Genomic DNA, 55,570 nt, shown 5'->3' with positions numbered 1-55,570 from the left:
ATTCTCAGGCCGGTCGAGCGCGCTGTCTCGAGGGCGGACGCCATCCGTTGCCGGACTCCGGTCGCCCGGTCGGCGGTTGAGGGGTCCACGTCCGTCACCCCGTCGCTGAAGAGCTGATCGAGTACGGAGAAGGTGGGGACCAAGGCCACGTCATGTTCGTGCATCAGAGATGCGGTCGATTCGTCGATGTCGGTGCCATGTTCGACGCACCGCACGCCGGCCCGTACCGCGTTGCGGATACCCGCACTGCCATGTGCGTGGACGGTCACGTAAGTGCCACGCGCTGCGGCTTCCTGCACGGCCACCGCGATCTCCTCGATGGTGAACTGTGTGTCGGCGAGGCGATCGTGGCCTCCGACCACACCACCGGTAACGCACAGTTTGAGAAAGGTGGCGCCTCTGCGGAACGTCTCGCGGACGTTCCTACGGAGCTCGTCGGCGTTGCCCGACATCAACGACAGTGCGCACAGTCCAGGAATGTGGTGTTCGGTCCACAGCTCCGTTGGCTCCCAATCGGCCCCGTAGTAACCGTGCCCGCCGATCTGGCACTGGACAGGGCCGCAAGAAAGCACGTGCGGACCTCTCATCTTGCCTTTTGCGAGGACGTCGACGACTCCGCGGTCGATGCCGCCGGTGTCGCGAACTGTCGTGAAGCCGGCGTCGACCGCGAATGCCGCCGCCGTGAAAATGTCTGCTGCAATCTCGGCAACCGACAGTTCGAATCCGAACTGCGCCCTGATGGGGCTGGACAGGCCCAGGTGAACGTGAGCATCGATCAGCCCGGGGGTGAGGAGCCTGCCGTCAAGATCCACCGTCGTCGCGCCCGCAGGCGCACTGCCGATGGCTGTGATGACGCCATCCGTCACACAGACGTCGGCAACCGAAGGCTCTGCGCCAGAACCGTCCGCGACCCTACCGCCCGCATACCATGTCTCCGTCACATGACCTCCTGGTCTGTTCCGCGGTGCATTCGTTCCCCTTGGGTCGATGACGATCGAGGATCGGGTCTGACGTCTGCCAGCCTCCTGAACCGGGAGGGTGGTCCCGCCCAGTGGGCCGTTTGATACAGCATGGTGCCTCTCCGTCGCGGCGGGCAGTGGTCGCATGTTGCGACTTCATCGAGCAGGCATCGACAAATGTCGCGTCACGACTTCCACCGACCGGCCAGTGCGTCGATACGTCTGCGCACTGCGGTGGCCCCGGTGTCGTCCGCGGCACGACGCGCGCGCTCGATCGCATCTGTAGGTTGTCGGCCGGATGACTTTGCGGCCAGAAGTGCTTCGAGATAAAGGGTTTCGGCGTACCAAGCGTCGAATCCACGGGCACGGTGCACACGCAGCGCATCGTCGAGGTGTCGCCTCGCGCGATCGTACTGCCCCAGTGCGATCGACAAGTCCGCCAGATGATGGTGGGTCACGCCGTACACGACAGCCACCGCGCTGATCGTTTCATCGGCATGATCGACCATCAGTTCGTAGACCGCCTCGCAGACGATGGTGTTGCCGATTTGCGCGGCCGCCCGACCCAGAACGGCTATCGAGCTGGCCCATACGTGATTCACCTCGATGGCCGCGACGCGTGGCTTGTCGTACCAGGACAACAGGCGGACCGCGGATTCGGTGTCGCCGACATCTGCCATCGCCAGGGCGAGAATCGGCCGGTATGAACTGACGAGGTCGAAGCGTTCGGTCATGTCGTCTGCAGCGTCGACTATTTCACGCATGTCGCCTCGCAGAGTCCGCAAGCCGCATACGAATGCGAGAAGGCGACCGAAGGAGTAGGTCTCGATCGGTGAGGCAGGAATGCTCCGAATTTCCTCGAGCTGCTGGTCGCACTGGGAAAGACGCCCGGCGGCAAGGCTTATGCCGAATTGGATACTCGAAACGAGCCATGCCAGCTCGCGATCGCGGCTCGTGTGGGCCGCGGAAACTCTGCCGATTGTGTGCTGAGCTTTCGCCAATTCGCCGTTCACCACCTGCGCGCGCGCCAACCACACGGTGAGCATGGGGTCGAGCGTGCGCGTCGGCGCGATGCTGCTGATCTTTTCCAGCTCTTCGTAGGCGTCTTGGCGGATGGTGGCCATATGCGGTGTGCGCAGGGAGACCAATACCGCTGACAGTGCTGCGATGAGTGCATCGGTGTCGTCGGCTGCTCGGGCGGCGTCGATTGCTCGGAGGAGAAGGTCACGTCTGGTGTGGTGGTCGGTGGTCCAGATCTGTTCGATAGCCAGTTGCGCCAGTAGGTGGGCCGTCGACGAGCCGTCGTCGCGGCCGGTCGCCTCGAGCGCGTGCAGGGCATCGTTGAGGCTGGCGATGCGTTCGTGGTCGATGTGTATGTGTACGTAGAGGATTCCGTACAAGTTGTTCGCCAGTGTCGCGGACACGTGCAGGTCGACATCGCCGAGTCGGCGTCCCATCGCCGCAGCGCCGAGCAGAGTCGAACGGAACGCCGGATTGCGCGCTTTGCGCTGTGCCCGCCCCAACTTGATGAGGAGCCGGCAACGCGCAGACGAATCGCCGCGTGGGGTGAGGCGCTCGGCAGCGAACTGGTACAGCGAGACAGCGTCTTCGTAGGCGCCGATCGAGTTGGCCGCATCGCCGGCCCGGATGGAGTACTCCACTGAGCGGGGGCGGTCGGAGTCCAGCCCGTGACTCAGGTGATACGCCATCCGCGCGAACCCATCTGGCTCGTGATCGACTCCGTGGTCCTCGAATGCGCGGGCGACCCGGGAATGCGCGTGGACACGACGAACGCCTGGCATCTGAACGTAGACGGACTCTTGAACCAGGGCGTGGCGGATCATCACCTCGCTGGATGAGACGAACTCTGTGATCAAGCGTGCTTGGGAGAGCTCGTCGATCGCGGCCGCGAAAGCGCCGTCGTCCATGGGCTCCACGGCCGATCGCAGTACACCCCGCGGTGACACCAGACCGATGACCGAACAGACCTCCATCACCTCCAACGCATCGGCACCGAGGACTCTGATCCGGTGGGCGACCGACTCCGCAACGGATGTCGGAAGTTGTTGTTGTGACCGGAGGGCGTCGGTCGCAAGCAGTGACGAGACAAAGAAGGGCAACCCGCCCGTCCGGTCGTGCAGAGCCGCCGGATCGAGGTCGCTGCCCGACGCCTCGACCATGGCCGCCACCTGTGCAACGTCGAACGCACCCAGCTCGATGCGCTGCACACCGCGAGTTCTGGACGGGCTGATCAACACCGAGCGAAGATCTGCGCGGTCGGTGAACTCTTCCCGCACGGTCACAATGATTGTGAGACCGGCAGATTCGGATCCATGGATGACGAAACGCAGCACGTCCAGAGTGGCCGTGGACGCCCAGTGCAGGTCGTCGACCACCAGCATCGTGGGGGATCGCCGCGTGGGTGAGGTGAGCCACTCGAGGACGGCCGACATGGTCAATGCCCGGTCGTCGTCCTCGACCGAGGAGACGAGGAGGTCACTGGATTCCCACATTCTCTGCGGGACCAACTTCACAAGGCCCTGGCCGGCGGTGCGGAGCCGCTCCTGCACGGTCACCGGGTCCAAATCGTCGAGTTCACGACCGATCGCCTCGACAAACGGCTCGAAGGAGACCAGCGACTCCTCGCTGCACCGACCGAACAAGACCGTTGTTCCCGCCGCGCGTGCGCGGTCCATTGCTTCGAGAACGAGGGTGGTTTTGCCGGTGCCGGCTTCGCCCACGACCGCGATGAACTGGCCGCGCCCCTGAGCGGCACCGATCACGGCCTCGTCGATGGTGATCCGTTCGGCCGTGCGTTCGATTCTGACCGCGTTGTTCTCGATCGACGGCGTGGCGGCCGCCACGGTGACTCGCATCGGGTGGTCGTCGCTGCGCAGTATCTCGAAATAGAGGTTCTCGGTCTCCGCGGAAGGCGTCGTGCCCAACTCCTCGGCCAGCGCCTGCCGGCACCTGGCCGCCGTCGCCAACGCTTGGCCCCGTTCACCCAAGGCCATGTATCCGCTCATGGCGATCCGATAGGCGTTCTCACGGAAGGGATCGATGGCGATGATGGACTGGGCCGACTGCGTGGCGCGCGCATACTCACCTGCCCTCAGTGACCCCTCGGCGTCGATCTCCAGAGCCCTGATCCGAATCCGCGTCGCCTCTGCACGCACGTGGTCAGCCCACGACCCGATGATGCCGTCCAAGGGCGCAGAAGTGAGCAATTGCAGCGCTTTTCGGGCGTTGTGCAGTACCGCCTGCGGGTCGCCGGGTGAGGTGTCGCAGTACATCTCGGCGAGTTCCAGATCAGATCGCAGCGACGCGGGCAGCGTCAAACGAACACCGCCGCTTCGCGAACGGAGGCCGTCCGCGGGTAATCCGACGAGACGAAAGGTGTCCCTGATCCGTGAGAAGAGAATGCGGAGAGCCGCGTTCCACGACTGCGGGCGGTCAGCCGGCCACACGGCCTCCGCGAGTTCTTCCAACGACACGTCGCGATGCCGGTTGACCACGAGAAACCCGAGGACCAACGCACATCTCGGTCCGCCGACTACGCGGGGATCGGCTTCACGACCACCGAAAGTGACAGTGACACCGCCGGAGAGGCGAAACACGAGCTCCGCTTCGGCTGTCACACCCGAAGTCTATCCAGCGGGACCGCAAATGCCGGACTTCGGCGGTGTGTCAGATGTTCTTCTCACGCGGTATCGCCCGTTGCATCGCGATCGGCCAGACCCAGGTGTTCGATGTGGTAGATCGCCTCATCGAGCAGCATCGCGACGTGATTGTCGTAGAGCCGGTAGGTGACGTTGCGTCCCGCCCTGGTGCCGGTGACCAACCCCAACGCCCGAAGTAGGCGCAACTGATGCGAGACCGCGGACTGCTCCATGTCGACGGCTTCGGCCAGGGCGGTGACTCCGAGGGGGCTGTGGCGTAGCTCGGTGAGGATCCGCAACCGGCTTGGGGTGGCCAATGCCTGCAACGTCGCGGCAACGGTTGCGGCGGACTCGGCATCAAGATGCGCCGGCGGCGCTGTTTTGCCCTCGACTCCGTGACCCATGCACTGATCATAGTCAATGTGCACGCATGTACACCTCTTCATGCGTGCGTGTATGGTTCGGGTGAAACGACGTTCCCGAGTGCGGAAGCTGGCATGACGACAGAAACACCTACTCCGGTCACGGCCGCCGGCGGCGTTGCACACACCAAGCGCGGTACCCGATTGTTGTCCATCGATGAGGTTCGCTGGGCTTCGCTTGCGTTGGCGCTGTTCGTCTTCGGCTTGATTCTGCAGCTGTCGTCGCTACCTTCATGGACATTCTGGGCGGCGTATCTGGCGTGCTACGTGGCCGGCGGGTGGGAACCGGCTCTCGAGGGTCTACGCGCGCTGCGCGAGCGCACCCTTGACGTCGACTTGCTCATGATCGTGGCCGCCATCGGTGCCGCGGCGATCGGCCAGATCTTCGACGGCGCCCTGCTGATCGTCATCTTTGCTACCTCGGGCGCACTCGAAGCGGTCTTGACCCGACGCACGGCCGATTCGGTTCGGGGACTGTTGGACTTGGCGCCTGCACAAGCATGCCGGGTCGACGAACGAGGCAACGAGACAACGGTCGACGCGGCTGACCTCGCCCTCGGCGACATCATCATGGTCCGTCCGGGCGAGCGGATCGCCGGCGATGGGACTGTGGTCTCGGGCGCAAGCGACGTCGACCAGTCGACGATCACCGGTGAGTCGATGCCGGCCGAGAAAGTGCCCGGTGCCGAGGTGTTTGCGGGGACCATGAACGGCACCGGCGCCTTGACCATCCGGGTCGACAGAGAACCCTCGGATACCGTCATCGCACGGATCGTGACGATGGTCGAAGAAGCTTCGTCGACCAAGGCCGCAACCCAGTTGTTCATCGAGCGGGTCGAACAGTATTACTCGACCATCGTGGTGGCGGCCACGCTCGTAATTTTCGCTGTACCTTTGCTTTTCGGAGCAGAACTCGATTCTGCGTTGCTACGGGCGATGACGTTCATGATCGTCGCATCACCATGTGCGGTGGTGCTGGCGACCATGCCGCCCCTGCTCGCAGCCATGGCCACCGCCGCCCGAAACGGTGTGCTGGTCAAGTCGGCCGTTGTGATGGAGCAACTCCGGGCCATCGACTTGGTTGCTTTCGACAAGACCGGCACGGTCACCGAGGGAACCCCACGCCTCGAGACGATCCGCAGTCTTCCCGGCACCGCGGTAGACCAATCGGAGATCCTTGCGATGGCAGCAGCGGTCGAACGGCACAGCGAACACCCTCTTGCCGCAGCCATCACTGCAGCCGCCGACCATGCCGGACATCCATCGCAGCAGGCAATCGGGTTCGGATCCACCCCGGGCGCAGGGGTATTCGGCACGATTGACGGGCAGCGCATCGACGTCAGCCGGCCGCGGGCACACGGGCCTGGCACCTCGGACGAGTCCGGACTCGACACTCTCGTGGTGGAGCTCGAACAAACCGGACTCACCGTTGTTGTTGTCAGTGTCGACCACAATCCGGTGGGACTGCTCGGTCTACGCGACACCATCCGGGCCGAGAGCTCAGAGACAGTCGCGGCGCTCACGACACTGACCGGACGGACCCCCATTCTGTTGAGCGGAGACAATCCGCGGGTGGCGGACGCCATCGCCGGACGGATAGGCATCACTGACATCCGCGCCGAATTGCTGCCACAGGACAAAGCCGCCGCCGTCCGGGAGCTGCAGCACCAAGGCCGTACCGTGCTGGTCGTCGGGGATGGGGTCAATGATGCGCCGGCTCTCGCGACCGCTCACGCGGGTGTTGCCATGGGCCGCAAGGGATCCGATCTGGCTCTTGATACCGCAGACGCGGTACTCATCGGCGACGATCTCTCGGCGCTCGCGAACGTCATCAGGCTCTCGCAACGAGCGCACCGAATCGTGGTCGCCAACCTCGCCATCGCCGCAGCGTTCATCGTCACCCTGGTGATCTGGGACCTGGCCGCCACGCTGCCATTGCCGCTGGGCGTGGCCGGCCACGAGAGCTCGACGGTCATCGTCGCACTCAACGGGATGCGTCTGCTGTCTCAACGATCATGGGGACCGCGCCACCGCTGACGATTGCCGAGCGTTGCGCACGTCCAACAGTTGCGCAGTTGCGCAGCTATGCGACTAAGATTGATCTCGAGTGGCCGCAGCGGGCACGAGATGAAGGGGTCGCGGGCGATGCTGGAGATCATGCGTAACCGGACGTTCGGCCGGTTGTTCGCAGCTCAGGTGGTGGCACTCTTGGGGACAGGGCTGCTGACCGTGGCGTTGGGTCTGTTGGCGTACGACCTGGCCGGATCTCGAGCCGGCGCGGTGCTGGGGACTGCGCTGGCGATCAAGATGGTGGCGTATGTTGCTGTGGCGCCGGTGATTTCCGCACTCACCGATCGTGTACCCCGCAAAGTGTTGCTGGTTGGAGCGGATGTGGTCAGGGCCGCGGTGGCGGTGCTGTTGCCGCTCGTCGATCAGACGTGGCAAGTGTATGTACTGATTTTTGTGTTGCAGGCCGCGTCGGCGACCTTCACGCCGGCTTTCCAGTCGATCATTCCGGCCGTCCTGGTCAAGGAAGACGACTACACGCGCGGTTTGTCGTTGTCGCGGCTGGCCTACGACCTCGAATCGCTGGTGAGCCCGGTGCTGGCGGCAGCGCTGCTGGCGGTGGTCAGCTACAACTACCTGTTCCTGGGCACTGTTGCCGGGTTCGTCGCGTCGGCGTTGTTGGTGATCTCGACGGTGCTGCCGCGGACGATCCCGGCTGATCGATCGCTGCGGCTGATCGACCGGATGACACTCGGTTCGCGGGTAATGGCTGCGAGCCCGGTCCTGCGCGGGTTGCTGGCCTTGAACATGGTGGTCGCTGCGGCGACCGCGCTGGTGGTGGTCAACACGGTGGTGTACGTACGCGAACTGTTGGGCGGGTCGAACACCGGAGTTGCGGTGGCGCTGGGGTGTTTTGGTGCCGGCTCCATGGTGGTGGCGCTGGTGCTGCCTCGATTGCTCGCCTCGTTGCCTGATCGCCGGGTGATGATGACCGGATCGGTGACGGTGGCTACCGGGTTGGCGGTCACAACTCTGTTTCTGGTGATAGCACCCCCCACGACAGCGGGATGGATTGTGCTGGGCGCGGTCTGGATCGTGCTGGGTGCGGGGACGTCGCTGATCACGACGCCGTCCGCGCGGCTGTTGCGTGCCTACTCCGATGAGCAGAATCGGTCGTCGGTGTTCACTGCGCAATTCTCGCTGTCACATGCCTGTTTTATGCTGACTTACCCGCTGGCCGGTTGGGTCGGTGCCCACATCGGGCAGGTCAGCGCATCGCTGGCATCAACGGTGCTCGCTACACTCGCAGCATTGGTCGCTGCCCGGATCTGGCCGGCGCGACTCGAGGTGGTCTCTGCGGGAAGGTAGATGTGATGAAGCCGGTGACCGAGGCATCTACCGCGAGCCTGGTCCATCATGGGGCGCCCGATCGTCAGCGCCTGGACACCGCGACCGCCACCTTTCGCATGCTGGCCGATCCGACTCGCCTGCATATCTTGTGGATTCTCACTCGCGGTGAGGCTGATGTCGCCGCTCTCATCGAACAGACCGGAAGCTCCAAGACGTCTGTGAGCCAACATCTGGCCAAGCTGCGTTTCAGCGGCCTGGTCACTACCCGTAAGGAAGGCCGCCGGGTCATCTACCGGATCGTAGACGGGCACCTGACCCGGCTGATTCTCGAAGGAATCAACCACGCCGACCACATGGTGACCGGCGAGCCACCCCACGAGTAGTGCGCGAGCCCGTGTGCGCTGGAAGTCTCGGGTGCGCGAAAAAGTCCGACAATCCCCGGTCGTTCACACCGAATCGGGCGTGGCGACCGGGGATGCCGGCAATTGCGGTTCTGGCCTATGGGGTTGGTGCTGGTGCCGAAGGCGTTGTCGGAGCCGGGATGAGCGGCGCCGGCGTCGGGATCGGCGACGGCGCGGTCTGAGGACTTCCGGGGGGCGCGCAGTTCGAGGGTGCGGGAATACCGTCGAAGCGGTCGGCGAACCATTCCAGGTACTCGGACTTCGAGTCGTTCGGGATGGTCTGGTGCGTGGCACCCTCGTACATCGTGTACTCCACCGGCTGGCCGAATCCACATGCGCGGGCGATGTATTGGGTGGTGCCGTTGGGGTTGACCACGGTATCCGCGGTGCCTTGCATCACCAGTACCGGAACCTTCGGTGCGCTGTAGCCGACGGTGTTCTCGTTGAGGCGCTGCTGCCAATCTGCCGGGATGTTGGGGTTGAGGAGGGTCTCTCCTGGCGGCGTGGTCAGGTTCGAGTTGATGACGTAGGCGAGATGGCTGATGCACTGCTGCGCTGCCCCCACCATGGCCTCCTCGCCTGCCTTGGTCACCACGTCGGACACCTTGAGCTCAGGGTAGGCGGCGGCCAGACCGCGAAAGACGTTCAATTGCAGTGCAACCGCGTGCGCGGGCGATGTCGCGTTGCTCGGTCCGGGTGGGACCTGCCTGGCGAACTGAGGGCCGTTGTCGGCCGCGGGGGCCAAACCTGCTGTGCCGAGCAATCGTAACGGGGCGCCGTAGTCCTGGTTCTGTGACATCCACACCGATGCTCCGCCGCCTTGCGACCAGCCGAGAACCACCATGTCGTCGCCGGCGCCGGTCTCGTCGATTTTCTGCGCGGCTTTCACCGAGTCCCAGATGTTGTTCGATTCCGATTCGAGCACCGTGTACTGCTGAATGCCCGGAGTGCCCAGCCCCTGGTAGTCGGTTGCCACGACGACGTATCCGGCTTCGAGCATCTCCGAGAGTGCGGGTACGCCCGAATCTTGCTGCAATGTGCTGGTGTACGTGAAGTAGTCGACCAGTTCGACGGCCGGTTTGGGAGCCAGTGACGGGGCGCAGTTGCGGCCGCCGCCCTCCGTGCCGTGCGCCCAGGCGACAACCTTTCGTCCACCCTCGGGTGCGGCGCCTTCCGGTGCGACCACAAAGCCTGACACCGCAACGGGTGTGCCGTCGTGCAGCTCTGACAGGTAGAGGATGCGCCAGGCCCGTGCGCCTTCGGGCGCATCGATCTCTTCTTTGCGAATCAGCTCACCGTGCTCGCCGCTGGGCAGCGGTGACGGGGGTTCATAGAACTCCGGAATGCCGAATTGGCCGTCGATTTCGCCGTTGCTTTCGCCCGTCGAACTGGGTGCACTGGTGGTCGATGAGGTCTCGCTCGTCGAGTCGCTATTGCTGCAACCGGCCGCCACTACGGAAACACTGACCAACAGCGACAACGCGATAGCTGATTTTCTTTGCCAGAGAGAACGTTTGGGTGTTTGGACACCGCGTATATTCATGGCCGGAGATTAGCACCGCTAGTGTCTTTCGCCGACGCGAATGCGAATACGACGAGAGGATTTACGGAGAACAACAGTTGACGTCGTCGAAACGTCGCGCTCTTTATTCGGCGCGCGAAGTATCTTTATCCGCTGATGATGTGTGCGTCGTCGGGCATTCGATTGCGGTCAGCTCTCAGCGTCATCTGTGTATGCAAAGGAATGGTGCTCGTGGGTGACCACCCAGCGGTCGCTCATCTTGCGCAGGCCGACGGTCAGTCGTAATCGGCGGTCCGGATACGCGTCCAGTTCGTCGGGGTGTCCGCACCGCACGAGCGCTACGGCGAACGCGACGTCTGGGCCCGCGGTGATGTCGAGAGAGTCGATGTCGAAAACTGCACCCGCGTTCGGTGCCGCCCCCCGGGTGGACGGCCTACGAGGGCGGCGGGTCGGCCTCGAGTGCGTCGGCGACGGTGGGATAGATGCGTAGAGACGATCCGGGAGCCGCGGCGTGTATGACATCGCGGAATTGTCCGATGTCTCTGGCGACCCGGAAGTGAACTCCGAGGCGGTTCAAAGCGTTGTGCAGTTCGACGAGCATGGTGACTGCACTGACGTCGATGAACGGTGACGTCTCCGCGTCGAGCACGATGGTGTTGACCGGGGGTGTGGCCAGGTTTGTGATGTGGTCGCGGACATGGTCGGCGTTGGCGAAGAACAAACCAGCCTCCACCCGAACGACTTTCACGCCGGAAATCTCGGGTAGTGCTGGGTGCGTTGCGGTGTCGACCCATCGATTGTCTTCATGGGCCAGGGTGGTCACATTCGGCCGCGATACGCGGTAGAGCAGAAGCAGCATTGATACGGCAATCCCGATGATCAATCCCGGCAACGTGTCAAAGATCAGCACGCCGGCGAGCGCGGTGATGGCTGCAACGAAGTCGGCTCTGGCGGCGTGACCGTAGATGCTTCCCAGCCGCGTGGTCCATACGCGGTAGAGGCGTTGCAGTGCAGGGAGATCGACGAGTTCTACGACCGCTGCGATGACGACTGCCGCCAGGGTGGCTTCGGGAAGCTTTTCGAACAGTCCGGTGAGGAACAGCAGAGTGAGCACTGTCAGCGCGGCGACCAGGAGGCCGCTGACTTGAGTTTTGGCGCCCGCGCCGCCGTTGACAGCGGTTTTGGAGAGGCTGCCGTTGACGATCATCCCCGAGGACAGCCCCGATCCGAGGTTTGCGGCGCCTAGGCCGAGCAATTCGCGGTTGGCGTCGATCGTGTATCCGGCTGTGGCGGCGTAGGTTTTCGCTGCGCCGAGTCCTTCGGCAAACCCGATCAGCACGATGCCGACAGCGGGGCCGACCAGTTCGAGGTACTGGTGCGCGGACACCTCGGGTGGAAGTCCGACCGCAGGCAGACCCGGGTTGATGTCACCGACAATGTCTACGCCGCGGTCATCGAGACCAAACAACCACACCGCCCCGATTCCGGCGAGCACTACAAGCAGGGACCCGGGCACCAACGGTATCCATCGCCTGACGCCAAGGACCACGGCCAGGCTGACCCCGCCGAGCAACGCTGTGAGTCCATCAGCTTCAGGCACGTCCCGGAGGAATGCCCACGCTTGTTCGAAGAAGTTGCCCGAGCCCTTGGGGGCGCCGACGAGTTTGGGAACCTGTCCGATGATGATGGTGAGCGCCAGTCCGACGATGAATCCTTTGAGGACCGGTTCGGAGATGAACGAGGCGATGAACCCCATCCGTAGGGTGCCGGCGAGCAGGGCGACCAGGCCGGCGACCAACGCGATGGCTGCCGTGGCGGCGACGAACAGTTGTGGGTTGCCTTCGGCGATCGGCCCGACCATGGCGGCAGACAACGCGGCAGTGGCCGACATGGGCCCGACCACCAGATGCCGGGAACTCCCGGCTGCGGCGTAGAGCACCAGTGCCGGGACCGCTGCGTAGAGCCCAACCACCGCGGGCACGCCGGCGATGGCCGCATAGGCGAGGGCTTCGGGCACCAGCACCGCCCACACGGTGAGGCCCGCGACGACATCAGGGCGAACGTAGGCTCGCCGGTAGCCGCGAAGCGACCCGAACAGTGTCATCACAGCGGTGTCATGCCTTCCTTCTGCGGGGCGACAGTTCTATCGTCAGAGCAGACCGCCGAGCCCCTTGCCGAGCAGCACCACGCCGATCACGAGGATGAGCACGCTCATCACAGTGGTGTTGTTGGCTTGGAGCCATTCCTTGAGGTGTGCGAGCGGCTCTCGAAGGCGATCTGCGGCCAGGTGGTAGGCCAGTACGGGTATCAGGACCGTCATCGCTGCCAGGACAGAGAACACTGCGACGGCTACGACGGTGCTGCCGACACTCAACGCGCCGGCGCCTATCGTGACGCCGGCGGCCGCGCACATCAGCAAGTTCTTCGGATTGATGGCGGCCAATGCGAAACCGAGGCCGACGGCTTTGACCGCGGTCATCTCGTCGATTGCGGCCATCCATGCCGGTGTGGCATGGGGTCCGGTACGTGCGCGCCATTGGCGGACTCCGACCGCCAGCAGTAGCAGTCCGAGTACCAGCTTGATCCACGACGAGGTGGTCGACGGCCCGTCGTCGGAGGGGTCGGCCACACCGCCGAGAAGGACAAAAACAACGGTGGCAGCGACGATTCCGACCAGCCAACCCGCGGCAAAGCCGATGCTGGTCGACCCGGCCCGGGTGCCGAGCAGCATCAGGATCGCGGCGATGATGGGTATCGGTGATACCGCCACCCCCACTGCAAGCGGCAGCAGGTCGCCGATTACTGTCCCCATCACAGCCTCCCGACTCGCGCGGACATCCAGTGGCCGGCCGGTTCGGTTGTCCAGGTGGTGCCACCTCCGAGACCTTGTGGTCTCGGATGTCGATCGGTGGACGTTGTTGTGGTCATGAGAATCCTCTCTAGGGGAGATACTGTGCGTGACAACCGCTGTGTCGGGCAATGCAGGCGAGGTGACCGATGAGTGACGACCTGGGTGAGCAGCCCGTTCCGGGCGCGGTCGATGCCCGCTTCACGTTGGCCGCTGAACGGACTGTGCTGTCGTGGATCCGGACCTCGCTGGGAATGATCGCTGCCGGCATGGCCATCTTGCATGTGCTGCCGTCGTTTTCGTCGTCGGTGGTTCGCGATGTCGTGGGTGTGGGACTGGTGGCGATGGGTGCCATGGCATCCGTGGTGGGAGCGATGAGGTGGCGACAAACCACCAACGCTCTGCGCGGAGGCGGCCCGATGCCTGGCCCGGCGCCGATATGGTTGCTCATCGGGATCTTGGTGGTGTTGTCGTTGACCGTGCTCGGGGCCACGCTGGCTGACCCCTGACGAGTTTCACGTTCCCTCAACAGGTGTCGGAGCCTTGTTGCTCAAGAATGTGTCGGCCCACCGGGTGGAGGGGTCGATGTCGACAAGAAATGCCTTTGCCATCAAGGTCAGAGGAACCGCAAGGATTGCGCCCAGCGGTCCAAGTACCCAACTCCAGAAGACCAAGGACAGAAACGTCAACGTGACCGATAGACCAACGGCATCGCCGACGAACTTGGGTTGGATGACCGATTGGATCACAACATTGAGGACGCTGTAGACGGCGATGACCGCGATCATCAGACCCAGGCCGCCTTCGAGCAGTGCCAGCAGTGCCGGTGGGATCACGCCCAGGACGAAGCCGATGTTGGGAATGTAGTTGGTGATGAACGCCAGAACGCCCCAGAGCACCGGCAACGGGATATCCATGGCCCACAGAGCGAGAGTGTCCAAAACGGCAACGATGAGGCCGAAGACGGTGGTGACCACCAGATAACTGCGGGTGCCTTCGGAGAACGACACCAGGGCTCTGGCGATGTCGGGTCGGGACCGGCGAAGGATATCGATACGAGCTGTGTACGACATCCCATCGGCGGCCATGAACAGCAACAGAACAACAACGAAGACCAGATTGGAGAACACGCCGAGGAATCCCTGGAGAATTTCTTCGACCACACCGAACACTTTGGTCGAGTCAAGACCTGCGAGCATGTCCTGGACTTGATCAGGGCCGATCCCGTTGTTCTGCAGGGTGTCTTTTCCGTCGGCGATGAGTTCGTCGAACTCGTCGGCATACGTCGGGAGCAACTCCGACAGCTGGGCGACCGACACCACCACGGCCAGGAGAAGGACAACGAGTATGGCGTACACGGCCACGATCGCGACCAGGACCGCTGCTGCGTTGGGTAAGCCTCTGCGGCGCAACCAGTCCGGTAGCGGATGGACCGCGACGGTGAGCATCAACGCCAACATGACCGGGCCCAGGATGCCGGCGAACGCCTTGAGTCCGGCGACGGTGACGATCAACGCTGCCGATCCGAGTAACACGATCACGCCGCGGGGCAGCGACCATATCGGGATCTGACCAACGTCGTCACTGCTGTTGCGTGGCATGAACGCTCTTTCCGGTCGCGACGATGATTGCTACACACGGGACCTCGCAAGGGAGATCATCTCAGCGAACGGCAGCGGGGGCACGGCAAACGGGCCGGTGGAATGGAAACTGCTCTAGGTCGCCGGGGAGCCGCGCAGCCACCGGCCGAGGGCGTCGTCGTCAACATCCTGCGTAAGGGCGTGCACGACGGTTGCGGAGATGACGGCGATCGCCGAGTAGACGAACAGCCAGCCGATCATGGTGAACACCATCCCGAGCACACCGAACTGCTTCTCCGCGCTGTTCATGATCCGGGGCAGTGCCACCACGCTGGCGACCTGCAACCCGGTGAGCCCCAACGCCGTCAGCGCACCGGTTGACCAAAGCGCGCGCGTGGGCAACCCGATGGGCAACAGCAACGCTGGTATCGCAGTCCAGACCAGCAGCCAGATCGCAAACTGAGTCGCCACCATGAGCCAAGGGCCGACAACAGGTACATCATCGAGCGCTCGGGCGGCGCCGATTGCCATGGCGCCGACGGCGATGGCGAGAATGACGACGATCCACCGCCAGCCCTGCCGATAGGTCGGTATCGCGCTACTCCAGATTTGCCCGTAGGTACGGGCCAGCGCGCGGGCGTAAGAAGTCCCGCTGATGACCAGCATGAACACACCCACCACACCGAACGCGGTTGCCGATGGCTCGGTCGCCCCGTCCAGCTCGCTGAGATCGAGTCCGTAGTCGGACCGCAGGGCTTCCGATACCGGGTCCATCGCGCCCAGCGTCCCGATGGCGATCATCACAGGAACCAGTGAGGTGAACGACTGTGCCGCCAGCGTCATCGCACGATCCACCACTCCGATTTCGAGCACCTCGAAGACGACGCGGACAGCCGCGCGGCCTCGGGCAGTGGTCCGCAACCGGGCGCGGGCGCGGTCCAGGACGTTGCGTGTGTCGATCATGTTCACGAGCATCCCAGTGCGAGCGAACCAAGGCATCCTGACGGGGAAACCCGTGAGCGAATCAGCGCGGGGCAGAACCACTCACACGATCGAACCGTCCACCGCATTCGTCACTCGTGCATGTGCGGAGCCTGCAATACTGCTGGCATGCTGCTCATCGGGATCATCTTGTTCGGAATGTTGATCGGCGCAGGCGCGCAATTGCTCCTCGGCAAAGGGAAGGGCGGTATCGACTGGGGGTTGGCGATCGTGGCCGGGGTGGTCGGCTCTTTCATCGGTGGCCTGCTGATCAGTCTGCTTTCCGGCGACGGGATCGAGTTCAGGCCAAGCGGGATCATCGGTTCGCTCGTCGGGGCCATTGCGGTGACCGCCGGGTGGCTGTGGTGGTCACGGGCTCGGGTCACCGGTAGCAAGTAACTCCACAGACGATCAGGGCTACTGCCGCTGCACTTTCCGTTTGCTGCGTCCGCGAGCGGTGAGCACACCGACGACCCACCCGAGAGCAAACACGATCACCAAGATGAACCACAATGGCGATCGAACGCTCACCCAGAACAGATCGACACTGACGCTGTTTCTGTTCTGCACGATGAACACGATGGCGATTGCCGTCAGGCCCAGCGCAATCCATTGCGACAGCGAGACCGTCGACAACGATCTGCGACCAGTGGTGGGCTGGGTGATGCCGGGCTTTTTCGACATGGTGCGAGCGTAGGCACATTCCGCGATCGGCGCGTCATTTCAGGGGTTTCGATGAATAATTGCCTCAGATCCCTTGGTTTCCGCCCGCCCGCGGTCCATCCATCCGCGCGGCCGTCGGCAGTGGGTCGGGCGATTGTTGTGCATCGGACGGGGATCGAACTCGATCGAAGGGAATGCCGTGCTGCCTTTCATACCCGCCAACCAGCGACGAACGCTCGACGAACTCGATGAACGACTTGATCTCACCAGTGGTGACCACCGGTCCAAAAGGTCAGCATTCTGGTTGATGTTGGTCCTCTCCTCGGTGATCGCGGCCGCAGGTGTGTGTTCCGACTCCACGGCGACGGTCATCGGAGCCATGATTGTCGCGCCGCTCTCCACTCCCATCCTCGCGGTGGGGCTCGCCATCGTGACCGGGCGCGGTCAGTTGTTGCGCAGCAGCGGGTTTCACCTTGTTCTCGGGATCGTTGTGGTGATCGCAGTCGGCTTCCTCTTTGCACAAGTGCTTCCCAACCCGACCAGCGTGCTGGACAACTCCCAGGTGCAGGGGCGAACGTCGCCGACTCTGATGGACCTGCTCGCGGCGCTCGCCACCGGGCTGGTTGGCGCAATCGCGATCACGCGACGCGATGTAGGCGACGTGCTTCCCGGCGTGGCCATCGCGATCTCTCTGGTGCCACCCCTCGCCGTGACCGGCGTGTGCCTCGGTTCAGGCGAGCCGGCGCTGGGCCTGGGCGCTCTGGTTCTGTTCGCGTCCAACGTCGTTGCGATGATCATCACTGCGACGGTTGTACTCGTCGTGGCCGGTTACCGCCCGACGACAGCCCGCCGCGATCGACGCCATCTCCGGACGTACGTGTTGCTGGGGGTTGCCCTGTGCGTGGTGGCCGTTCCGATGGTGGGCAATTCGCTCACGGCGCTGTGGGCGGCACAGGTCACCACCGCCACATAGGACTGGCTGCGTGGGTCACCTCGCAACGACGTCACTTCGGTCACCTGGCAGGGTCATGTCGCGACGATCGCGGTGTTCGGGCCGGAAGCTCTGCCACCGATGGAGGACCTTCGAAAGTCCGTGGCCGACCTGCTGCCGTTCATCCCCGAACTCGAGGTTGTTCACAACCTCGGCGTAACCGTGTCGACGGACGACGGCTGATGTTCCCCACCATGATCTCGCCTGTTGCGGTGTCGAGCGATATGAGCTTGCGACTCAACCTCTTTCGCTTGGATTACAGCATGTCCCAGGACCGGGCTGTCTCGACTGCCTCACGACGGGTCGCGACCCCGAGTTTGCGATAGATCGACCGCTGGTGAGTCTTCACGGTGTTCACCGAGACGAACAGATCGGCGGCGATCTCCGATGACTTGAGCATGGTCGGCAGGTACTTGAGCACCGCCATCTCCCGATCGGTGAGCGGTTGGATTACTGGCGGACGAGGGACAGCGGGCATCGCCCCATCACCTCTCAGAATCGCGAGCTCGGTCGCAAAAGCACTTTGATCGTCGTGCAGATGCCTGAAGCGGCTCAGGTGTGAAGCGATCTGGCCGTTCCCACCCACGAAGGGGCGCCGCAAACCGGTTGATTCAGCCAAGACAACAGCCTTTTCGAAACTATCCGCAGCAAGCGCGTCTAGCCGTAGCTGACCCCGCGCTATGGCCTCGAGGATCGCGGCCTCAGCAGCCAGCGACCGGTACTCCCCGAACAGCGCGGGACAGTCGAGAGCTTCCAGAGTCCCCGCGGGATCGTTCATTGCCAGATGTGCCTTGGCTTCTACGATCTGATGCAACCCCGTTGTGAAGCCTGGAACGGCAGCCCCGTCGTGCGGCGCCTCGTAGGACTTTCCGAGCGCCATGCAGGCCTCGGCGCGAATGGTTTGTGACCAGCCGGCAAGCAAACGGGGGGGTTTGCCCACCGTGTGTTCGAGTACGTCGAGCCGTTTGAGCGCCAGCCCGATCGCCTCCGCGTCCAGCTTCGCGATCGCGACGGCCACGGCAGCGAAATGCAGGATGAGACGGCACCCTACGTCTGATCCCTGCGCGCTCGACTCCAGTCCTACGTCGATACAAGCCTGCGCGGCATCGAGTTCGAAGCGGTGCAGATGCACCCAGGCCAGTGCGGCATGAGATGCCAGCAGCTGCATCTCCCGCACCCAACCCTTCCTGTCCGCAGCGTCCAATGCCCACTGGGCGCGCTCGGCGGCCTGGCCCAGATTTCCGTACAGGGTGTCGACGAGCGCTGAGTAGGACTCTGCCGACAGCTGGGTCAACGTCATGCCGGCATGCGCGCCCTGAACCCGAACGGCGTCGAGCTCGATCTGGGCCTCGGCGAACCGGTCTTCCCACACCAACCCACTGGCGTGATTGTTCAAGGCGATCAGCGTGTATGCCGTGGCAGCCGGTATCTCCTCCTGCGACGCGTCTTTCACCATGCTGAGGAGCATTCCGGACGTCGTCACCAGAGTGCTCGGGGTGCTGACGCGCGAATACACGATTCGCGCCATGGCGACGATCACCCGCGTGGCAAGTGGCTGCTGTATTCCTTGCGAAGCAAAGATGCGCTCGGCGTCATCGGCGGTTCTGCGCATCGACTCGAAGTCATGACGCTGATAGTCGCAGACCATCGCCACGATCAGCGTGTCGGCGGAAGTACGCCACGCAGGGTCGTCGTACACGGCCGCGAGCGCAGCAACCAACGCCGTCGCCTGCGGGGTGAGGATCAGGGGTAACGCCACCTCGCCAAGCAATTCGACTGTTGCTTGCCAGCTGCGAGCGAGTGCGAAGAAACGGAGCGCGACGACGGGTTCATCGGTGCTGAGGTACCACTTCGCCGCGCGTAGATACAGGTGGGGAACACTATCCGGGTTTTCAGCAGAAAGCCTGTCTCGCAACAGATCTCGTAGTAGTGGATGGTATCGATACCACGTTGGCCGGTCAGACAGCCTCACGGTCAGTGCGTTGTGACTGACGAGCATGTCCAGCATCTGAGCGCTGTCGGCGCGTCCAGACAGGGCCCGTGCGAGGTCAGGGCTCATCTGTTCGACCACACTCGTGGCAAGAAGGAACAATCGGTCTCGCGGTTCAAGCCGTTCGAGTATTTCTTCCAGCAGATATTCGGCGACTCGACGGTTGTTGGCGTGGTCGACGGCGGGCGCGCTCGACTCCTCGATGCTCATCAAGGCCAGCCGTACTCCTGCGGGCCAGCCTTGAGTGCGGGTGAACAGCAGACCGAGCTCGTCCGCGGTGAGCGTGAAGCCTCCGACCGCACACACTTGGCGGGTCTCAGCGGCCGTGTACATCAAGTCGTTTGCGCCGATCTCCACGATGTCGTCAGCGAGTCTGAGCCGCGACAGGTGCACCGGAGGCGTGGTGCGACCGACGAGCACCAGCCGTAGTTGGGGTATCCGGCACTCGATGAGTCGGGTGATGGAGTCCACCACGGCTCGGTCGGTGAGTTCGTGCACATCGTCCAGTACGAGGACGACCGGACCCGGTAGCTGCGTCATCGCCGCAACGATCCGCGACAATTCTGCCGAGCCGAACGTCGGTCCTGGAGTGATCTCCCCGAGCGGGCTGTTGCCAGGCAAGGCGCCGGCACTCTTGAAGGCGTTCAGCAGGTCTGTCCACAGCCCCCGGACATCGTAGGAGTGGGCCGCAGTGAGCCAAACGACGGGCCCAGGCAGTCGGTTGTGGTTGACCCACGCTGATACGGCAAGCGTTTTACCGTATCCCGGACCTCCGGTGACAATTGTGACTGTTCTGTCCACGCCGCGATCAAGCATCGCATCAAGTCTCTGACGATGAACAAAACCGGGCGGAAGTGAGGCGCGGGAGGTACGCAAGGTCAGGGCTGCGGTGAACTGCTCGGACATTGCCCGTTCCCTTCTTGGTCGACGCTCCCGAACGCGACACGCAAATAGTAGGCCCATTCGGCCGCGGCCACAGCTCATTCGCTATGGGTGACGACATCGACTCGCTGCGCCGCGCAAGATTTAGCACCCACGGCAAAGGTCAAATCCGCGAAGGATGTTCCATCGGCGGCCGTCCGGCTCGGGAGGCAATGTGGTCGAACACGTATCCGGGCTCGGTCCGGTCGATTACTTGGTGGTTGAATTCCCGAGCGGTGTAACAACGTTCACCGAATCGATGTTCAAGTCGCTCTTGACTCTCGTCGACAAGGAGATAATCCGTGTGCTCGACCTATTGGTCTTCAAAAGAAGGCCTACCGGCGAATTGGATGTGTTCGAGATAGAGGATTTCGACTTTGCTGAGCTGAGGATTCTGGACGCCACCATGGCCGAGATATTGGCTGCCGACGATATCGAGAATTTGGCATGTGCTGTGGCACCCGGCGCTGTCGCAGGGGTGATCGTCTGGGAGAACGTCGGGGTCGCGCCCATGGCGGCCGCCGCAAGCGACGTGGGCGCGCAGATTGTCGCTCAGGGGCGAATACCGTCTCGGGCGGTCCTCGACACCATCGAGGCTGATCGAAAGGAGGGGCGGTGACATGGCGATGCGACCAGGGCGGTTGACTCGCCGTCCCGTGATCGGTCACCCGGTGGTACGCAGCACAGTCCGGGATGACGCCGCATCAGTCATCGCCGGGGCCGTCCATCGGCGTGGCCCGGGTGGCTCTGAGTCGGCGTCATCCGGTTTGCCCGCGGACGCGGCTCGTGAATCCAACAGTGGCGATGACCTCGAGCGGTAATGCCCGACGACCGATAGGTCAGAGGAGGGATCGCAGCGGGACGTGAACATCTGCCGCACGCCAAGCGGCTCATGCTTGGCGGATGAGGACGGATGGTCTCACGCAGCGCAATATCGTGATGCAAGTATGTAATTCGAACCAAGCCGGCCAAATCGAAATGAGTGTTCATCGTGTGGGATTCGTTCTGGGACTTCATCTGGTACACAATCGTCATCTTCGCTTTTGTGGCGTACCTGATGATTCTGTTCAACGTCATCGTCGACCTGTTCCGTGACAGCGAGACCTCGGGCTGGGTCAAAGCGATGTGGATCCTGTTCTTGGTTCTGGTGCCGTACATAGCCTTGTTCGTGTACCTCATCGCCCGCGGCAGTGGAATGGGTAGGAGAGCTGTTGCCTCGCAACAAGCGGCGCAGCAGCAAGCAGATGCTTACATCAGGCAGGCTGCCGGCACCTCGCCGGCCGACCAGATCGCCACTGCCAAAGCGCTCCACAACGACGGTTCGATCACAGACGCCGAGTACGAGCAGCTCAAAGTCAAGGCGCTCAGTGCGTAAGTGAGAGGTCGTCAGTCCTCATCGCTGCCATCTCGTCCGTTTCAAACTGTGGTGAGCCCGAGAACCGAAGGTGAGGAGCAAGAAATGCCGAAACTGGAGATCAAGAAATCCGCAACATTGTCGCGTAAACAGGCGTCCGAGAGGCTGATTGCGCTGGGTCGAGCCCTGGCAGATGGCAGTGAGGTCGAACTGGGTGCAGATGGAGACTCGATCACCGTGGCGGTAGCCAAGCAAGTTCGCTTCGAACTCGAGGTCGAAGTGGATGGCGACGAAACGGAGATCGAAATAGAGATCAGCTGGCGCGACAACGGCACTGAAGACGCAGCTACGAGCGCACCGACGACTGAACCGGGGCGACCCCAGCCGAAGACGACGCGCCGCGCGGCGCCACGTAAGTCAACTGCCAAACAGTGAAGTCTCCGTAAAGCAGCGCGATGCGTGTGCGGACGACGTCAACGACAGTCAGTGTGTGAGAAATACTTTGACGAGGGTGATGACGGTTGCCAGGACGGCGACGCCAATTCCTGAGCCGATCGTTCGCCACGACACTTTCTTCGCCTGCAGACGTTCAACCACCAAGCCGAGCACTGCGATCCTGAAGATGACGATGCCGGCCGCACACAGCTGCGCACCTGGTGGGTCGAAGAGCCCGATGACGTCAAAGGATCCGATCAGCAGTACGGCGAACGGTAGTGATCCCGACGTGATGATCGGCAGCGAGTCGCGAAGTACCGTCTTGAGAGTCAAAGTGTCGGTGGGACCGGTGGTTTCGCCTTCACGTCGGGTGATCACGCCGTGCGACAACCATTCGGCGAAGATGTGCGCAACAAACGTCGACACAGTGGTTCCCAGGACCAACCAGGCTGCCAGCCGATTCTCCACTGCGTGGGCATCTGACACCACGATCACCGACAGTACGAGGATGTTGCCGTAGGCAAACGCCTCGACTCGTCGTGCAGCCCGCTCCGGCGGTAACCGCCTGCCTGTCTCGTGTCGCGTCAGTGCAGTGAACCACCCGGGGTCTTTCACGGTATGTCTGGCCATCCTTGCTCGGACGGGATGTCACCGTTCTCGACTGCGCGCGCCAATTGCGCGTGATCGGCGGCGTTCTGATCGGCATAGGCGCACGCGAAATGCTCCATCGCGGTTTCCACCTTGTCGCTGGTCCCGAGGTAATCCGAGATAGCGGCTGCGTCGCCACTGCGTGCGTGAGCTCGGGCCAGCACGTGTCCACAGGCAGCTGCGAACCGAGAAAGATGCGGGGCGATTCCCTCCCCTTTGGGAATCACCTTCCCATCTCGGAACTGGCGGACGTAAAAGTCCATGTCCTCGTAAGAGGTCCATCCGACGAACATGTCGGTGGCACTCTGGATCAGGTGCTGGCCGTGCACCACCCGTGCGCCATGGTTCTCGTATCTGCTCCTGCCGAGGAAGGGTTCATACACCGACGCCCCGGCTTGTTTCACCTGCAGGAACAGCGGATCCGCACTGCGACGTTCCTCGAGCAACGTCAAGAACACGCGCATACCGACGCTGCCGACGCCGACCACCTGCCGGACAGCATCAATCGCGTCGTACCGACTCAGCAGATTGTCGAGATGGTCGGGCACAGATTCGCGGTATCTGCTCAGCACCTCACGCAGCACTTCTTCGGCAGCTGCACCGAGACGGTGGGTGCGGTAGGGCGGGTCTTCGGTGATCGTTCGGCGACCGTCGACATCAGCTGTCAGTTTGGCGGACACCCCTCTGCTGGTCCGCTTCTTGACCTTGCTCTCGATGAGGGCGTCGAAGTCTGCCTCGGTGTCCTTGCGCGCGTAATGGAGTAGCTGGTCGACATCGATTCGGTCGTACCACACATCGATCTGGGGCATTGCGGCGTAGGTGGCTATGTGCTTGCGATAGCTCCGGTACCCGGATCGGACTGCTTTGCAGCCCAGGGACTCTGAGATGTTGTTGTCCCGCGCGAGCACGATGAGGCTCGCAAGGAATCGTTTGAGATCCCACTCGAACGGACCGGGAAGGGTTTCGTCGAAATCACGAAGGTCGAAGACGAGATTTCTCTCTGGAGAAATCCACAGCCCGTAGTTCAGGACATGGGCGTCTCCGCACATCTGAACCATGATGCCGGTGTGTGGGGTGGACGCCAGATCGTTGGCCATGACAGCTGCAGCGCCGCGGTAGTACGTCCATGGCGAGTGACTCATCCGCCCGTGGCGGATGGGCAGCAAATCGGGTGCCCTGATGTCGCTTTGGGCGAGGATGGTCTGCAAGGAATCGTGCCCGCGGGTCTCTGGATTCCAGGCTCCGAGTTCGCGACGGGGAACCAACGACCGCGCCTGTCGGCCGGGTGTGGCGTGTTCGGCATCGGGGTCGTCCACCGGCGCGGTGGAGTTCTCTGTAAGAGTCATCAGCTTCGTCTCATCGGTGTGTGTTGTGTGCGCGGCCGGCGGCTAAGAGGCCAGTATCCTTGCCTTTTCGGCGGCGAACTCTGCCTCGGTGAGAACACCTTGTGCTTTGAGTTCACCGAGCTGTTGGAGGGCACCCAAGCGGTCGCCGCTCGGGGCTGGGGGAGCGGCCGCTGGCGGCGGCGATGCGTATTGCGGCGGTGCTTGTTGCGATTCTTGGGTTGCCCACCTTTGGCTTTGGCGACGGGAGACCCTGTTCGACACCGTTGTCGCCGTGCCGGCGACAACTGCGGTTCGAGCGATTCCACGGAGTAATCCAGGCATTGTCTGCTCCTTGTCGAGGCGGTCAGGCGTCGAGCGCGTCCAGTGACGCGTGGATCGACTCGGCTGGGATACGGCCGGTGGCCACCAATTGTGCACCGGTTCGCCGCAGTGCGGTCGCGAATGGTGCGGCCCAGCGGTTTTCGTAGACTAGTACGGCTGCCGAACAGCCGGGTTCCAGGATTCCTGCTGCCTCGCCCACGTCGGTGGAGTCGAGGAGTCCCGACGATGCTCCCGCGTACACTGCGATGTCGAGTTCGCCATCCATGTCGAGGTCTTCCAGCGAGATACCAGCTACTGAACCGTCGGTGTCCTTCCGGACGAAGGTCAGATCCAGCACACGGATGACCTCACGATCGACCAGGTCGAGCAGCATCGAGAATGCCGTCCCGTCGAACTTCGCGTTCGCTGGGAACTCGACGACAAGATAGTCCACCGGCCCCAGGTCGATGTCGGATGCAGTGGTCATTTCGCTACCTCTCCGCGCGTGTCAATCACGCTGTGCGCCAAGTGGTGACGGCCCAGATGACGATCACATCGAGCGCTATCACGAGAATCGACCACCATGGGTAGTAGGGCAGCCACAGGAAGTTGGAGACGATCGAGATGGCAGCGATGACGATTGCGGCGGCTCGTGCCCACATCGCGCCGGTCATCATCCCGAATGCGATGGCGATTCCGAGGAGTCCGACAACAAGCACGATCCAACCCCAGGTGGTCAGATCGAATTCGTAGGTGTACTTGGGACCGGACACGAAGATCTCATCCTCTGCCAACGCCGAAATGGCCTGCAACACAGCCAGTAGCGAAACCGTGAAGAGTAGAACGGAGGCAGCGAAGATGGTGCCTCCCGCGAATCCTTGCTTGACGGGGTGACGTTCATGGCCGGCCACTGATGGCGTCTCGGCAGAAGTGCTCATCATCATCCTCCAGAGGGGGAGCGAACAGGTATCCCTTCGACCGTCCACCAAGACTCGCAGCTCGTTCTCATCCGTTTTGGGTGATTGCTGCGGCGACAGGTTCTTTGATTGCGCAGGCCTGACGAAATACATGTCGTCCATTCAATCCGTCACTGCTGTTTCATTTCTCGTTCACTTCCGCTGCAACACCCGGGCTGTTATTTTCGATGGACACGGCCAGTTGTCAGCCGTGACTCAGCCGTCGAGAATGGCGTCAATGTCCTGACCTGGGTGGTCGGCATTGAATGAGGTACTCGACGTTCCACCCACTCCACGTCCCACGGGCACGCGGTGCCCGCGAGGTAACGGGGTGACAACTCTCGCCGAGGAGTTCTGATGCCCGCCGACTTTTCTGATCGCACCGATTTCACCAACGCCAACCGTGGGCTGGTCGCAACCCTGGAGCCGGCAGAGATCCGGGCCAGTGACGACCGGGTGGTGTACGACGCAGCCGGCTTCGCGGCAGCGACAACCGGCGATTGTCCAACTACCGTCAATCCGAGCCTGTGGCGTCAAGCGCAACTCACGGCCATTCACGGTCTGTTCGAGGTGACTGCAGGGATCTACCAAATCCGCGGGTACGACTTGTCCAACATGACACTGGTCGAGGGAAACACCGGAGTGGTGGTCATCGATCCGTTGGTTTCGGCCGAGTGTGCCGCGGCGGGGCTGGCGCTGTATCGCAGCCGGCGCGGCGATCGTCCCGTCACCGCTCTCATCTACACCCACTCCCACATCGACCACTTCGGTGGTGTGCTCGGTGTTGTCGACGCCGACACCACCGTGCCGATCGTGGCTCCCGAACACTTCCTCGAGCACGCGGTCTCGGAGAACGTGTACGCCGGCGGCGCCATGCTGCGGCGAGGAATGTTCCACACCGGCATCGTGCTTCCGGTGGGCGCCACCGGAACTCTCGGCGCCGGCCTGGGGCCGAGCACCTCCACCGGATCCGTCGGATTGTTGGCACCCACACTGGACGTCACCCACACCGGCCAGGAAGAAATACTGGACGGTGTCCGCATCGTCTTCCAGGTGACCCCGGGCACCGAGGCGCCATCGGAGATGAACTTCTACTTCCCTGATCATCGCGCATTGTGTTTGGCAGAGAACGCAACCCACAATCTGCACAACCTCCTCACCCTGCGAGGGGCCGAAGTCCGAGATGCCCGCAACTGGTCGAGATACATCGCCGAGGCCATCGAGATGTTCGCCTACGATTCGGACGTCGCGTTCGCCTCGCACCACTGGCCGACCTGGGGTACCACCGAGTTGATCGGGTATCTGACCGAACAACGCGACCTGTATGCGTATCTGCACGACCAAACGCTGCGTCAGCTCAACCAGGGTCACGTCGGTTCGGAGATCGCCGAAGACTTTCAGATGCCGCCGGCCCTGGACGCGGCATGGCACACCCACGGGTACTACGGCTCGGTCAGCCACAACGTGAAAGCCATCTATCAGCGATACCTCGGCTGGTATGACGGCAATCCGGCACATCTGTGGCAACACCCGCCCGAGGCAGCCGGCGCCCGGTACGTCCGCGCGATCGGCGGTATCGATGCGGCCGTGGCGCGGGCACAGGAGTTCGCCGACGAAGGAGACCTTCGGTTCGCCGCAGAGCTGGCGAGTCATGCGGTGTTTGCCGAACCCGCCCATGCTGGTGCAAAAGCAGTGCTGACCGACGCATTGACGCGACTGGGATATGGCTCTGAATGCGCAACCTGGCGCAACAACTATCTGGTCGGCGCTAGTGAAGTCGATGGACCGACCCACCCGGCCGAAGTCAGCGCAGCAGGCATGGCCACCGCGTTGACGATCACCCAGGTGTTCGACAGCATCGCGATCCGCATTGACGGGCCTCGTGCGTGGGACACCACGGCGTCGATCCGTTGGTGCTTCACCGATGTTGATGAGACGTACCGGATGGAACTGTCCAACGGTGTGTTGATCCACTATCCCACCGAGCGCACCGACCCGGCCGATCTTGTTGTCACCCTGACCAAGGTGCAACTCCTGGGGCTTCTCGCCGGTGCAGGTACCGAAGGCATCTCGATGGAGGGCGACGCGGCGACCATCGGCACGATCGTCGGTCTCACCGATCAGCCCGACCCGGCATTCAGGATCGTCACACCCTGACGGCGTTACCGATGCGTGGTGTCGGGCGGACAGATCACCACGACGGTGGTGTCAGTGGGCCAGTTTGAGACCGACCACCGCTATGACGATGACCGCGATCAGCCCGACCTTGATCGGGGATGCCGTTTCCGTGCCCGTGAACATCGCGTATGACACCGTCAGACACGCGCCCAGCCCGACCCAGATGGCGTACGCGGTGCCCGTCGGAAGGGTTCGCATCGCGTATGCCAAGCCGGCCATCGAAAGGACAAGGCCCCCAGCGAAGATGGCGGTCGGCCACAGTTTCGAAAAACCTTCGGAACGGCCGAGGGCCGTAGCCCACACAGCCTCGAATATCCCGGAGATGACGAGTACCATCCATGCCATTGCCCGACAACCCCTACCTTCGCAGAAGTACCGTCTTGTCGGGGTCCGGGTACGGTCACGATCGTCCGGATTGATCGTCTAGATCTCTGTTCGACGGTAGCACGGGGTCGTCATGGCCCTCGTCCTCGCCAAATCGCCTATTCGCTGGTCGACGTGCCGGCAGTACGTTCCCTGCCGAGGCTCAGGCCGTGTGGACGATCAACGGCAGCGTGTGCAGACGGCGAGAAAGCAGGCTGTGGGTCCAGTGGGGCGTGGTGTTCCCGAGGGACAACGTCGTGGTGGCGTCGAGGAGGAACTCGATGGCCAATCGGCTCTCGACGCGGGCGAGAGCGGCACCCACGCACAGATGTATCCCCTTGCCGAATGCCATGTGCGTCGGTCGTGTGGGCGGGTCGAGCTGGAGCGTGTCGGGATCGTCGAAACGCTGGGGGTCGCGGTTGGCTGCTCCCCACGCCAAGTACAGATGTGAGCCCGCCGGCAGCACGACATCGTCGAGGGTGGTTTCGTGCACGACGTGGCGAAAGTGTCCACGGAACGGCGATTCGAGTCGCAGTGCCTCCTCGATGAACGGTCCGACAAGGCTGCGGTCGGCGCGCAGGCGGCCGACGATGTCGTCGTGGCGCCCCAGCAGCCACACTGCAGTCCCCAGGATGCTGATGGTCGATTCGGCGCCCGCGGCGACCAGCTGAATCAAGATCATCACTGCGGTGTCGTGGTCGAGGTCGCCTGAGTTGACCAATCGGGCGAGATCGCCGAGAACGTTGTCGCAGGGGCTTTTTCGTGCGTCGGTGAATGCCGCGGCGAGATAGGTTGCCAGTTCGGTGACTGCTGTCGAGGCATCACGCAACTGCTCGGGAGTAACAACCCCGTCGAGGAGCATCGTGGACGCGAACGCCCAACGGACCAGTTCATCGACGTCGGTCTCCGGTAGTCCCACCAATTCTGTCACCACGAGCATCGGTAGCCGTTCAGCGACAGCATGCACCCAGTCGATGCGTCCCTCTTCCAGGCCGTCGCGCCACAGCTGTTCGAGGGTGGCACTGATGAACGGCGACAGGGCGCGCACGCGCGAGGCAACCAAAGCGGGCATCACCATGGCGCGGTGGGCGCGATGAACGGGCTCGTCGGCGGTGGCCAACACGTGCAGCGGAGAACCCAGCGGGGCTACCGGGTACTCGGTCAGCGTGCCGTCGCGATGCACGACCATCGTGGCGGTGAGATTGGACGAGAAATCGTCTGCCCGCTTGAGCACCTCGGCAATCAGATCCCACGAACTCACCAGATAGAACGCTGAGTCGCCCAACTGATGCACCGGAGAACAAGCGCGGAGTTCGGCGAACAACGAATACGGATCATCTCCAGCAATCATGGGACCAGGGTCGATCGGACAGTGGTCGAACACAATGGGTTTGAGTTAAGTCGACACACCCCGTTCGATACTTTCCGCATCCTGGTCTCACCTCCCCGCCATGACCAGTGCGAATGCTTTGTCTGATTGCAGTTTGTTGTCTCATAATGAGACATGTCCGCTGATTGGCTCGTTGGCTCAGACCGCACCGACGTTGCTCGCGAACGAATGCTGAACCTCGCCGGGGCGCTCATCGCCGAACGCGGAATCGACCGCTTCGATCTCAACGAACTCGCTGCCCGCGCGCACTGTTCGCGCGCTACCGTCTACCGCCACACCGGCGGGAGAACACGTCTCCTCGAAGCGGTTTTCACCCACACCTCCAGTGCGATCGCAGAGACCGTCGGTCACGCGGTCGCCGGACTGGCCGGAGAGCAGCGGGCGCAGACCGCAATCGCAGTCACGCTCGGTGAGTTCCGGACCAACCGGATAGCCCGACAGTTCCTGCGGTCTCGTCACGTACTCGACGGAGCCAAAGCCGCTACCAGATCACCTGTCCTGTGGGCCATTGCCGCCGAGCTCACGGGGATCGATCCCGCCAACACCATCGCTTCGTCGTTGGCCGTGCGTTCTGTCCTCACCCTTGCGCTCTGGCCACCAGCAAACCCTGCGGACGAGCCCCACCTCATTGCCGCACTCTGCGCGGCGCTTCTCGCTGCGGACTGTTGATAGCGCATGTACCTGCACACGCATTCATCAGTCCGGCGGCTCGGCGAACCACTCCAGAGTGTTGGCCATGAGCCCGGCTGTGTGGGCGTCTTATCAGGTGTTGGGTACCAGTGGCGGCAGGGTGTAGCGGCCTTCTGCGATCTCGCGGTCGCCGCCGTACGCCCGAATGATCACCGTGAACGGCCCAGGCGGAGCCGGTAGCCAGTTGGCCCGTGCGGCAGGGTCTGTCGGCTCGGCGTGGGAAATGTGCAGGGTCAGCGAGTTGTCGGAACCGTAGACGATTCCTGGGGTGCGATCTCCGATGGAGTATCGGTCGATCGAGTTGTCCACCAACAGTCTTTCGGGCAATCGGTACATGGTCGCCGACCAAAAGAAACGCACCTTCGGGAGATGCCCCGCATCGAAGGTGACCGTGAATGATGTGGTTCCGACCGGGGTGTCGCCGGCGGAGTCGGTGATCCACCCCGCATACCAGGCTTCACTAGGCGGCAACCCGTAAAGCCCCTTCATCGCTGCGATGTTCCGATTGGTGTACTTGCCCGCCATCTGCTGATGTGTGCCGAAGAGGCCGATGGACGAGGCTGCATGGCTGGCGTGTTCCTGTAGTGCCGCGATGCCGTCAGCAAGACCCGCCGCCAGGGCGGCGCGGTCATTGTCGTCCAAGTCGTCGACTCGGAACGAACCGTCTCCACCCATGCCCGCCGCCTTCATCCGACTACGGACCTCAGCGTCTTCCTCGAGAGGAGGTGCGAACTGCAACAAGAAGTCGACCAACTCGTAGAAGGCGGTTGTGGTGGTGAAGGCCTTCTCGTCCCAGACAGGCCACTGCACCGGCGAGATTGCTTGTGGCGGTGGTGTTTGGGTGAATGCGCTCAGCGGCTCAACACGGTAGGAGTCCTGGATACGCTTCATCGACTCGACGCCGTCCGGCATCAATGCGGTCCTGGTGAGGCTGCCCAGAAACTCGGTCGTTGAGCGGATGACGCCGTCGATGCCTTCCGGCACTGCCCCATCCCAGGACGGGCCGACTAGCAGATAGGAACCGGCGTCGGCACCCGTGGTGACCGCTCCGACGTAGCCGGCGTACAGGGTGTACAGGTCGTGGAACGGCAGGATGTAGTAGCGATCGATCGCGGGCACTGTGACCACATACGGCTCGGCCCGCAGGTCGAGCCACAGCCACGAATACGGCGTGTCGTTGTTCGGCGTGACGATGTCGGTGTTCTCCGGGCGCGCCGGGTTCGGATAGTGCCGGTAGTTCCCGAACCCACCGGTGTACCGGGGGTCAGCGGAATCAATGGCCTGGGCATACATCGTCCGGTAGTTCTCCACCATGGCGTAGCCGAATGTGAAAGCGTCCGCAGCGGTTGCCCGCAGGTCGTCAGAACTCATACTCACTCTTCCTGTTCAGCGTGCGCTGTTGTGGGCGGACTGAGTCCGTTCCTGCCGCAGCACCTTTCACCGGACAAGTCGAAACCCACGGTACCTGCCGCCGGGTGGTGGTGCGGCCGACTCGACGGGTCCGCCTAATTGTCGCCGAGTCGTCGCGAGAGAAATTCGGTGCCGAAACGAGGGCTGGTGTCAGCTCATCGCCGACTGGTCAGCGGAATCATAAGGCGCCCACGGTGTCTCTCGGAGGCCCGGACAGTGCTCGGGCGTCGGGTTACGGGCGATGTCGATCATCCGGTCGAGGGCATCGCGGGCGGCGGCCAGGTCTGCCATGGCCGCAGTGATGCGGTCGCGTTCTGATGCGAGTATCTCGAATACCTCGGGGGAGGCCTGACCGCTGTCGACACACGGCAGCAATTGCATGACCACTCGGCTGGGCAGGCCAGCGGTGAAGAACTGCTGGATCAGCTTGACGCGCTCGATGGCTGATTCTGGGTAGGTGCGCTGGCCACTCGGGGTGCGCTCGGACTCGAGCAGGCCCTGCTCCTCGTAATAGCGCAGCGCTCTGGTGCTCACTCCTGCGCGGGTTGCGACATCGCCGATCCGCATGCCTCTCGCCTCCTGTGATCGATCAGTCTGCAAGCAGACTTGCCCTTGACGTCAACGTGAAGTTTTAGAGTAGCCGATGTCGGGCAGATGTGGCCCGATCCCAAGAAGAAGACTTCTCGTAGAAGGCATGGTCCCCAATGGACATCACCAACCAGATCGCACTCGTCACCGGCGCAAATCGCGGAATCGGCCGGCAGTACGTACTCGAACTCCTCGATCGTGGAGCGGGCAAGGTGTACGCGACGGCCCGCCGCCCGGAGACCTTGGAGTTCTCCGACGACCGGGTGGTGCCGCTGCGGCTCGACCTGCTCGACCACCAGTCCGTCGTGGCTGCGGCGGCGGCCGCAAGCGATGTCACTGTGCTCGTCAACAATGCCGGTATCGCCACCGGAGCTCCGCTCGTCACCGGTGACCTGGCGGAGATTCGCCGCGAGATGGACACGCACTTTTGGGGCACGCTGGATGTGATCCGGGAGTTCGCACCCGTGCTGGCCGCACAGGGAGGTGGTGCGATCGTAAACGTCTTGTCTGCCCTGTCGTGGTTCGCCGCTCCCGGCACCGGGTCGTATTCTGCTGCCAAGTCGGCGGAGTGGAATATGACAAACGGTGTGCGACTGGAACTCTCGTCACAAGGTACCTTCGTGCAGGGCGTCCTGCTGGGCGCAGCCGACACGGACATCTCCGCTGGATATGACGGGCCCAAGATCGATCCTCGCGACGTTCCGCGTCTCTCGCTCGACGGTCTGACCGACGGCTTGATCGAAGTCATCGTCGACGATTGGACCGCGATGGTGAAGGCATCTCTGGCTGGAGATCCGGCCGCGTTCTACTCGCAGATGAGCCAGCTCCTCGGCGCCGGCTGAGCAGTCGCCGCCGTGCTCAGTGTGTGGCGTCCTCACCTTTCGGGGGCCCGAGGGGCACGGCCGTCGTCAAGAACGAGAGTTGCTCGTCGACGACGGTCGGAAACAGCGGGTCCACGTAGGGGTCGAAGTGACCGCCGCGGTGCACATGCACTGTCGCATGCGGGATCTTCGACGCCGCCTTCTCGGCGACCGAGGCGGGGGTGACCGCGTCATCGGACATGATCTGGACCAGCGTCGGGCAAGTGATCGCAGCAGCTGTACGACCTGGGGAGTAGAGACCGATCTTGAGAAGTATTCGGGCGGCGACAGATTCGGGATAGTCGTTGGTCTTCAATCCCGATGCGGCGAGTAGCGAGTCGCGGGCGTCCATCGCGTCAGGCGATGTCATGACGGCGACGTCGCCGGGCCGACCGATTGAGTTGATGTAGCGCGGTGACCGCTTCAACAGCGCCCGCGTCTGGTCGATCACGGCGGACGGAAGGACTCGCACGGTGTTGCGCAGACCGGTTGCGCGCACCGCTGCGGGGCCGCTGACGTGGGGGACCTGTGCGATCACGGCCGCGAAGTCCTCGCCTGTTCCAGCAAGTGAGAGCACGTGGCCCCCTGCGAACGATGTCCCCCAACCGACAATCCGCCGGGCATGGGCACCATCGAGCGACCGGGCGTGGGCGATGGCGTTGCGGTAGTCCTGATGCTGCTTGGAGATGTCGAGAAGCTGGCGTGGCTCACCCTCGCTGTCTCCGAAGTGCCGGTAGTCGAACACGACAACCACGTATCCGGCGCGGGCGAAGACGTCCGCATAGCTGAAGAGGCGTACGGCGCGGGGGGTTCCGAATCCGTGAGCCATCACCACCGCAGGCGTGTCGGTGGTGGCTGCAGCCGGACGAAAGACTGCCGCTGCGCATCGCACGCCCTCGGAGTTGAACCACTCGTCGGTGCGCGAGTAGCCGGGATCCGCGGCGGACGCATCAGTAGGCATGGCAAGTCCTTCGTGTGGAGATGTGGCTGTGTCGAACAGATCGACCGCATTCTTGATCAGCGTTCAAGAAGACGGTAGCAACGCCTTGAACGGTAATCAAGATAGGATTTCGGCATGCCTCGGAACCGTGCGCCTATCGACCGGGCTGAGAAGCGGGCCGAGATCATCGCTGCGGCCACGTCGCTGTTCGTCGATGAGGGTTACGACAACACGACGATGGGAAAGATCGCGACCGCGGCGGGCGTCACTGCGAACACCATCTACTGGTACTTCCGAGACAAGGATCAGCTGCTCATCGCCGTCCTCGACGAAGTGCACGCCGAAACCCTCACCCGCTTTGCGGCCTTGGGCGAGCGGTCCCTCGGTGATCGCATCCTCTGGGCGGTCCGTGAGCTCACCCGATACCACCGGCTGGTGGACACCGTCCATGTGCGCACATCTCATTCGATCGATATAGAGAACTGGCACAACGGTTTTCATTCGACATGGGAAGGGTGGATTGCGTCCGAGCTGACCCAGTCGGGAGCGTCCGCCGCCGACGTGGAGGCGATGACTCGTGTGATCGTTTTTGTCATCGAGAGCATGCTCAGCCATCCCAACAGCGAGGACGAGAACCGGGCAACGGTCGACGTTCTCGTACGGATGGTTGATCTGCCGACACGGTAGGGGATCTCGCAGGGCCGCCGGCGCATTTGCACCAGGATCGTCCCCGTCGGCGGTGGCGGGCGGCTATGTCCCCTCCGCGACTGCGCTGGGGGATGAAGTTGGTGGCTACGGGTCTGTGGTGGCGAGAATCCAGAGAGTGGTCTCGGCATGGGCCGGCAGTGTCATGGGTGTTCCGGTGGCGGCACTCTGCAGCGTGAGACCGTCGAGGTAACAGACGATTCGGGGTGCTCTGGTGGACGCCGCCGCGGGATCGACCCCTGCAGCAGTGAGCGCGTATTCGATGAGATTGCAATATGCGGCGATGCAGTCGGCTGCCGCTGAGGCCAGGTGGGGATGCCGTGAGGCTGCGACGTAGAGCTCGAGCTGCGCGAGCGAGGCACTGGCGTCGGCGAAAAGGTTGGTCAGTTCACCGAGCATCGACTCGAGAAGCTGCTCTGGAGTCGATTGCTCGCTGTCCCACTGCGCGATGAGGGTCTCACACCGTTCGACGACGGAACTCGAAAACTGTTGCAAGGTGGCCCGGAGCAACTGGTCGCGATCGGTGAAGTGGTAGGTGGTGGAGCCGACGGACATCTGGACCCGGTCGGCTACGTCGCGCAGGGTGAAGCCGTTGAGGCCCCGCTCGCCGATCAACTGCAGCGTTGCAGTCATCAGTGCTTGCTTGCCGGCTCCGCGTCGTCGCGGCGAATCGGAAGCGCCTGAACTCACCTACTCCACTCTCTCTGTCTCCATCACCGGTACCAGCGTCAGTGTGCCAATGCGATGAGAACGATGACGCATCCCACAACGACGGGTAATACCAACAGCATTGCTCGATGTTCGCAAGAGAGTGTTGTGCGCTGGGTCGACGGCGTGTCGTCGACACTGTGAATGGTTCGTGCAGATTCGCGTGCGCGAAGCGTAGAAATGGTGTTCACGCTTTCCCCCTGTCCGCGGCCATGGTTCGGTTTGGTCGTCGCCGCGCGTGCGGCGACGCCTGAGTCCACATGTTGGAGTGATTCGTCGAAACCGTGGGCTCGTCGGTTCTGACGCCGGCCGCTCGGTTGCCAACCTATCCTATACTGCACAGCTGTGCAGTATCTGTCGCCAGGTGACGGTCAGACAGCGCACCAGCTGTCTGTTTTGTTGGGATCGGTAGCGGGGCGGCCCGGGTGTACTCGTCCGTAGTGGTCGTCGAAGGTCGGCGGCCCGTACGGAAGGGAGAGTGTTAGATGACGTTACCGCGCAACCACTTTGGTAACCCCGGTCGACCCAGAGCTGGGTATCGGCCGACCCGTGAAGAGGCGCTTGCGCGCCTTCGGCAGCGTCAGATGCCGCTGCCGGACCGGGCTGTTGCCGCGCGGGCCATGCCCGTTGCTCCCACCTATCCCTCGCCTGGACTGTCCGACCGAGAAGTTCAAGTGCTGCGAGCGTGGCTGGCACTCGACTCCAAATCCTCTGTTGCGCAAAGATTGTGCATCTCGCTCGGTACGGTCAACACACACCTCACCCGCATTCGAGTCAAGTACAGGGACGTCGGTCGAAGTGCACCCACCAAAGCGGCTCTGGTGGCACGCGCCATCCAGGATGGAATCGTCTTGATCGACGATCTCTGAGGCGCGCGGCCCGAAATGCCGTGCGAACTCAGCGGTTGACGGCGCACCGATGTACTCCTACGTTGTGTCTAATCCGCATCCGCAGGAGGGTGAGTGTGAACCACAGTCGAACTTGGCCCTCATGGAAAGCGTGTGTCGTTGTTCTGGCGGTCAGCCTGGTCGCGGCATGCAGCTCGAGTACCGAATCGTCGGATTCGAGTGCGACGTCAACCGTGTCAGCTGATCCGGCGAAGGCAGCTCAGATTGCCGCTCTGGTTCGTGAGGCCATGGACACGCAACATCTGCGGGCGGCGATCGTCCGGGTGACCGTCGATGGCGAACCGGTCATCACCGAGGCATTCGGAGAATCGATGACCGGTGTCCCGGCAACGACGGACATGCAGTTTCGCAATGGGGCGATCGTGGAGCCCTACATGGTGTCGGTGCTGCTCCAGCTGGTGGACGAGAAGAAAGCCAGTCTTGATGACCCCCTCTCGACTTGGTTGCCTGAGGTCCCGAATTCTGACCGGGTGACGCTCGGTCAACTGGCGACGATGACGGCCGGCTACCACGACTACGTCTTGGGTAATGAAGAGTTCGACCGCCTCGTCATGAGCGATCCGTTCAAGAACTGGACACCCGAGGAGCAGTTGTCGCTGGCCGTGAACAAGCCGCTGCTGTTCGAACCGGGTACCAATTGGAGCTACTCACACACCCAGTACGTTCTTCTCGGGCTCGCTCTGGAGAAGATAACGGGCACACCGTTGCAGGATGCGATCAGAACGCGGGTTCTGGAACCTTTGGGTCTAAACAACACATTCGCCAATCAGACCGCGGTCATGGAAGAGCCGACTCTGCATGCTTTCAGCTCCGAGCGGCGCGGATTCTTGGGACTTCCTCCGGACACACCCTTCTACGAGGACAGCACCTTCTGGGACCCGTCGTGGACGATAGCTCGTGGGGCTGTGGAGACGACGAACATTACCGACGCAGAAGCCACGGCCCGCACCTTGCTTGCCGGGGAGACGGTGTCGCCGGACCTGTACCCGCTGATGGTGTCCACGCGGATGCGCGGAAATGCGCCTGTCCCTGGCTGTGTGGCCGTGTGCACGGTGATGAATGAGCGGTACACCTACGGGATGGGGGTGGTGGTGTCCGGTGACTGGTACCTCCAGAACCCTCAGCTCAACGGCTATGGCGCTGTGGCGGCATACCTTCCGGAAGGAAAAGTGTCGATCGCAGTCGTGGTCACCTACGAACCCGAGGCGTTCAATTCGACCGGCGGTTACAAGAACAGCGCCGACCCGATCTTTCGCGAGATCGGCGCATTGATGGCCCCGGACAACGCCCCGCCGGCGTAGGGACGTCACGCTCTGCGCGGGAACTGACTTCTCGCACGGTGTGCGGCTTGTCAGACACGCCTCGTTCGAGACAGAGCCAACCATTACTGCAAGTTTCAGCGCATGGCTGCTTAATCCGGGTTAGCGTTGTACCGACGTTCCGACCAGCAGGCACGGGATGCCCTCCGTACAACGATCGAGGTATTCCGCGTGCCCACGCCCCTGACAGATGCATCATCGGCCGACAGTTCCTTACCCCCAGTGGATTCCGGTCCCGAGTTGCAGCGGACTCTCGGCGGATTCCAGGTGTTCGCAATCTCCTTTGCGTTCATCTCCGTGGCGGTGGGAGTTTTCGCAACGTACGGAGAAGTGCTGGTCACCGCAGGCCCGGTTGGTATCTGGCTGTGGCTCATCGCGGCAGTCGGCCAGACGTTGGTTGCCCTCGTGGTCGCTCAATTCGCGGCCAGGATCGCGTTGAGCGGCTCGTCCTACCAGTGGGCATCGCGACTGGCGAACCCGAAGGTCGGTTGGCTGTTCGGCTGGTTGACGTTCTGGTACCTGGCCACCGCGGTCGTCGCCATGGACAGTGCGCTGGCCAGTCAGGCGTTCATGCCGCTGGTGGGGATGGATCCGAACGAGGACACGGCCCGCATCATCACGGTGATCATCATGATCATTCAGGCTGTCTTGGTGATCGCCTCGACCCGGCTGCTGGGTTTGATCACATCCGGTGCTGTCGGCGTTGAGCTCGCAATCGTCGCGATCCTCGTTGTCGCGCTGGCAGCGGTGGTGGTGTTCACCGGAAGCGGCGAGGTCAGCAACCTGACGTCGCGGGGAATCACCGAAGGCGACAGCAACTACTACGCCATCGGTGGCGGACTGATGGCCGGAATGCTGATGGGCCTGACCACGCTCGTGGGCTTCGATTCGGCGGCCAATCTCGCCGAGGAGGCCAAGGATCCGTTCCGGAGTGTGCCGCGCGCGATCGTTGCCTCCGTGCTCGCCGCCGGGGTGGCCGGGTTCTTCTTCTTGCTCGCTTTGACCGTAGCGATCGACGATGTGGACGCGATCAGTAAGAGTGGGTCGCCGGTCGCAGCGATCATCCGCGACCAACTCGGACCGGTGATGGAACGAATTCTATTGGCTGCCATCGTCTTTGCGATCTTCGGCGCCGGAATGGTGGTGATGGCGGCGTGCTCTCGTCAGGTGTTCGCGATGGCCCGTGATGAACGGTTCCCGGCACATGGGCTGATGCGTAAGGTCAACCCCCGGACCCAGACCCCGGTACCGGCCACCCTTCTCATCCTGGTCGTCGGTGTCGTCTTGCTGGTCGTGCTGCCCGGAGACGCGTTGATCAAGCTGATCACCGCCTCGACACTTCTGCCTGCGCTCATCTACGGCGCCATCGTTGTGCTCTATCTCGTGGTGCGCAAGCGGCTGGAACGAAAAGAGGATGGGTTCAGCCTCGGCCGCTTCGAACTCCCGATTGCCGTGGCCGCCTTGATCTGGGTCGCCTGCGCGCTGTTCGTGTTGGTCACTCCAGGTGACTCCACCTCGTCGAACGTGATCGTCGCCGGTCTGATCCTGTTGGGTGGCGTGTACTTCGCCAAGATGATGATCTTCAACCGTGAGGTGCTCGAGACCGAGCCTGCCGGTGGCGACGCCGTCGACGCGGTTGTCGAGGTGACCGAGTGAGCAAGCCAGTGTCCCGGTCGGTGGAATTGACCGGCCGAATCGTGCGTCCCGGGGACCCGCAGTATCCAGAGGCGAGTGCCGGATGGAACCTGCTGTTCACCCAGACGCCCCAGGTTGTCGTGTATCCGCAGGTGACCGCGGACGTCGTCAACGCGCTCACATGGGCACGGCAGAACGAGGTTTCGCTTCGGGTGCGTAGCGGGGGACATTGCCTCGAGGGTTGGTCGAGTGTCGACGACGGCATCGTGATCGATGTCAGCGAGATGAAATCGGTGTCGCTGGACGCGGAATCACAGACGGCGACGGTGGGCGCCGGGCTCAATCAACTCGAAGCCGTGACTGCGTTGGGGCGTGAGGGTTTTGCGGCACCGACGGGAACCGAGGGCACGGTCGGACTGGTCGGCGCCACGCTCGGAGGCGGGTTCGGTTTGTTGACCCGCTACCTCGGCATGGCATCGGACAACTTGTTGGCAGCCGAGATCGTTGTCGCTGACAGTGACCGCGGTGCAGAGGTCATCACGGTCGACGAGACGAGTAACCCGGATCTGCTCTGGGCGCTGCGTGGTGCAGGCAACGGCAACTTCGGGATCGTGACGTCGTTGACCTACCGCGTCCATCCGCTGGCGCAGACGATCTACGTCACCGCCACATGGTCTGGGATCGACCACCTGCACGCCGTGTTCGATGCGTGGCAGCGCTCGGCGCCGACGACAGACAACCGGCTCACCAGTCAGATTGAGATCAACAGCGAACAGGTCCAACTCTTGGGTGTTCTGGCATCGGGGACAACACAAGAGGCGTTGGAACTGCTCGGTCCGATCCTGGCCGTCGGTGCACCAGAGGTGACAACGTCGGACGCGAGTTGGGTAGACACCTACACGGCATTCCAGATTCCGATCGAGAACGAGCCGGCCAACTGGAAGTTCCAGTCCCAGTTCATCTCAGAACCGTTCCCGCCGGAAGCGATCGACCTGGTCTGCCAGTACATCGCAACTGCTCCGACTGCAGAGTGCAACTACTTCACCAACGCCTTCGGAGGCGCGGTGACCCGGACGGAGCCGTCCGGTGGGTCGGTATTCGCGCATCGCAACGCGATCTTCTACGCCGAGCCCGGTGCCGGATGGGGAACAAGGGGATCTGCCGCGTCGGCGGATCCCCAGTCGACAGCGTTCCTGAAGTGGGTGGACGACTTCACAAAAGCGCTGGCGCCCTACGTTTCCGGGGCGTACAGCAACGTCCCGAACGCCGACATGGCCGACTGGCAGACCGCCTACTGGGGATTCGGCGTCGACCGATTGAAGGCGATCAAAGCGCAGTACGACCCGACCGGTGTATTCAGCTTCGAGCAAGGACTTTCACAACCCGAGAGCTGAATCATAGTGAGCGCGCGATGATTTCCTTCATGATCTCGTTGGTGCCGGCGTAGATCTTCTGAACCCGTCCATCTGCCCACATGCGGCCGATGGGGTACTCGCTCATGTAGCCGTATCCGCCGAAAAGTTGCATGCAGTCGTCGAGCACTGTCATCGCGCGGTCCGAGGTCCACCACTTGGCCATCGCCACCGTGGGGATGTCGAGCTCGCCGGCGAGGTGTTTGCGGATGCAGTCGTCGATGAAGACGCGGGCGATCGTTGTCTCGGTCGCGGCTTCGGCGAGTTTGAACTTGGTGTTCTGGAACCCGAAGATGGGGCGGCCGAACGCTGTTCGCTCCTTGGTGTAGGCGAGTGTCTGGGCGACAGCAGACTCCATTCCGGCGACCGAGGCCACTGCGATGATCAACCGCTCCTGAGGTAGCTGCTGCATCAATTGGACAAAGCCCAGTCCCTCATCGGTCCCCAAGAGGTTCGCAGCGGGCACCCGGACGCTGTCGAAGAACAACTCCGACGTGTCCTGTCCGCGTTGCCCGATCTTGTCCAGAATCCGGCCGCGGCGGAAACCCTGCCGGTCGCCCTCGACGAGAATCAGCGAGATGCCGTCTGCGCCTTTGCTCGTGTCGGTCTTGGCCACCACGATGATGAGGTCGGCCTGCGATCCGTTTGTGATGAAGGTCTTTGACCCGTCGATCACATATTCGTCCCCGTCTCGGATCGCTTTGGTCGAGATGTTCTGCAGATCGGAGCCCGTGCCCGGTTCTGTCATCGCGATGGCGCCGACAACCTCGCCCGTTGCCATCTTCGGCAACCATCGCTGCCTCTGCTCGTCTGATCCGTACTCGAGCAGGTAGTGGGCGACGATCCCGTTGTGCAGGCTCACACCCCACGACGAATCACCCGCTCGCGCTTGCTCTTCGATCAACACCGCTTCGTGAGCGAACGTGCCGCCGCCACCGCCGTACTCCTCTGGAATCGACATGCACAGCAGACCCAATTCGCCGGCTTGGTTCCACAGATCGCGATCCACATGGTGTTGCGACGTGTACTTCTCGGTGTTCGGAATGACGTGCTTGTCGAGGAACGACTTGATCAGTCCGCGCAAAGCTTCGAGATCAGGAGTCACCCAAGGTGAGGTATGGGTCATCGGTACCTTTCATCGGCCGCACCATGTCAGTAGGCATTGTAACAATGTAAAATGTCACTATCCCACACTGAGATGCTTGCCGCGCGAGTGGCGCCGGTTGTCCCAGTTCGGCCAATCTCCAGCACTAGCGAATGCAACAGTGTATCTATAGTTGTGGCATTGACTTCCCATTGACGCGCTGGATCTAGATGCATGGTCCGCGTGTCTCTGGCTTACGAAGGCGTATGACATGGACAATTCGGGGGTTTCTCGCCGCGCGGTGTTGCGCGGGATGGCGATGGGGTCAGCGGCTGTGGCGGGCACAGCCGCAGCCGGACATCTGGGGCTGGGGCAGGCGTGGGCCGCTCCGCCCGCCGATCGCCGGGTGGCCGTTCTCGGTGGAGGTATCGCGGGGTTGACCGCGGCGCACGAGTTGGCCGAGCGTGGCTACGAGGTCACGGTGTACGAACGGCGCGCGCTCGGAGGCAAAGCGCGCAGCATGGATGCCACCACCATGCGCTTTGGTGGTGGTCGCAAGCCGTTGCCGGGGGAGCACGGGTTCCGGTTCTTTCCGGGCTTCTATCAGGCCGTTCCGGACACGATGCGGCGAATACCGTTCCGTGGCAATCCAAACGGGGTCCGTGACAATCTGGTGCCGGCTCTGACGGCCACGGGGGCGTACAACGGCCCCGAGATCACTGCGCCATTCGCTTTGGACTTCAACGCGATCGGTCTGGCTGCCCACCCGGAACGGTTGGTCAAGTCGTTGCTCGGCGGGTTGATCTACGCGCCGCGGCTGCCCTATCTGGACCTTCTGGGTCTGGCGCAGAGATTACTGGTGTACTTCACGAGCTGCGACGAGCGGCGGTTCGGTCAATACGAGTACCAGACATTCGCCCATTTTGCTCGCGCCGAGAACGCCCATCCGAACTATCTGTGGGTGATCTCTACTGTCACCAGGACTTTGGTTGCGGCGAAGGAGAACATCGCCAGCGCCCGAACCATCTGCAACATGGCTGAAGCCTTCCTCCTGAACATCATCAACCGCGGGTCGCAGGGCTATCCGGACATGGTCTTGAATGCGCCCACGAACGAGGCGTGGATCGACCCGTGGGTGGCGCACCTGCGCGGTATGGGCGTGCGGTTCGAAATGGGTAGCACTCTGCAGTCGCTGACGACCAAAGACGGCCGGATCGGTTCGGTGCGGATCACTGACGCAAACGGCGGCCCTACTGAGGTGGACGCCGATTGGTTCGTGTTGGCTGTACCGCCTGAGAAGGTGGTGCCACTTTTGGGCGCAGACGTGCTGAAACTGGATCCTTCGCTCGAGAGGATCTCGAAGTTGTTCTCCGACTGGATGACCGGCATCCAGTTCTACCTCGACATCAACGAGCCCATCGCTCCGGGACACATAGGATTCATCGAATCGCCGTGGCGCCTGACCGGCATCCAGCAGGGCCAGTTCTGGCATGGCCGCAACATCGCCCGCGACTACGGCGACGGTACCGTCCGCGACATCTTGTCGGTGGACATCTCCGAGTGGAACACACCCGGGTCGAACGGTAAGACCGCGAAACAGTGCAGCCCTGAGGAGATCGCCCAGGAGACCTGGCGTCAGGTCGTGACCACACAGTCGGGTCGATTGTTGTTGCCGGACAAGCTGACCGACGCAAATTTGAAGGGATGGTTCCTCGACCCGGGTATCGGTTGGAATCCGCAGACCCGTGCGCTGACGAACGAGGACCCGTTGCTGATCAACACGGCCGGCTCCTGGGACAACCGGCCCAATGCGGGCACCGGGATACCGAATCTGTTCCTGGCCGGCGACTATTGCCGCAGTCAGATCGATCTCGCGACAATGGAAAGCGCGAACGAGGGCGGCCGCAACGCGGCGAACGCTGTGCTCGAGGCGTCAGGATCCAATGCCTCACGGGCACGGCTGTGGCAACACACCACGATCGCCGAGTTCGATGGCGCGCGTCAACTGGATCGCGATCGATGGCGCGCGGGGTTGCCGAACGTGCTGGACATCCCGTGACGGCGCCGGACAGTCGACGCAATGCAACACGGTTTGTAGAGTCGCTACATGACGGTAGAGCACGACGAGGTCGACGAGAAGATCATGGACGCCACGCTCGACCGGATCCTCCAGGTAGGGATTCGTCGGGCGAGCCTGGAAGACATTGCCCGGCGAATCGGGATGAACCGCGCCACGATTCACCGCCGGTTCGTGGGCAAGGACAATCTGATCGAGGCGGTGCTCGAGCGCGAGACGCACCGAATGCTGGCGGAGGTCACCGCAATCGCGACGACTGCGCCAGGAGTCGACGCCCAGATCGAAGAGACAGTGCTTCACGTGCTGCTGCAGACCCGCATCCACACATTGGTGACACAGCTCCTTCGTGTGGCGCCCGAAGAAGCCCTCACCTTCTACACCGTGCAGGGTGAGCGGCTCGTCGGTATCGGCATCGACTACATCGTCGGGCTCCTCGACCACGCCCAACAGGCCGGTGTCATTGCCCGCTACGACCCGAGGCCGATCGCCGAACTGGTTGCCCGACTTTCTCATTCATTGATGCTCACTCCTGGAAGCGGGGGGAGCGTCGACTTCACCGACCACGAGCAAGCACGTCGGTTCGTTCGCACGACTCTCGTGCCCCTCATCAAGTTCGGCATCGCCGCATCACCGGAGGACAATCCCGATGACACCATCAACAGCAGTACCCACCCGGCATCCCCGCAAGCCCCGTAAAAGCCTGGGACTAGGCCCGTTCGCCCGCTTGCTGGGGATAGGGAGCCCCACTCCACAACGGTGGGACGGGTTGGGCGAATCGTTGCTGATCGGCGATGACCCGATGGACCGCCTCGTCGATTGGATGTACGCCGAGGGCATGGCGGACACCCGGCCACTGTTCGACCAGGCCCTGCGTACGGGAATCGACACCATGCCCGATGCGCCGCCACCCCTTCGGTTGTTTTTCGAGATGGTTGAAGACACTCCTGACTGGGTTGACGACGGTCTCCTGCGGCACGGGGAGAGGGTTTATCGCTCAGGTGGTACTGATTCGCTGTACTTCTCGCGAGACGTGTCGTTCCTAGGGGGCTACCTCGCTTCCGGATTCAACAAGACGCTCATTCGTACCGGTGCACTCGAAACGGGCCCTGCCCGACGGTTCGCCGAGACACTCCAATGGGCCATGGACATCTCGAGCGACCAGGGTATGGCCAAGTTCGGGCAGGGCTATCGATCCACACTGCACGTGCGCCTCATCCACTCCATCGTGCGCAGGCACGTGGGTGCGATGCCCGATTGGTGCACCGACGAGTGGGGTATACCCATCAACCAAACCGACATGGCCGCAACTCTTTTAGGCGCATTGCTGGCGCCGATCGTAGGTGGTATGGCCTTCGGTCTCATTCCCTCGCGCAGCGATATGGAAGCCGCAGCCCACCTGACCCGGTACGTCGGCTGGCTGATCGGGGTAGAGGAGCAGTGGCTGCCACGCAGCTTCCACGATGGGGTGGCGCTGTTACATCACTGCCTTGCCGCGATCACCAATCCCGATGACACCAGCCGACAGATGGCGCTACCGATGATGAACGACCCGTTGTCCTGGAACTACCCGAACCTGCCGGGTGTGCGCGGCCGCATTGCCCGCGCCCAGCACCTGTCGGTGACCAGCGCGTTTCTGGGACCCGCGGCGATGAAACGCCTCGGGCTGCCTGCCTGGGTTCTTCCGTGGTACCCGGCCGTGAGAATCCCGATCAATCTTGCACGCACTGCATGGTTTCGGCTGATTCCGGGCGGCACCGAGCGCGCCGCGAGGCATGGAAGGCAGGAGCAGGAAGCGTTCTTGCGCCGACTGATCGGTGACACGAGTGCCGTCGTCGGAGGGTCTGCTGTCCACCACGCCAACGGCTAGTACGCACAGGCCATCGGCAATCGGGCCCGCGCGTCAGTCGAGGATGGCGGTGGCCTCGACTTCGACAAGGACGTCGGGTTCGAAGAGGTAGTCGACGCCGATCAGTGAGGCGGGTGGCATCGGTTGCGGCAGTCCGATCTCGGCAGAGACTCGCTCGACCCCCGCCATGAACTCGGTGATCTTCTCCGGCGTCCAGTGCGTGACATAGAACGTCAGTCGCAGCACGTCCGAGAAGGTGGCACCGGCACCAGTCAATCCCGTTGCAGTGTTGCGCAGAGCCTGTTCGACCTGTCCGGCCAGGTCGTCGGGAGCCACCGGCGTTCCGTCCGCGAGACGGGCTATCTGACCACTGACATGCACGTGCCGTGACCCGGTACCAACTGCGACGTGGTGGTAAGGCGTCGGCTGGGTCATGCCTGCGGGGGTGGAGTAATCGACGGTCATGTTTCTCTCCTTGTGTTTGTCGGGATGGGTATACATTTGATACCTGGTACATCAAGGACACTTCAAGGAGACCAGGTTTCATGACGGATACCTCGGCGGCCGAACTCACGGTCAGCGCACCACACCGCGAACTGCTGGACCAGGTGCTCGACAAGTGGTCGTTGGCGGTCCTCAATGAGCTCTGTGAGCGCCCACGTCGTTTCAACGAATTGCGGCGGTTGATTCCGGTTGTCACCCAGAAGTCCCTCACCGCAACGCTTCGCAAGCTCGAGAGGAACGGGATTGTGGAACGGGTACTGCTCAGCTCGCGACCGGTCGCGGTCGAGTACCGGATCACCCCGCTCGGAAAGACGCTCCGTCCGCCCATCGATGTCATCCTCCAGTGGGCCACTGCGCACATGCCCGACATCGAAAGGGCCCGTGCCGAGTTCGATGCAGCCGATGAGGATTGAGCTGAATCGTTGGCATGCCGGAAACGCAAGGTCGGCCCGGCGCGACGTCTACTGTCCGTCGCTGGTGCGTCCCTGCGGCGCGCGGAGTAGATAGCTCTCGGTCAGGAGTTCGGCGACCTCGTCCCAATCCGTCTCATGCCCGAGCAGTAACCCGATTTCGTCGCGGCGCCAAGGCGTGGCAAAAAAGGGTGCACCGCTGTGACGTAAGGCCTCGAGTTCGTCGCCACCCGAGCGGAACATGAGGACTGACGTGGGTCCGTCCGTGTCCGCAGCGGTGGCGTAAGCCGGAGGATGACCGTCGACGATGTCGAGCACGTGAGCGAAGGTCTTGGTGCCGACGCACCATCGGACGCCCACCCACGCTTGCTCTTCGCGGACCTCGGGGTGAATCAGGCAGATCTCACGGACCCGCCCTGCGACGTCGTCGAACGATGGCGTCCGTGTCGGCGAATCGTCCGGGCTCTCGGAGCTGTTCACGACCGCTACCGTAGCTCTGCACTCCTGCGCTCGACCTCCCCTTCGAGAGGGAGATGTCCAGTCGCCGATGTTCTCGTGCCCGAAGGCGGCCCTCTCGGCAGTACCACCCGTATCCGAGCATCGCGGCGAGGGCGAGTTCAGCCAGATCGCCTCCGTAATACATCACCTGAGAAGCTGTGTGGCGGTCCCCGGCCTCGATGAACACCCCGGGCGGCGGCCACTCGTACAAGGTCTTGGCGAGCACTGCGTGTGCCGCGCCGGCCACGAAGAGGATGAGGCCTCTGAGTAGAAGGCCATAGCGTCGGCGCACTGGTTCCAGTTGGAGGATCGACGTCGTGAACAACATGCCGGCCGCGAACACGTGGAGATGGACCGCCACGTTCAGCCAGGAGTGCTCGTGCATCGCGGCGAACAACGGCGTCCGATATATCAACCACAGGCCGCCCATGTCGATGACCGCGGCGACGGGCGGAGCCACGACCACCGCCGCGTAGCGCGAATGCGCGAGCGCGAGAACTGTACGTCGGGCCGGTCCGGGCCGGAGTGCCCGCAGTGCGAGGGTCACCGGTCGCGCGACCACCAGAAACAACGGCGCGACCATTCCCACCAGGAGATGTGCCCACATGTGTGCGGTGAACATCGGCTGGGCCGGCAGCACCGCTGCGGCGGCCACCGTTGCGCACCCGAGAGCCCACGCGCAGTCACGTGCCCATGGCCATCGATTGCCTCGAACCCGCAATCGAACCGACGCTGCGACATAGATCAGCAGCGCTCCGATGGCCATCGCGACGACGATGAGCGCCCACGGCCCGGGGGCCGCGGCACCCACCGGGTGGTCATGGTGATGCATCAGAAGTCGTTGTGCGCAGGGGGCTTCGGCGTGCGCGCACCATCAATCCGGTACCGATGAGCACGAGGAGCAACCCGGCCGCATTCCAGGCGAGGTCATACAGCAAGAGATCCACGTCGTACCGCACCTGATGCGTTCGCAGAACTTTGTGGTCGATGATGCCGTCGAAGAGTTGGAATCCGCCGAGTCCCAGGAAGATCCCCGCAGTGAAGTGCCGCCCGGCGAGCGCGCGCCGACGACGCAGGTCTGCGTAGAGGACAAAACCGGCAACCAGCAGAAGTACCTCAGCGGTGTGCAACAACCCGTCGGAGAGCAAACCGATTGCCGGCGTGGAACGGTCGAAGAAGTGGTGCCAGGCGAGAAGCTGGTGGAAGACGATCTCGTCCACCGCGGCCATGAATGCGATACCGAGGACAACGCCGCTCGTGATCGATGGCCGTGGTGCGGACTCAGCTACCTGTGCTGACCGGAGGTGGGACTTACCGTCCCCACCTGCCGTCGTCGGTGATTCTTCCACGGGAAAGGTCTTCCGTTCACGGTTGTGCGTCGGCATCACCGGCGGTGCGGGAGTGGTCTCACCCGATTCGGCGTGCGCGCAGTGGGTACCCGTGGGGACATGTTGAAAAACTCTGTGATCGAGGGCTTGGTCGCCGGCACCGTCGGAGGCGCCGTGATGACGCTTGGGGAGAAGTTCGAACAGAAACTGACCGGACGCCCGAGTTCCTACGTTCCGGCGCTGGTGCTCGAACGGCTGACCGGGTTGGGCGAGAAGCCAGGTCAGCAACCGGTGTGGGCGAACTGGGTGATGCATTACGGCCAGGCCGCGGCGCTGGGCGTTCTCCGGTCGGTGATGTCGGAGGTCGGTCTGCGTGGTCCGGTGGCGTCGGCAAAGTTCACCGTCGTCCGCCTGACCAACGACCAGATCTTGGAGAACGCGACCGGTGTCGGCGCGCCTCCGGAGACGTGGCCTCGGTCAGAGATCGTGATCGACGTCCTGCACAAGGCCGTGTACGCCTTCACCACGGGAGTCATCACAGACGCCCTCGCGGCTCGGCGTGGGCCAGGCCCCGGCCAGCAGCATGCGGCTGTGCTCCCCGGTCGCCACCCAGATGTCGGGCCGATCTCGCGCGATCGGGCCAAACGTCGACTCCTCGGCTGATCGCCGGACCACCGGGCCCAATCGGACGGATGACGGTTTCTTTAAAGAATCCGTAAACTGTCAGCAGTCTGTATGAGTCGTCGTGGAGGAGTGTGTCGAGTGGTCGAACGCCATCGGGATCAAGGTGGTCTGATCAGTCGACGCGGGCTGCTCATCGCCGGGGGCGGTGCGCTTGCGGCTGTGGTGGCCGCGTGCTCGACGGAGGGCGGATCGTCCCCACAGGAAAAGTCGGCATCCCCGCCTCCTCCAGAGGCGGTGGTGACCTTCGAACCGGCCCCGGGTGCGGCGAACTTCGATCCGCTGGGTCCGGTGTTGGTCTCGGTGACCCGAGGAACTCTGGTCGATGTGGTGATGACGAACAACGAGGGACGCGTTGTCCCCGGTGTGATGACGCCTGATCGGGCCGCGTGGAAACCCGAAACGCCGCTGGGATACACCAAAACGTATGCACTGCAGGTGACTACGCGCGACGACGAGGGCCGTACCCGCACTCATTCGAGCTCGTTCAGCACTCTCGCGCCGAACAATCTGACCATGCCGTCCTTTGTCACCACCGGTGGTAACGCGCTGAACGACGGCGCCACGTTCGGAATCGGCATCGTGACGGTGGTGCACTTCGACGAACCGGTGCCCGACCGGGCGGCCGCGCAACGGTGCCTGTCCATCCAGACCGAGCCCGCCGTGGAGGGCCAGTGGAGCTGGCTCGATGATCAGAACGTGCACTGGCGCCCTCGTGAGTATTACGCGCCGGGTACGCGGGTCACGGTACGCGCCGACGTGTACGGCATCGATCTCGGAAACGGGCTCTACGGCCAGGACAACGCTGCCTGCTCATTCACGATCGGCGACTCCCACGTGTCCATCGCCGACGACACCACCAAGCAGGTCAGCGTGTACGTCAACGGGCAACTCGCACGCACGATGCCCACTTCGATGGGCCGCGGCGGCACCGAAACAGTCAACGGCAAAACCATCCATTTCTGGACCCAGCCGGGCGTCTATACCGTTCTGAGCAAGGCCAATCCGGTGATCATGGACTCCTCGACCTACGGCCTTCCGGTCAACTCCCGGCTCGGCTACCGCGAGACCATCTACTACGCCACCCGCATCAGCAACGACGGCATCTACCTGCACCAGCTCGAGGACACCATCGCCCAACAAGGCAACACCAACATGTCGTCGGGCTGCCTGAACCTCAACCCGGACAACGCCAGGTGGTTCTACGACCTGTCGGTGACGGGAGATGTTGTCGAGGTACGCAACACCGGCGGCCCGCCGCTGGAGCAGTGGCAGAACGGTGACTGGAGCATTCCCTGGGAGCAGTGGGTGGCCGGCAGCGCGCTGTAGTTCCTGCGCTAGGCGGCCGCAAGTCGATCAAGGTGTCGCTGAATTCAGAAATCTATGTACTATCAGTGGGTGACCACTGCTGCGATGCACCGAGATGCGCTGTCCCGATTCGGCTATGCGCTCTCGGACGTGACCCGTACCGAGGTGCTGATGATCTTGCGGGATGGTCCCGCCTACCCATCAGACCTTGCCGACCGGATCGGCGTCTCTCGTCAAACCCTTTCCAATCATCTGGCGTGCCTGCGTGGGTGCGGTCTGGTGGTCGCTGTGCCAGAAGGTCGGCGAAGCCGCTATGAACTGGCCGACGCCAGAATCGGTGTGGCGCTCGATGATCTGCTCGGTGTGGTGCTGGTGGTGGACCCCGACTGCTGCGACGCTGCTTCAACACAGAACTGCTGCTGATGTCTCAGCACATGGGTGTCCCGGGGCGGGCGGCTGCTGAAGCGTTGCCTGACGCACGGAAAAACCTGCTGGCCAAGAGGATTCGGTGGTTCGTGGCGATCACGATCGCCTACAACGTGGTCGAGGCGGTCGTTGCGATCAGCGAGGGCGCACGTGTCTCGTCAGTTGCCTTGATCGGTTTCGGTCTCGACTCGATCATCGAGGTGTCGTCTGCGGCGGCGGTGGCCTGGCAGTTCGCCGGTAAGAAACCCGAGGACCGCGAGAAGGTTGCCCTGCGCGTCATCGCCTTGTCGTTTTTCGCTCTCGCTTTGTACGTGAGCGTTGATGCCCTGCGCGCTTTGGCCGGCGGGGGAGAAGCCGGTCACTCGGTCGTCGGCATCGTTCTGACGGCCACCAGTGTGGTCATCATGCCCATCTTGTCGTGGGCGCAACGCCGCGCGGGACGAGAACTCGGCTCATTGTCCGCTGTTGCCGATTCCAAACAGACGTTGCTGTGCACCTACCTCTCGGCGATAGTGCTGCTGGGATTGGTGCTCAACAGCACCGTCGGCTGGTCTTGGGCAGACCCGATCGCTGCGCTGCTCGTTGCCGCCATTGCGGTGCGCGAGGGCGTCAACGCCTGGAAGGGTGACACATGTTGCCCCTCGCCGGTCGGCATCGACAGAAGTCGCTCATCAGGCCACGACTGCGACTGCTGTCCGTGAGGGACTTTGCTCTGCTGCAACGTGTTTCCTGTGCTGAGTCGCCCGGCACAGTCGACCGACCTCGATCGGGTCGTGCAGGTCAGGCAATGGGCGCGGGTTCGTGTCGGCCCTGTCTGCCGTCATGGAGTGCCTGAAAGGCGTTCGACAGCCTCACGGTTGCGGTGTCCAGGACATCGCCATCGAGGGTGTACGGCAGCCGGACATGTCGCTCGAACGCGCCCGTCGGGCTGAAGCGCGGGCCGGCGGCAAGGAGGAGGCCGTGGTCGGGTGCCACGGCGGCGAGTCTTGTGCTCAACGCGGCCGGCATTGTCGCCCATAGCGAGATGCCTCCCGCCGGCACCGGAGCTTGCCATGACGGGACGTTTTGAGAGAGCCCTTCTTTGAGACGTTTCCGTTGTTGTCGGAGCTGCTCGAGTCGTTGTGGGAGGAAGTCGTCGAGGCGGCTCAAGAGATTGGCCGCAGCGATCTGCTCTACATATGGCGTCCCGAGATCGAGAGCCGACCGCGCGTGCGCGAGTTGCTGCACCGTCTCGGTAGAGGCTCTCACCCAGCCGATGCGTAAACCGCCCCAGATACTCTTGGACACCGACCCGATGCTGATGGTCCGCCGGTCGTAGAGCGCGAAAGACGTTGCGGGGTTGTCATCCAGGCACAGGTCGGCCATCGTCTCGTCAACTATGGCCGGGCAATTCAATCCCAGATCCGGGCGTACTGCGGAGGGCATCGTCAGTCCGGTCGGGTTGTGATTGTCGAGGGTGAGGTATGCGAATCGGGCGCCGGTGCTCGATGTTCGCAGCCGAGCCGTATCCCACCCCTCCTGCGTCAGCGCTACGGGGATGAACCGAGCGCGTCCCGAAGCGAGTCTCGAGATGGCGTGCGGGTAGGTCGGGTGGTCGATGACCACCTGGTCGCCGGGCGAGATGAAAGCATGCACGATGAGCGACAGCCCATGCTGAGCGCCGTTGGTGATCAAGATCTGCCCCGGGCCCGTGGGTACGCCTCGGCCCTCGTACCACCGTGAGACGGCTTCGCGGAGAACCGGCAGACCGAGCGCATCGTACCCTCGATCACTGAAGTAGTGCGGAAGCTGTTCCAGCGCAGCTTGATAGGCGTGATGGAGCACCTTGACGGGAGCTGTGGGTGCGCCTCGGGACAGGTCGATGAGGTCGTCCCATTTCGCTGATGACGCCACCGGCGTCGGTTTCGCCGGAAGGCGGACGACCGCCTTCGCTCGAGGGTGGGTCGCCAGGTATCCCTGGTCGATGAGCGCGCGGTACGCGGTGCTGACGGTGGTGCGGCTGACCCCGAGGTGAGCGGCGAGGTCCCGTTCGCCCGGTATCGACGCACCCAGCACCAGGCGACCGTCGAGAATCAGGAGTCGAAGACTGTCTGTGAGACGTTGGTGCGCCGGCCCAGGGCCCTCGCGCCATTGTCCGAGGAGGCGCGCCACGGTTTCGGACGAGGTCGGCATGTAGCCAGCATCGCTCATTTGGCTATGGATTCCAAGGCCAGATCGGCCGACCCTGGGGCCATACACAACGTCCTTCAACGCGGTCACTCCGGGATGAGGCATCACTGTCCGCTCCGGTGTTGCCTCGGCTCAATGCGGTCGAGCAGTTTCGGGCGGGTCGCAAGGCCCGCAGAATCCCGCAACTCCTCGTCGGTCTGGCGGGCTACGGGGTGGCGGTCATGATGCTCGTACAGTCCGGCCTCGGCGCCGCAAGTTGGAACGTCCTGTCCGAGGGTGTCTCTCAGGTGCTGGGAATCTCCTTCGGGTTCGCGACAAATCTCATCGCGCTGTCGGTGATGGTGTTCTGGTTACCCACGCGTGAGCTTCCGGGCCTGGGAACGCTTCTCAACGTCGTGGTGGTGGGTGCAGCGGCCGACCTGACCGCTGTCGCGCTACCGACTCCGCAGCATCTGGCGGCGCAGATGGTGATGCTTTGCTTCGGCTTGGTTCTTCTCGCGTTTTGTGACGCTCTCTACCTTGGCGCTCAATTCGGGGCGGGTCCGCGTGACGGCCTCATGACCGGTTTGGTGAGGCTGACCGGCAGGCCGATTTGGCTGGTACGCACAGCAATCGAGGTGGTGGTCGCCACAGCGGGCTGGCTCATGGGTGGGACTCTCGGGCTCGGCACCGTGCTCGTCGCCGTGTCGATGGGTCCACTTGTCGGACTTCTTCTGCCGCCGTTGAGCGTTGACATTCGCCAAGCCGCACGGTGCGCCCGCGACCAGACCCGATGAGAATCATCGCCGCCGGTAGTTTCTTCTCAGCCGGGTCGGCGTGTGTGGCAGCGATCGGAATGTAGTACCCAGACAGATGACCAACCATCTAAGGAGCTCTTATGTCATTTCAGGCGTACCTCGACAACATCGAAGGGAAGACCGGACTCACCCCGCGGCAGTTCGTCGACCGAGCCCACGAAAGAGGCTACGGCGCAGACACCAAGGCAACCGTCATAGTCGAATGGCTCAAGCACGACTATGACCTGGGGCGCGGACATGCGATGGCGCTTGCACATGTCATCCGAAAAGGCGCGGCGATCGACGGGAAGTTCGTCGGCGCCCCCGGCGCCCACAGCGACCCGAAAGACCATCTCTGGCTCGATGGGGTGGACAGCAAACCGCTTGGTTACTGAACCTCGTCAGGCGTCGTTCGGCTACGTCCGTCAGTACGGAATCGATCGTCAGCCCGAGTGTGATTGCGCGGGTCTGGTACCCAAGGTTTCGATGACGTCGACGACGGTGGCAATAGCGTTGTCGGACAGTCCGACCAGGCCGATCAAGAGCTCGCGAACTGCCGGGTCCGAGGTAGAAGCCAGGGCCTCCTGAACAATTCGTTCGCCGGGTACACCGGAGATTCTGTGTGGGCCCGGGGCCTCGAGAAAGTACCGGATGTCGACATCCAGTCCGGCGGCGATTGCTTCGACGTCGGAGAAGGCGGGCTCGAGTCCGTTCACAAGTTGTTTCACACGAGACTTGGTCATTGCGAAGCCTCTCGCGTTCGCTCGTGCAGCCAATTCGGTGGTTGTCATCGGTTCACCGCATTGCCCTGGTATCGAATTGAGCAGATGGTGAAGCCTTTTGGGGAACGAGCTGGATTCGCCGAGAGCTCTCTGCATCGAGCAGCACCTTCCTTTCGGGGCTTCGAAAGGTAGTCGGTTCATGCGGGGGTATGCGCACGCCGATTCCCGAGTGATCTGCATCACACACAACTGGAGGAGCTCACGCTTTTGAGCGGGCCGTCTTGATCCTGCACTGACGATTGCGTATGTTACATTTTCGCCGCTGCGCCTGAGGCGTATCGAGGGATGGCCGGCTCGGTGGCCGGGGGCATCAACAAACGTGACGACTTCGCCGTGATGATCTGTGGCCATAGGAGGCAATGATGAATGCGCTTGTCGTTTCCGATACGCGTTCGGTCTACACAACGCTGGGCTCGTTGCGGTCAGAGGGTGATGTCGGACGGCTTCTCGGCGGTCCCGTCCGGGCTTTTGGGCTGGAGCTGTTGGACAACCACCTGGATATGTGGGTTCCGATCGAACCTGATGTCTATCAACGAAATCCAGCGTTCAACGCGATTGCCTCCGTGATGCTCCTGCGATGCCACGGGGCTCACGTACCAATCTTTGGTGCAGTCGCCGTCACGGCCCGAACATCCACTGGTGCGCTGGCGCCTCTCACGCAAACCCACCATCAGTGCCTGGCTCAGTCGATCAGCGAGGTGGTAGTCGCCGTCGAGGGCTGAGCAGTGCGGCGGCCATGGCTCAGCTGAGCCATTCGCGTGAGTACACGTCTTGCCAGCGCACGTGGATTGCGCGGCACGCCTGTGTCGTGACCTTGGCACCCAAGGTGCGTACGAGCACGTCCTCGACTGCATCGCGAATGTGATCTGACATGACGGGCAGGTCATCTCGATAGCGCGCGATCAAACCGATTCGGACAGCATGTATCTGGTCGCCGGCGCCATCGAGTGAAGCGAATACCACCAGGCGACCGAGTCCGGTTCTGATCTGCGTCGCCAGTAGTTGTTTGACAACGCGGTCGCTGATCCATACCCCGGGCATATCGGTTGCCAGTGCACGAGCGGGTCGACGAACCCGATTGAGGCTGGACGAGATGACGGGGCTCAGGAAAATTCCCCAGTGGTGCTCATCGAAATTCCCCACCCGTGAGGTGGGTCTACTGTAGCGGCCGGCGGATGGTTCCGGCGGCGGTGCGGTGGTTTTCTGATCGGGCGTGGTGGTCTCGCAGGCGATAGGAATCGC

General features: G+C 62.8%; 56 protein-coding genes, 1 pseudogene and 1 riboswitch (1 of these 58 cut by a window edge). Of the genes and pseudogenes, 27 read left to right on the top strand and 30 right to left on the bottom strand.

What is annotated here, in order from left to right:
• The 3 genes from KXR83_RS23835 to KXR83_RS23825 form a co-directional block, all read right to left on the bottom strand.
• Nucleotides 1-941 carry the 5' portion of an amidohydrolase family protein gene (locus KXR83_RS23835; RefSeq protein WP_437426978.1) on the bottom strand. The gene continues 283 nt to the left of window position 1, outside the view, so the window shows 941 of its 1,224 coding nt (coding positions 1-941); the start codon lies at nucleotides 939-941; its stop codon lies beyond the left edge, outside the window.
• Between the two features lie 203 nt (nucleotides 942-1,144).
• The gene (locus KXR83_RS23830) at nucleotides 1,145-4,597 is read right to left on the bottom strand and encodes an ATP-binding protein (RefSeq protein WP_437426977.1); all 3,453 of its coding nucleotides are present in this window, start codon (nucleotides 4,595-4,597) and stop codon (nucleotides 1,145-1,147) included.
• A 62-nt stretch (nucleotides 4,598-4,659) separates the two neighbouring features.
• On the bottom strand, nucleotides 4,660-5,022 hold the full coding sequence (locus KXR83_RS23825; protein WP_317713747.1) for an ArsR/SmtB family transcription factor: 363 nt from the start codon (nucleotides 5,020-5,022) through the stop codon (nucleotides 4,660-4,662).
• Between the two features lie 93 nt (nucleotides 5,023-5,115).
• Between KXR83_RS23825 and KXR83_RS23820 the strand changes: the two genes are divergently transcribed.
• The 3 genes from KXR83_RS23820 (at nucleotide 5,116) to KXR83_RS23810 (ending at nucleotide 8,780) form a co-directional block, all read left to right on the top strand.
• Nucleotides 5,116-7,077: a heavy metal translocating P-type ATPase gene (locus KXR83_RS23820; RefSeq protein ID WP_437426976.1), complete on the top strand. Its 1,962-nt coding sequence runs from the start codon at nucleotides 5,116-5,118 to the stop codon at nucleotides 7,075-7,077.
• Nucleotides 7,078-7,185: 108 nt separating this feature from the next.
• The gene (locus tag KXR83_RS23815; protein ID WP_437426975.1) at nucleotides 7,186-8,415 is read left to right on the top strand and encodes an MFS transporter; all 1,230 of its coding nucleotides are present in this window, start codon (nucleotides 7,186-7,188) and stop codon (nucleotides 8,413-8,415) included.
• Between the two features lie 5 nt (nucleotides 8,416-8,420).
• A complete protein-coding gene (locus tag KXR83_RS23810; protein WP_437426974.1) occupies nucleotides 8,421-8,780 on the top strand; it encodes an ArsR/SmtB family transcription factor in 360 nt (119 codons plus the stop codon).
• A gap of 115 nt (nucleotides 8,781-8,895) precedes the next feature.
• Here KXR83_RS23810 and KXR83_RS23805 read toward each other — a convergent pair whose 3' ends face one another.
• The 4 genes from KXR83_RS23805 to KXR83_RS23790 all read right to left on the bottom strand — a co-directional run bounded on the left by KXR83_RS23805 (nucleotide 8,896) and on the right by KXR83_RS23790 (nucleotide 13,132).
• A complete protein-coding gene (locus KXR83_RS23805; protein ID WP_437426973.1) occupies nucleotides 8,896-10,251 on the bottom strand; it encodes a lipase family protein in 1,356 nt (451 codons plus the stop codon).
• A 258-nt stretch (nucleotides 10,252-10,509) separates the two neighbouring features.
• Nucleotides 10,510-10,842 (bottom strand): nuclear transport factor 2 family protein, encoded by a 333-nt coding sequence (locus tag KXR83_RS23800; protein ID WP_437426972.1) that lies wholly within the window; start codon nucleotides 10,840-10,842, stop codon nucleotides 10,510-10,512.
• Nucleotides 10,754-12,424 (bottom strand): SulP family inorganic anion transporter, encoded by a 1,671-nt coding sequence (locus KXR83_RS23795; RefSeq protein WP_437426971.1) that lies wholly within the window; start codon nucleotides 12,422-12,424, stop codon nucleotides 10,754-10,756. The genes KXR83_RS23800 and KXR83_RS23795 overlap by 89 nt, the downstream gene beginning before the upstream one ends.
• Nucleotides 12,425-12,469: 45 nt before the next feature.
• A complete protein-coding gene (locus KXR83_RS23790; protein WP_437426970.1) occupies nucleotides 12,470-13,132 on the bottom strand; it encodes a GAP family protein in 663 nt (220 codons plus the stop codon).
• A 185-nt stretch (nucleotides 13,133-13,317) separates the two neighbouring features.
• Between KXR83_RS23790 and KXR83_RS23785 the strand changes: the two genes are divergently transcribed.
• Entirely contained in the window at nucleotides 13,318-13,677 is a 360-nt protein-coding gene (locus tag KXR83_RS23785) for a YidH family protein (protein ID WP_317713738.1), read from the top strand.
• Between the two features lie 6 nt (nucleotides 13,678-13,683).
• Here KXR83_RS23785 and KXR83_RS23780 read toward each other — a convergent pair whose 3' ends face one another.
• A complete protein-coding gene (locus tag KXR83_RS23780; protein ID WP_437426969.1) occupies nucleotides 13,684-14,769 on the bottom strand; it encodes an AI-2E family transporter in 1,086 nt (361 codons plus the stop codon).
• 114 nt (nucleotides 14,770-14,883) lie between these two features.
• Entirely contained in the window at nucleotides 14,884-15,711 is an 828-nt protein-coding gene (locus KXR83_RS23775; protein WP_437426968.1) for a hypothetical protein, read from the bottom strand.
• A gap of 147 nt (nucleotides 15,712-15,858) precedes the next feature.
• On the opposite strand from KXR83_RS23775, the gene KXR83_RS23770 reads away from it, so the two are divergent.
• Nucleotides 15,859-16,128: a GlsB/YeaQ/YmgE family stress response membrane protein gene (locus tag KXR83_RS23770; protein WP_317713735.1), complete on the top strand. Its 270-nt coding sequence runs from the start codon at nucleotides 15,859-15,861 to the stop codon at nucleotides 16,126-16,128.
• 18 nt (nucleotides 16,129-16,146) lie between these two features.
• Here the strand turns inward: KXR83_RS23770 and KXR83_RS23765 are convergent, their stop codons facing one another.
• Nucleotides 16,147-16,413 carry a lipopolysaccharide assembly protein LapA domain-containing protein gene (locus KXR83_RS23765; RefSeq protein WP_437426967.1) on the bottom strand — a complete coding sequence of 89 codons (267 nt, stop codon included), beginning with the start codon at nucleotides 16,411-16,413 and terminating at the stop codon, nucleotides 16,147-16,149.
• 178 nt (nucleotides 16,414-16,591) lie between these two features.
• On the opposite strand from KXR83_RS23765, the pseudogene KXR83_RS23760 reads away from it, so the two are divergent.
• Nucleotides 16,592-17,566, top strand: a pseudogene (locus KXR83_RS23760) (TIGR00341 family protein).
• Nucleotides 17,567-17,639: 73 nt separating this feature from the next.
• On the opposite strand, the gene KXR83_RS23755 reads toward KXR83_RS23760, so the two are convergent.
• Nucleotides 17,640-20,279, bottom strand: coding sequence for a LuxR C-terminal-related transcriptional regulator (locus KXR83_RS23755; protein WP_437426966.1), 2,640 nt, complete (start codon nucleotides 20,277-20,279; stop codon nucleotides 17,640-17,642).
• Between the two features lie 190 nt (nucleotides 20,280-20,469).
• Here KXR83_RS23755 and KXR83_RS23750 point away from each other — a divergent pair, with 190 nt between their 5' ends.
• The 3 genes from KXR83_RS23750 (at nucleotide 20,470) to KXR83_RS23740 (ending at nucleotide 22,083) form a co-directional block, all read left to right on the top strand.
• Nucleotides 20,470-20,913: a DUF6325 family protein gene (locus KXR83_RS23750; RefSeq protein ID WP_437426965.1), complete on the top strand. Its 444-nt coding sequence runs from the start codon at nucleotides 20,470-20,472 to the stop codon at nucleotides 20,911-20,913.
• A gap of 372 nt (nucleotides 20,914-21,285) precedes the next feature.
• On the top strand, nucleotides 21,286-21,669 hold the full coding sequence (locus KXR83_RS23745; protein ID WP_317713729.1) for an SHOCT domain-containing protein: 384 nt from the start codon (nucleotides 21,286-21,288) through the stop codon (nucleotides 21,667-21,669).
• Nucleotides 21,670-21,753: 84 nt separating this feature from the next.
• A complete protein-coding gene (locus tag KXR83_RS23740) occupies nucleotides 21,754-22,083 on the top strand; it encodes an amphi-Trp domain-containing protein (RefSeq protein WP_437426964.1) in 330 nt (109 codons plus the stop codon).
• Between the two features lie 48 nt (nucleotides 22,084-22,131).
• On the opposite strand, the gene KXR83_RS23735 is transcribed toward KXR83_RS23740, so the two are convergent.
• Genes KXR83_RS23735 through KXR83_RS23715 form a run of 5 tightly spaced genes read right to left on the bottom strand, consistent with a single transcriptional unit; the run spans nucleotide 22,132 to nucleotide 25,315 of the window.
• The gene (locus KXR83_RS23735) at nucleotides 22,132-22,698 is read right to left on the bottom strand and encodes a hypothetical protein (protein ID WP_437426963.1); all 567 of its coding nucleotides are present in this window, start codon (nucleotides 22,696-22,698) and stop codon (nucleotides 22,132-22,134) included.
• A complete protein-coding gene (locus KXR83_RS23730; protein ID WP_437426962.1) occupies nucleotides 22,695-24,077 on the bottom strand; it encodes a DUF2252 domain-containing protein in 1,383 nt (460 codons plus the stop codon). Before KXR83_RS23730 ends, KXR83_RS23735 begins: the two co-directional genes overlap by 4 nt.
• Nucleotides 24,078-24,119: 42 nt before the next feature.
• Nucleotides 24,120-24,398 carry an SHOCT domain-containing protein gene (locus KXR83_RS23725; RefSeq protein ID WP_317713725.1) on the bottom strand — a complete coding sequence of 93 codons (279 nt, stop codon included), beginning with the start codon at nucleotides 24,396-24,398 and terminating at the stop codon, nucleotides 24,120-24,122.
• 22 nt (nucleotides 24,399-24,420) lie between these two features.
• Nucleotides 24,421-24,864: a DUF6325 family protein gene (locus tag KXR83_RS23720; RefSeq protein ID WP_437426961.1), complete on the bottom strand. Its 444-nt coding sequence runs from the start codon at nucleotides 24,862-24,864 to the stop codon at nucleotides 24,421-24,423.
• A 25-nt stretch (nucleotides 24,865-24,889) separates the two neighbouring features.
• A complete protein-coding gene (locus tag KXR83_RS23715) occupies nucleotides 24,890-25,315 on the bottom strand; it encodes a DUF7144 family membrane protein (RefSeq protein ID WP_062795728.1) in 426 nt (141 codons plus the stop codon).
• Nucleotides 25,316-25,690: 375 nt separating this feature from the next.
• On the opposite strand from KXR83_RS23715, the gene KXR83_RS23710 reads away from it, so the two are divergent.
• Nucleotides 25,691-27,490 (top strand): alkyl/aryl-sulfatase, encoded by a 1,800-nt coding sequence (locus tag KXR83_RS23710; protein WP_437426960.1) that lies wholly within the window; start codon nucleotides 25,691-25,693, stop codon nucleotides 27,488-27,490.
• 51 nt (nucleotides 27,491-27,541) lie between these two features.
• Here KXR83_RS23710 and KXR83_RS23705 read toward each other — a convergent pair whose 3' ends face one another.
• Nucleotides 27,542-27,856 (bottom strand): DMT family transporter, encoded by a 315-nt coding sequence (locus KXR83_RS23705; protein ID WP_437426959.1) that lies wholly within the window; start codon nucleotides 27,854-27,856, stop codon nucleotides 27,542-27,544.
• Between the two features lie 24 nt (nucleotides 27,857-27,880).
• Nucleotides 27,881-27,946: riboswitch (guanidine-III (ykkC-III) riboswitch) on the bottom strand.
• A gap of 91 nt (nucleotides 27,947-28,037) precedes the next feature.
• Nucleotides 28,038-29,225 (bottom strand): cytochrome P450, encoded by a 1,188-nt coding sequence (locus tag KXR83_RS23700; protein ID WP_437426958.1) that lies wholly within the window; start codon nucleotides 29,223-29,225, stop codon nucleotides 28,038-28,040.
• A gap of 153 nt (nucleotides 29,226-29,378) precedes the next feature.
• On the opposite strand from KXR83_RS23700, the gene KXR83_RS23695 reads away from it, so the two are divergent.
• Entirely contained in the window at nucleotides 29,379-29,933 is a 555-nt protein-coding gene (locus KXR83_RS23695) for a TetR/AcrR family transcriptional regulator (protein WP_437426957.1), read from the top strand.
• 93 nt (nucleotides 29,934-30,026) lie between these two features.
• Here KXR83_RS23695 and KXR83_RS23690 read toward each other — a convergent pair whose 3' ends face one another.
• On the bottom strand, nucleotides 30,027-31,325 hold the full coding sequence (locus KXR83_RS23690; RefSeq protein ID WP_437426956.1) for a DUF1254 domain-containing protein: 1,299 nt from the start codon (nucleotides 31,323-31,325) through the stop codon (nucleotides 30,027-30,029).
• Nucleotides 31,326-31,514: 189 nt separating this feature from the next.
• Nucleotides 31,515-31,931: a MerR family transcriptional regulator gene (locus KXR83_RS23685; RefSeq protein ID WP_437426955.1), complete on the bottom strand. Its 417-nt coding sequence runs from the start codon at nucleotides 31,929-31,931 to the stop codon at nucleotides 31,515-31,517.
• Between the two features lie 137 nt (nucleotides 31,932-32,068).
• Between KXR83_RS23685 and KXR83_RS23680 the strand changes: the two genes are divergently transcribed.
• A complete protein-coding gene (locus KXR83_RS23680) occupies nucleotides 32,069-32,794 on the top strand; it encodes an SDR family oxidoreductase (RefSeq protein WP_437426954.1) in 726 nt (241 codons plus the stop codon).
• 16 nt (nucleotides 32,795-32,810) lie between these two features.
• On the opposite strand, the gene KXR83_RS23675 is transcribed toward KXR83_RS23680, so the two are convergent.
• On the bottom strand, nucleotides 32,811-33,773 hold the full coding sequence (locus KXR83_RS23675; protein WP_437426953.1) for an alpha/beta hydrolase: 963 nt from the start codon (nucleotides 33,771-33,773) through the stop codon (nucleotides 32,811-32,813).
• A gap of 114 nt (nucleotides 33,774-33,887) precedes the next feature.
• Between KXR83_RS23675 and KXR83_RS23670 the strand changes: the two genes are divergently transcribed.
• On the top strand, nucleotides 33,888-34,439 hold the full coding sequence (locus KXR83_RS23670) for a TetR/AcrR family transcriptional regulator (RefSeq protein WP_437426952.1): 552 nt from the start codon (nucleotides 33,888-33,890) through the stop codon (nucleotides 34,437-34,439).
• 105 nt (nucleotides 34,440-34,544) lie between these two features.
• Here KXR83_RS23670 and KXR83_RS23665 read toward each other — a convergent pair whose 3' ends face one another.
• On the bottom strand, nucleotides 34,545-35,147 hold the full coding sequence (locus KXR83_RS23665) for a TetR/AcrR family transcriptional regulator (protein WP_437426951.1): 603 nt from the start codon (nucleotides 35,145-35,147) through the stop codon (nucleotides 34,545-34,547).
• A 503-nt stretch (nucleotides 35,148-35,650) separates the two neighbouring features.
• On the opposite strand from KXR83_RS23665, the gene KXR83_RS23660 reads away from it, so the two are divergent.
• The 4 genes from KXR83_RS23660 (at nucleotide 35,651) to KXR83_RS23645 (ending at nucleotide 40,421) form a co-directional block, all read left to right on the top strand.
• Nucleotides 35,651-36,034 (top strand): response regulator transcription factor, encoded by a 384-nt coding sequence (locus KXR83_RS23660; RefSeq protein WP_437426950.1) that lies wholly within the window; start codon nucleotides 35,651-35,653, stop codon nucleotides 36,032-36,034.
• Between the two features lie 95 nt (nucleotides 36,035-36,129).
• Nucleotides 36,130-37,374, top strand: coding sequence for a serine hydrolase domain-containing protein (locus KXR83_RS23655; protein WP_437426949.1), 1,245 nt, complete (start codon nucleotides 36,130-36,132; stop codon nucleotides 37,372-37,374).
• A gap of 240 nt (nucleotides 37,375-37,614) precedes the next feature.
• Nucleotides 37,615-39,048, top strand: a complete 1,434-nt coding sequence (locus KXR83_RS23650; RefSeq protein WP_317713711.1) for an APC family permease — start codon at nucleotides 37,615-37,617, stop codon at nucleotides 39,046-39,048.
• Nucleotides 39,045-40,421 carry an FAD-binding oxidoreductase gene (locus KXR83_RS23645; RefSeq protein WP_437426948.1) on the top strand — a complete coding sequence of 459 codons (1,377 nt, stop codon included), beginning with the start codon at nucleotides 39,045-39,047 and terminating at the stop codon, nucleotides 40,419-40,421. The genes KXR83_RS23650 and KXR83_RS23645 overlap by 4 nt, the downstream gene beginning before the upstream one ends.
• Nucleotide 40,422: 1 nt before the next feature.
• Here the strand turns inward: KXR83_RS23645 and KXR83_RS23640 are convergent, their stop codons facing one another.
• Complete coding sequence (locus KXR83_RS23640) at nucleotides 40,423-41,565, bottom strand: acyl-CoA dehydrogenase family protein (RefSeq protein ID WP_317713709.1); 1,143 nt, start codon at nucleotides 41,563-41,565, stop codon at nucleotides 40,423-40,425.
• 229 nt (nucleotides 41,566-41,794) lie between these two features.
• On the opposite strand from KXR83_RS23640, the gene KXR83_RS23635 reads away from it, so the two are divergent.
• The 3 genes from KXR83_RS23635 to KXR83_RS23625 are packed head-to-tail and all read left to right on the top strand — an operon-like array spanning nucleotide 41,795 to nucleotide 45,467.
• On the top strand, nucleotides 41,795-43,582 hold the full coding sequence (locus KXR83_RS23635; protein WP_437426947.1) for a hydroxysqualene dehydroxylase: 1,788 nt from the start codon (nucleotides 41,795-41,797) through the stop codon (nucleotides 43,580-43,582).
• A gap of 48 nt (nucleotides 43,583-43,630) precedes the next feature.
• The gene (locus KXR83_RS23630; protein ID WP_317713707.1) at nucleotides 43,631-44,296 is read left to right on the top strand and encodes a TetR/AcrR family transcriptional regulator; all 666 of its coding nucleotides are present in this window, start codon (nucleotides 43,631-43,633) and stop codon (nucleotides 44,294-44,296) included.
• Nucleotides 44,247-45,467, top strand: coding sequence for an oxygenase MpaB family protein (locus tag KXR83_RS23625; RefSeq protein ID WP_437426946.1), 1,221 nt, complete (start codon nucleotides 44,247-44,249; stop codon nucleotides 45,465-45,467). The genes KXR83_RS23630 and KXR83_RS23625 overlap by 50 nt, the downstream gene beginning before the upstream one ends.
• Before the next feature lie 33 nt (nucleotides 45,468-45,500).
• On the opposite strand, the gene KXR83_RS23620 is transcribed toward KXR83_RS23625, so the two are convergent.
• On the bottom strand, nucleotides 45,501-45,911 hold the full coding sequence (locus KXR83_RS23620) for a RidA family protein (RefSeq protein ID WP_437426945.1): 411 nt from the start codon (nucleotides 45,909-45,911) through the stop codon (nucleotides 45,501-45,503).
• An 80-nt stretch (nucleotides 45,912-45,991) separates the two neighbouring features.
• Here KXR83_RS23620 and KXR83_RS23615 point away from each other — a divergent pair, with 80 nt between their 5' ends.
• Nucleotides 45,992-46,363, top strand: coding sequence for a winged helix-turn-helix transcriptional regulator (locus KXR83_RS23615; protein ID WP_437426944.1), 372 nt, complete (start codon nucleotides 45,992-45,994; stop codon nucleotides 46,361-46,363).
• Between the two features lie 48 nt (nucleotides 46,364-46,411).
• On the opposite strand, the gene KXR83_RS23610 is transcribed toward KXR83_RS23615, so the two are convergent.
• From KXR83_RS23610 to KXR83_RS23600, 3 genes are read right to left on the bottom strand one after another with little or no spacing between them, the layout of a single operon-like run.
• On the bottom strand, nucleotides 46,412-46,840 hold the full coding sequence (locus tag KXR83_RS23610) for an MmcQ/YjbR family DNA-binding protein (RefSeq protein ID WP_437426943.1): 429 nt from the start codon (nucleotides 46,838-46,840) through the stop codon (nucleotides 46,412-46,414).
• On the bottom strand, nucleotides 46,764-47,690 hold the full coding sequence (locus tag KXR83_RS23605) for a cytochrome c oxidase assembly protein (protein WP_437426942.1): 927 nt from the start codon (nucleotides 47,688-47,690) through the stop codon (nucleotides 46,764-46,766). Before KXR83_RS23605 ends, KXR83_RS23610 begins: the two co-directional genes overlap by 77 nt.
• Nucleotides 47,677-48,207 carry a DUF2243 domain-containing protein gene (locus tag KXR83_RS23600; protein WP_437426941.1) on the bottom strand — a complete coding sequence of 177 codons (531 nt, stop codon included), beginning with the start codon at nucleotides 48,205-48,207 and terminating at the stop codon, nucleotides 47,677-47,679. The genes KXR83_RS23605 and KXR83_RS23600 overlap by 14 nt, the downstream gene beginning before the upstream one ends.
• A gap of 99 nt (nucleotides 48,208-48,306) precedes the next feature.
• Here KXR83_RS23600 and KXR83_RS23595 point away from each other — a divergent pair, with 99 nt between their 5' ends.
• The 4 genes from KXR83_RS23595 to KXR83_RS23580 all read left to right on the top strand — a co-directional run bounded on the left by KXR83_RS23595 (nucleotide 48,307) and on the right by KXR83_RS23580 (nucleotide 51,302).
• Entirely contained in the window at nucleotides 48,307-48,849 is a 543-nt protein-coding gene (locus KXR83_RS23595) for a hypothetical protein (RefSeq protein ID WP_437426940.1), read from the top strand.
• A 129-nt stretch (nucleotides 48,850-48,978) separates the two neighbouring features.
• Entirely contained in the window at nucleotides 48,979-50,196 is a 1,218-nt protein-coding gene (locus KXR83_RS23590; RefSeq protein ID WP_437427056.1) for a L,D-transpeptidase, read from the top strand.
• Between the two features lie 54 nt (nucleotides 50,197-50,250).
• Complete coding sequence (locus KXR83_RS23585) at nucleotides 50,251-50,598, top strand: ArsR/SmtB family transcription factor (protein ID WP_437426939.1); 348 nt, start codon at nucleotides 50,251-50,253, stop codon at nucleotides 50,596-50,598.
• Entirely contained in the window at nucleotides 50,598-51,302 is a 705-nt protein-coding gene (locus KXR83_RS23580) for a cation transporter (protein WP_437426938.1), read from the top strand. The genes KXR83_RS23585 and KXR83_RS23580 overlap by 1 nt, the downstream gene beginning before the upstream one ends.
• A gap of 79 nt (nucleotides 51,303-51,381) precedes the next feature.
• Here the strand turns inward: KXR83_RS23580 and KXR83_RS23575 are convergent, their stop codons facing one another.
• Entirely contained in the window at nucleotides 51,382-52,773 is a 1,392-nt protein-coding gene (locus KXR83_RS23575) for a PLP-dependent aminotransferase family protein (protein WP_437426937.1), read from the bottom strand.
• 218 nt (nucleotides 52,774-52,991) lie between these two features.
• On the opposite strand from KXR83_RS23575, the gene KXR83_RS23570 reads away from it, so the two are divergent.
• Together KXR83_RS23570 and KXR83_RS23565 are read left to right on the top strand one after the other, a co-directional pair.
• A complete protein-coding gene (locus KXR83_RS23570) occupies nucleotides 52,992-53,546 on the top strand; it encodes a YczE/YyaS/YitT family protein (RefSeq protein ID WP_437426936.1) in 555 nt (184 codons plus the stop codon).
• 101 nt (nucleotides 53,547-53,647) lie between these two features.
• Nucleotides 53,648-53,941, top strand: a complete 294-nt coding sequence (locus KXR83_RS23565; protein WP_437426935.1) for a DUF4287 domain-containing protein — start codon at nucleotides 53,648-53,650, stop codon at nucleotides 53,939-53,941.
• A gap of 48 nt (nucleotides 53,942-53,989) precedes the next feature.
• Here KXR83_RS23565 and KXR83_RS23560 read toward each other — a convergent pair whose 3' ends face one another.
• Both KXR83_RS23560 and KXR83_RS23555 read right to left on the bottom strand, forming a co-directional pair.
• A complete protein-coding gene (locus KXR83_RS23560) occupies nucleotides 53,990-54,289 on the bottom strand; it encodes a hypothetical protein (protein ID WP_437426934.1) in 300 nt (99 codons plus the stop codon).
• Nucleotides 54,290-55,069: 780 nt separating this feature from the next.
• Nucleotides 55,070-55,567 (bottom strand): hypothetical protein, encoded by a 498-nt coding sequence (locus KXR83_RS23555; protein WP_437427055.1) that lies wholly within the window; start codon nucleotides 55,565-55,567, stop codon nucleotides 55,070-55,072.
• Nucleotides 55,568-55,570: the final 3 nt, after the last annotated feature.

Origin of the sequence: Williamsia muralis (assembly GCF_051487485.1) — a bacterium.
In the GTDB taxonomy this organism is placed as follows: Bacteria; Actinomycetota; Actinomycetes; order Mycobacteriales; family Mycobacteriaceae; genus Williamsia; species Williamsia muralis_B.
This window is presented reverse-complemented; position numbering and strand designations above follow the sequence as displayed.

Excerpts from the sequence above, each read along its gene's own strand:
- KXR83_RS23585 (WP_437426939.1), top strand. The coding sequence starts at position 50,251 with ATGTACTATCAGTGGGTGACCACTGCTGCGATGCACCGAGATGCGCTG.
- KXR83_RS23675 (WP_437426953.1), bottom strand. The coding sequence starts at position 33,773 with ATGCCTACTGATGCGTCCGCCGCGGATCCCGGCTACTCGCGCACCGAC.
- KXR83_RS23615 (WP_437426944.1), top strand. The coding sequence starts at position 45,992 with ATGACGGATACCTCGGCGGCCGAACTCACGGTCAGCGCACCACACCGC.
- KXR83_RS23685 (WP_437426955.1), bottom strand. The coding sequence starts at position 31,931 with ATGCGGATCGGCGATGTCGCAACCCGCGCAGGAGTGAGCACCAGAGCG.
- KXR83_RS23710 (WP_437426960.1), top strand. The coding sequence starts at position 25,691 with ATGCCCGCCGACTTTTCTGATCGCACCGATTTCACCAACGCCAACCGT.
- KXR83_RS23770 (WP_317713735.1), top strand. The coding sequence starts at position 15,859 with ATGCTGCTCATCGGGATCATCTTGTTCGGAATGTTGATCGGCGCAGGC.
- KXR83_RS23560 (WP_437426934.1), bottom strand. The coding sequence starts at position 54,289 with ATGACCAAGTCTCGTGTGAAACAACTTGTGAACGGACTCGAGCCCGCC.
- KXR83_RS23635 (WP_437426947.1), top strand. The coding sequence starts at position 41,795 with ATGGACAATTCGGGGGTTTCTCGCCGCGCGGTGTTGCGCGGGATGGCG.
- KXR83_RS23825 (WP_317713747.1), bottom strand. The coding sequence starts at position 5,022 with ATGGGTCACGGAGTCGAGGGCAAAACAGCGCCGCCGGCGCATCTTGAT.
- KXR83_RS23740 (WP_437426964.1), top strand. The coding sequence starts at position 21,754 with ATGCCGAAACTGGAGATCAAGAAATCCGCAACATTGTCGCGTAAACAG.
- KXR83_RS23790 (WP_437426970.1), bottom strand. The coding sequence starts at position 13,132 with ATGGGGACAGTAATCGGCGACCTGCTGCCGCTTGCAGTGGGGGTGGCG.
- KXR83_RS23780 (WP_437426969.1), bottom strand. The coding sequence starts at position 14,769 with ATGCCACGCAACAGCAGTGACGACGTTGGTCAGATCCCGATATGGTCG.
- KXR83_RS23660 (WP_437426950.1), top strand. The coding sequence starts at position 35,651 with ATGACGTTACCGCGCAACCACTTTGGTAACCCCGGTCGACCCAGAGCT.
- KXR83_RS23810 (WP_437426974.1), top strand. The coding sequence starts at position 8,421 with ATGAAGCCGGTGACCGAGGCATCTACCGCGAGCCTGGTCCATCATGGG.
- KXR83_RS23820 (WP_437426976.1), top strand. The coding sequence starts at position 5,116 with ATGACGACAGAAACACCTACTCCGGTCACGGCCGCCGGCGGCGTTGCA.
- KXR83_RS23720 (WP_437426961.1), bottom strand. The coding sequence starts at position 24,864 with ATGACCACTGCATCCGACATCGACCTGGGGCCGGTGGACTATCTTGTC.
- KXR83_RS23695 (WP_437426957.1), top strand. The coding sequence starts at position 29,379 with ATGTCCGCTGATTGGCTCGTTGGCTCAGACCGCACCGACGTTGCTCGC.
- KXR83_RS23800 (WP_437426972.1), bottom strand. The coding sequence starts at position 10,842 with ATGTCATACACGCCGCGGCTCCCGGATCGTCTCTACGCATCTATCCCA.
- KXR83_RS23725 (WP_317713725.1), bottom strand. The coding sequence starts at position 24,398 with ATGCCTGGATTACTCCGTGGAATCGCTCGAACCGCAGTTGTCGCCGGC.
- KXR83_RS23625 (WP_437426946.1), top strand. The coding sequence starts at position 44,247 with ATGACACCATCAACAGCAGTACCCACCCGGCATCCCCGCAAGCCCCGT.
- KXR83_RS23815 (WP_437426975.1), top strand. The coding sequence starts at position 7,186 with ATGCTGGAGATCATGCGTAACCGGACGTTCGGCCGGTTGTTCGCAGCT.
- KXR83_RS23640 (WP_317713709.1), bottom strand. The coding sequence starts at position 41,565 with ATGACCCATACCTCACCTTGGGTGACTCCTGATCTCGAAGCTTTGCGC.
- KXR83_RS23680 (WP_437426954.1), top strand. The coding sequence starts at position 32,069 with ATGGACATCACCAACCAGATCGCACTCGTCACCGGCGCAAATCGCGGA.
- KXR83_RS23620 (WP_437426945.1), bottom strand. The coding sequence starts at position 45,911 with ATGACCGTCGATTACTCCACCCCCGCAGGCATGACCCAGCCGACGCCT.
- KXR83_RS23765 (WP_437426967.1), bottom strand. The coding sequence starts at position 16,413 with ATGTCGAAAAAGCCCGGCATCACCCAGCCCACCACTGGTCGCAGATCG.
- KXR83_RS23730 (WP_437426962.1), bottom strand. The coding sequence starts at position 24,077 with ATGACTCTTACAGAGAACTCCACCGCGCCGGTGGACGACCCCGATGCC.
- KXR83_RS23565 (WP_437426935.1), top strand. The coding sequence starts at position 53,648 with ATGTCATTTCAGGCGTACCTCGACAACATCGAAGGGAAGACCGGACTC.
- KXR83_RS23605 (WP_437426942.1), bottom strand. The coding sequence starts at position 47,690 with ATGCATCACCATGACCACCCGGTGGGTGCCGCGGCCCCCGGGCCGTGG.
- KXR83_RS23690 (WP_437426956.1), bottom strand. The coding sequence starts at position 31,325 with ATGAGTTCTGACGACCTGCGGGCAACCGCTGCGGACGCTTTCACATTC.
- KXR83_RS23705 (WP_437426959.1), bottom strand. The coding sequence starts at position 27,856 with ATGGCATGGATGGTACTCGTCATCTCCGGGATATTCGAGGCTGTGTGG.
- KXR83_RS23595 (WP_437426940.1), top strand. The coding sequence starts at position 48,307 with ATGTTGAAAAACTCTGTGATCGAGGGCTTGGTCGCCGGCACCGTCGGA.
- KXR83_RS23570 (WP_437426936.1), top strand. The coding sequence starts at position 52,992 with ATGATGCTCGTACAGTCCGGCCTCGGCGCCGCAAGTTGGAACGTCCTG.
- KXR83_RS23630 (WP_317713707.1), top strand. The coding sequence starts at position 43,631 with ATGACGGTAGAGCACGACGAGGTCGACGAGAAGATCATGGACGCCACG.
- KXR83_RS23715 (WP_062795728.1), bottom strand. The coding sequence starts at position 25,315 with ATGAGCACTTCTGCCGAGACGCCATCAGTGGCCGGCCATGAACGTCAC.
- KXR83_RS23795 (WP_437426971.1), bottom strand. The coding sequence starts at position 12,424 with ATGACACTGTTCGGGTCGCTTCGCGGCTACCGGCGAGCCTACGTTCGC.
- KXR83_RS23575 (WP_437426937.1), bottom strand. The coding sequence starts at position 52,773 with ATGCCGACCTCGTCCGAAACCGTGGCGCGCCTCCTCGGACAATGGCGC.
- KXR83_RS23670 (WP_437426952.1), top strand. The coding sequence starts at position 33,888 with ATGCCTCGGAACCGTGCGCCTATCGACCGGGCTGAGAAGCGGGCCGAG.
- KXR83_RS23785 (WP_317713738.1), top strand. The coding sequence starts at position 13,318 with ATGAGTGACGACCTGGGTGAGCAGCCCGTTCCGGGCGCGGTCGATGCC.
- KXR83_RS23755 (WP_437426966.1), bottom strand. The coding sequence starts at position 20,279 with ATGTCCGAGCAGTTCACCGCAGCCCTGACCTTGCGTACCTCCCGCGCC.
- KXR83_RS23700 (WP_437426958.1), bottom strand. The coding sequence starts at position 29,225 with ATGATTGCTGGAGATGATCCGTATTCGTTGTTCGCCGAACTCCGCGCT.
- KXR83_RS23580 (WP_437426938.1), top strand. The coding sequence starts at position 50,598 with ATGTCTCAGCACATGGGTGTCCCGGGGCGGGCGGCTGCTGAAGCGTTG.
- KXR83_RS23775 (WP_437426968.1), bottom strand. The coding sequence starts at position 15,711 with ATGATCGACACACGCAACGTCCTGGACCGCGCCCGCGCCCGGTTGCGG.